Origin of the sequence: Arthrobacter sp. U41 (genome assembly GCF_007679325.1) — a bacterium.
Lineage (GTDB): Bacteria > Actinomycetota > Actinomycetes > Actinomycetales > Micrococcaceae > Arthrobacter.
Genome location: NZ_VEGI01000003.1, coordinates 266144 through 323814 on the forward strand (window position 1 = coordinate 266144; position 57671 = coordinate 323814).

General features: G+C 67.8%; 44 protein-coding genes and 3 tRNA genes (1 of these 47 cut by a window edge). 25 read left to right on the forward strand and 22 right to left on the reverse strand.

The window, feature by feature from the left end; all coding sequences use genetic code 11:
- Positions 1 to 236 precede the first annotated feature (236 nt).
- Entirely contained in the window at positions 237 to 1622 is a 1386-nt protein-coding gene (locus FS787_RS12575; protein ID WP_144672741.1) for an FAD-binding oxidoreductase, read from the forward strand.
- A 150-nt stretch (positions 1623 to 1772) separates the two neighbouring features.
- Here FS787_RS12575 and FS787_RS12580 read toward each other — a convergent pair whose 3' ends face one another.
- The 4 genes from FS787_RS12580 to FS787_RS12595 all read right to left on the reverse strand — a co-directional run bounded on the left by FS787_RS12580 (position 1773) and on the right by FS787_RS12595 (position 5575).
- Positions 1773 to 2933, reverse strand: a complete 1161-nt coding sequence (locus tag FS787_RS12580) for a globin domain-containing protein (RefSeq protein WP_144672742.1) — start codon at positions 2931 to 2933, stop codon at positions 1773 to 1775.
- Positions 2934 to 3169: 236 nt separating this feature from the next.
- Positions 3170 to 3619 (reverse strand): Rrf2 family transcriptional regulator, encoded by a 450-nt coding sequence (locus FS787_RS12585; RefSeq protein WP_144672743.1) that lies wholly within the window; start codon positions 3617 to 3619, stop codon positions 3170 to 3172.
- Positions 3620 to 3639: 20 nt separating this feature from the next.
- Complete coding sequence (locus tag FS787_RS12590; protein ID WP_144672829.1) at positions 3640 to 4143, reverse strand: hypothetical protein; 504 nt, start codon at positions 4141 to 4143, stop codon at positions 3640 to 3642.
- 13 nt (positions 4144 to 4156) lie between these two features.
- Positions 4157 to 5575: a phosphomannomutase/phosphoglucomutase gene (locus tag FS787_RS12595; RefSeq protein ID WP_144672744.1), complete on the reverse strand. Its 1419-nt coding sequence runs from the start codon at positions 5573 to 5575 to the stop codon at positions 4157 to 4159.
- Positions 5576 to 5758: 183 nt separating this feature from the next.
- Here FS787_RS12595 and FS787_RS12600 point away from each other — a divergent pair, with 183 nt between their 5' ends.
- Positions 5759 to 7948, forward strand: a complete 2190-nt coding sequence (locus FS787_RS12600) for an ATP-dependent DNA helicase RecQ (protein WP_144672745.1) — start codon at positions 5759 to 5761, stop codon at positions 7946 to 7948.
- Positions 7949 to 7988: 40 nt separating this feature from the next.
- On the opposite strand, the gene FS787_RS12605 is transcribed toward FS787_RS12600, so the two are convergent.
- From FS787_RS12605 to FS787_RS12615, 3 genes are all read right to left on the reverse strand, one after another.
- Positions 7989 to 9641: an NAD(P)/FAD-dependent oxidoreductase gene (locus tag FS787_RS12605; protein WP_144672746.1), complete on the reverse strand. Its 1653-nt coding sequence runs from the start codon at positions 9639 to 9641 to the stop codon at positions 7989 to 7991.
- Positions 9642 to 9853: 212 nt separating this feature from the next.
- A tRNA-Ser gene (locus tag FS787_RS12610) sits at positions 9854 to 9941 on the reverse strand.
- Positions 9942 to 10105: 164 nt separating this feature from the next.
- Positions 10106 to 12418 carry a prolyl oligopeptidase family protein gene (locus FS787_RS12615; protein WP_144672747.1) on the reverse strand — a complete coding sequence of 771 codons (2313 nt, stop codon included), beginning with the start codon at positions 12416 to 12418 and terminating at the stop codon, positions 10106 to 10108.
- 117 nt (positions 12419 to 12535) lie between these two features.
- Here FS787_RS12615 and FS787_RS12620 point away from each other — a divergent pair, with 117 nt between their 5' ends.
- Positions 12536 to 14581 carry an FAD/NAD(P)-binding domain-containing protein gene (locus FS787_RS12620; RefSeq protein ID WP_144672748.1) on the forward strand — a complete coding sequence of 682 codons (2046 nt, stop codon included), beginning with the start codon at positions 12536 to 12538 and terminating at the stop codon, positions 14579 to 14581.
- Positions 14582 to 14678: 97 nt separating this feature from the next.
- Here the strand turns inward: FS787_RS12620 and FS787_RS12625 are convergent, their stop codons facing one another.
- Positions 14679 to 19247, reverse strand: a complete 4569-nt coding sequence (locus FS787_RS12625) for an ExeM/NucH family extracellular endonuclease (protein WP_186329184.1) — start codon at positions 19245 to 19247, stop codon at positions 14679 to 14681.
- A 368-nt stretch (positions 19248 to 19615) separates the two neighbouring features.
- Complete coding sequence (locus tag FS787_RS12630) at positions 19616 to 20419, reverse strand: VOC family protein (RefSeq protein WP_144672750.1); 804 nt, start codon at positions 20417 to 20419, stop codon at positions 19616 to 19618.
- A gap of 379 nt (positions 20420 to 20798) precedes the next feature.
- Between FS787_RS12630 and FS787_RS18165 the strand changes: the two genes are divergently transcribed.
- A complete protein-coding gene (locus FS787_RS18165) occupies positions 20799 to 21746 on the forward strand; it encodes an endonuclease domain-containing protein (RefSeq protein ID WP_260982536.1) in 948 nt (315 codons plus the stop codon).
- 216 nt (positions 21747 to 21962) lie between these two features.
- Here FS787_RS18165 and FS787_RS12640 read toward each other — a convergent pair.
- Positions 21963 to 22050: transfer RNA gene (locus tag FS787_RS12640), tRNA-Ser, on the reverse strand.
- Positions 22051 to 22221: 171 nt separating this feature from the next.
- Between FS787_RS12640 and FS787_RS12645 the strand changes: the two genes are divergently transcribed.
- The 7 genes from FS787_RS12645 to FS787_RS12675 all read left to right on the forward strand — a co-directional run bounded on the left by FS787_RS12645 (position 22222) and on the right by FS787_RS12675 (position 28907).
- Positions 22222 to 23205, forward strand: coding sequence for an NAD(P)H-quinone oxidoreductase (locus FS787_RS12645; protein WP_144672751.1), 984 nt, complete (start codon positions 22222 to 22224; stop codon positions 23203 to 23205).
- Between the two features lie 130 nt (positions 23206 to 23335).
- Entirely contained in the window at positions 23336 to 23869 is a 534-nt protein-coding gene (locus FS787_RS12650; protein WP_144672752.1) for a PadR family transcriptional regulator, read from the forward strand.
- A 241-nt stretch (positions 23870 to 24110) separates the two neighbouring features.
- Entirely contained in the window at positions 24111 to 26411 is a 2301-nt protein-coding gene (locus FS787_RS12655; protein WP_144672753.1) for a carbon starvation CstA family protein, read from the forward strand.
- A 13-nt stretch (positions 26412 to 26424) separates the two neighbouring features.
- Positions 26425 to 26616 carry a YbdD/YjiX family protein gene (locus FS787_RS12660; RefSeq protein ID WP_144672755.1) on the forward strand — a complete coding sequence of 64 codons (192 nt, stop codon included), beginning with the start codon at positions 26425 to 26427 and terminating at the stop codon, positions 26614 to 26616.
- Positions 26617 to 26797: 181 nt separating this feature from the next.
- The gene (locus tag FS787_RS12665; protein ID WP_144672757.1) at positions 26798 to 27493 is read left to right on the forward strand and encodes a bacterial proteasome activator family protein; all 696 of its coding nucleotides are present in this window, start codon (positions 26798 to 26800) and stop codon (positions 27491 to 27493) included.
- Between the two features lie 7 nt (positions 27494 to 27500).
- Positions 27501 to 27956 (forward strand): hypothetical protein, encoded by a 456-nt coding sequence (locus tag FS787_RS12670; RefSeq protein WP_144672759.1) that lies wholly within the window; start codon positions 27501 to 27503, stop codon positions 27954 to 27956.
- Between the two features lie 105 nt (positions 27957 to 28061).
- On the forward strand, positions 28062 to 28907 hold the full coding sequence (locus tag FS787_RS12675; protein WP_144672761.1) for an aldo/keto reductase: 846 nt from the start codon (positions 28062 to 28064) through the stop codon (positions 28905 to 28907).
- Positions 28908 to 29001: 94 nt separating this feature from the next.
- Here FS787_RS12675 and FS787_RS12680 read toward each other — a convergent pair whose 3' ends face one another.
- Positions 29002 to 29181 carry a hypothetical protein gene (locus tag FS787_RS12680; protein WP_144672762.1) on the reverse strand — a complete coding sequence of 60 codons (180 nt, stop codon included), beginning with the start codon at positions 29179 to 29181 and terminating at the stop codon, positions 29002 to 29004.
- A gap of 36 nt (positions 29182 to 29217) precedes the next feature.
- Positions 29218 to 30201: a hypothetical protein gene (locus tag FS787_RS12685; protein WP_144672763.1), complete on the reverse strand. Its 984-nt coding sequence runs from the start codon at positions 30199 to 30201 to the stop codon at positions 29218 to 29220.
- Between the two features lie 136 nt (positions 30202 to 30337).
- On the opposite strand from FS787_RS12685, the gene FS787_RS12690 reads away from it, so the two are divergent.
- On the forward strand, positions 30338 to 33298 hold the full coding sequence (locus FS787_RS12690) for a cation-translocating P-type ATPase (RefSeq protein WP_260982537.1): 2961 nt from the start codon (positions 30338 to 30340) through the stop codon (positions 33296 to 33298).
- 257 nt (positions 33299 to 33555) lie between these two features.
- On the opposite strand, the gene FS787_RS12695 is transcribed toward FS787_RS12690, so the two are convergent.
- The 5 genes from FS787_RS12695 to tmk form a co-directional block, all read right to left on the reverse strand.
- On the reverse strand, positions 33556 to 34467 hold the full coding sequence (locus FS787_RS12695) for an arginase family protein (protein ID WP_186329185.1): 912 nt from the start codon (positions 34465 to 34467) through the stop codon (positions 33556 to 33558).
- Between the two features lie 663 nt (positions 34468 to 35130).
- A tRNA-Thr gene (locus FS787_RS12700) sits at positions 35131 to 35203 on the reverse strand.
- Between the two features lie 94 nt (positions 35204 to 35297).
- Entirely contained in the window at positions 35298 to 36863 is a 1566-nt protein-coding gene (locus tag FS787_RS12705) for an alpha/beta hydrolase (protein ID WP_144672766.1), read from the reverse strand.
- Positions 36864 to 36903: 40 nt separating this feature from the next.
- Entirely contained in the window at positions 36904 to 38046 is a 1143-nt protein-coding gene (locus tag FS787_RS12710; RefSeq protein ID WP_144672768.1) for a DNA polymerase III subunit delta', read from the reverse strand.
- A complete protein-coding gene (tmk, locus tag FS787_RS12715) occupies positions 38043 to 38699 on the reverse strand; it encodes a dTMP kinase (RefSeq protein WP_144672769.1) in 657 nt (218 codons plus the stop codon). Before tmk ends, FS787_RS12710 begins: the two co-directional genes overlap by 4 nt.
- Positions 38700 to 38787: 88 nt before the next feature.
- Here tmk and FS787_RS12720 point away from each other — a divergent pair, with 88 nt between their 5' ends.
- Together FS787_RS12720 and FS787_RS12725 are read left to right on the forward strand one after the other, a co-directional pair.
- A complete protein-coding gene (locus tag FS787_RS12720) occupies positions 38788 to 40008 on the forward strand; it encodes a PLP-dependent aspartate aminotransferase family protein (RefSeq protein WP_144672771.1) in 1221 nt (406 codons plus the stop codon).
- Positions 40009 to 40017: 9 nt separating this feature from the next.
- Positions 40018 to 40371, forward strand: a complete 354-nt coding sequence (locus FS787_RS12725; RefSeq protein ID WP_144672772.1) for a DUF2516 family protein — start codon at positions 40018 to 40020, stop codon at positions 40369 to 40371.
- Positions 40372 to 40381: 10 nt separating this feature from the next.
- On the opposite strand, the gene FS787_RS12730 is transcribed toward FS787_RS12725, so the two are convergent.
- Positions 40382 to 41212: a class I SAM-dependent methyltransferase gene (locus FS787_RS12730; RefSeq protein WP_395940347.1), complete on the reverse strand. Its 831-nt coding sequence runs from the start codon at positions 41210 to 41212 to the stop codon at positions 40382 to 40384.
- A 150-nt stretch (positions 41213 to 41362) separates the two neighbouring features.
- Here FS787_RS12730 and FS787_RS12735 point away from each other — a divergent pair, with 150 nt between their 5' ends.
- Complete coding sequence (locus FS787_RS12735; protein ID WP_144672773.1) at positions 41363 to 42109, forward strand: phosphoglyceromutase; 747 nt, start codon at positions 41363 to 41365, stop codon at positions 42107 to 42109.
- A gap of 117 nt (positions 42110 to 42226) precedes the next feature.
- Here the strand turns inward: FS787_RS12735 and phoU are convergent, their stop codons facing one another.
- The gene (phoU, locus tag FS787_RS12740) at positions 42227 to 42889 is read right to left on the reverse strand and encodes a phosphate signaling complex protein PhoU (RefSeq protein WP_144672774.1); all 663 of its coding nucleotides are present in this window, start codon (positions 42887 to 42889) and stop codon (positions 42227 to 42229) included.
- A 207-nt stretch (positions 42890 to 43096) separates the two neighbouring features.
- Here phoU and FS787_RS12745 point away from each other — a divergent pair, with 207 nt between their 5' ends.
- The gene (locus tag FS787_RS12745; RefSeq protein ID WP_144672834.1) at positions 43097 to 44353 is read left to right on the forward strand and encodes a cell wall metabolism sensor histidine kinase WalK; all 1257 of its coding nucleotides are present in this window, start codon (positions 43097 to 43099) and stop codon (positions 44351 to 44353) included.
- Complete coding sequence (locus tag FS787_RS12750; protein WP_056427215.1) at positions 44350 to 45030, forward strand: response regulator transcription factor; 681 nt, start codon at positions 44350 to 44352, stop codon at positions 45028 to 45030. Before FS787_RS12745 ends, FS787_RS12750 begins: the two co-directional genes overlap by 4 nt.
- A 163-nt stretch (positions 45031 to 45193) precedes the next feature.
- Here the strand turns inward: FS787_RS12750 and FS787_RS12755 are convergent, their stop codons facing one another.
- Complete coding sequence (locus tag FS787_RS12755; RefSeq protein ID WP_144672835.1) at positions 45194 to 45730, reverse strand: hypothetical protein; 537 nt, start codon at positions 45728 to 45730, stop codon at positions 45194 to 45196.
- Between the two features lie 316 nt (positions 45731 to 46046).
- Here FS787_RS12755 and FS787_RS12760 point away from each other — a divergent pair, with 316 nt between their 5' ends.
- From FS787_RS12760 to rlmB, 6 genes are all read left to right on the forward strand, one after another.
- Positions 46047 to 46529 (forward strand): CarD family transcriptional regulator, encoded by a 483-nt coding sequence (locus FS787_RS12760; RefSeq protein WP_024367191.1) that lies wholly within the window; start codon positions 46047 to 46049, stop codon positions 46527 to 46529.
- A 181-nt stretch (positions 46530 to 46710) separates the two neighbouring features.
- Positions 46711 to 47541, forward strand: coding sequence for a 2-C-methyl-D-erythritol 4-phosphate cytidylyltransferase (gene ispD / locus FS787_RS12765; protein WP_144672775.1), 831 nt, complete (start codon positions 46711 to 46713; stop codon positions 47539 to 47541).
- A gap of 2 nt (positions 47542 to 47543) precedes the next feature.
- Positions 47544 to 48080: a 2-C-methyl-D-erythritol 2,4-cyclodiphosphate synthase gene (gene ispF / locus FS787_RS12770; RefSeq protein ID WP_144672777.1), complete on the forward strand. Its 537-nt coding sequence runs from the start codon at positions 47544 to 47546 to the stop codon at positions 48078 to 48080.
- A gap of 42 nt (positions 48081 to 48122) precedes the next feature.
- Positions 48123 to 48452, forward strand: a complete 330-nt coding sequence (locus FS787_RS12775) for a hypothetical protein (protein ID WP_144672779.1) — start codon at positions 48123 to 48125, stop codon at positions 48450 to 48452.
- Between the two features lie 52 nt (positions 48453 to 48504).
- On the forward strand, positions 48505 to 49974 hold the full coding sequence (gene cysS / locus FS787_RS12780) for a cysteine--tRNA ligase (protein WP_144672780.1): 1470 nt from the start codon (positions 48505 to 48507) through the stop codon (positions 49972 to 49974).
- A gap of 123 nt (positions 49975 to 50097) precedes the next feature.
- A complete protein-coding gene (rlmB, locus tag FS787_RS12785) occupies positions 50098 to 51084 on the forward strand; it encodes a 23S rRNA (guanosine(2251)-2'-O)-methyltransferase RlmB (protein ID WP_144672781.1) in 987 nt (328 codons plus the stop codon).
- A gap of 565 nt (positions 51085 to 51649) precedes the next feature.
- Here rlmB and FS787_RS12790 read toward each other — a convergent pair.
- The gene (locus FS787_RS12790; protein WP_144672783.1) at positions 51650 to 52453 is read right to left on the reverse strand and encodes a carbon-nitrogen hydrolase family protein; all 804 of its coding nucleotides are present in this window, start codon (positions 52451 to 52453) and stop codon (positions 51650 to 51652) included.
- 116 nt (positions 52454 to 52569) lie between these two features.
- On the opposite strand from FS787_RS12790, the gene glgX reads away from it, so the two are divergent.
- The gene (gene glgX / locus FS787_RS12795) at positions 52570 to 54684 is read left to right on the forward strand and encodes a glycogen debranching protein GlgX (protein ID WP_144672784.1); all 2115 of its coding nucleotides are present in this window, start codon (positions 52570 to 52572) and stop codon (positions 54682 to 54684) included.
- Between the two features lie 47 nt (positions 54685 to 54731).
- The gene (locus tag FS787_RS12800) at positions 54732 to 55088 is read left to right on the forward strand and encodes a barstar family protein (protein ID WP_144672786.1); all 357 of its coding nucleotides are present in this window, start codon (positions 54732 to 54734) and stop codon (positions 55086 to 55088) included.
- A 27-nt stretch (positions 55089 to 55115) separates the two neighbouring features.
- Here FS787_RS12800 and glgP read toward each other — a convergent pair whose 3' ends face one another.
- On the reverse strand, positions 55116 to 57671 hold the 3' portion of the coding sequence (glgP, locus tag FS787_RS12805) for an alpha-glucan family phosphorylase (protein WP_186329186.1). 63 nt of this gene lie beyond the right edge of the window; only the last 2556 of its 2619 coding nucleotides appear in the window; the start codon falls outside the window, past its right edge — the gene reads right to left on this strand; its stop codon occupies positions 55116 to 55118.

Consider the following 57671-nt stretch of genomic DNA (forward strand, 5'->3'; position numbering starts at 1 on the left):
CCGCCCCGCCCGGGGGGCGCCCCCGCCCCCCCGGCGGGAGGCCCCGGGGCCGCCGTCGTGCTCTCCTCTGCGCGGGCGCGGGACTTAGGCCCCTAGACCGCGGCGGGCCGCAATCCTAGGCTCGACGCATCATCCGCCGGGCCGTCCGCCCACTGGATAGGGAGCTGGGGTCATTCCACGTGCGCGCCGCCGTGCCCCCAACCTGCTCGCAGCACGCGAGAGCTCAGGAGCTCATCATGCTTGTCACCGACGACATCCAGGCCTTGTCCTCGGCTGTCAGCGGCCCGGTCGCCTTGCCGGACAGTCCCGAATTCGCGGCCGAGACGTTCGCGTTCAACGCCGGCACCGTCCACCGGCCCGACGTCGTGCTTGGGGCCGAAAACGCCCGCGACGTCGCCACCGGGGTGAAATGGGCAGCCGAACGTCGGATCCCGGTCGCGGTCCAATCCACCGGGCACGGCGCGAACTTTGCGATTGACGGCGGCCTGCTCATCACCACGCGGCGCCTTCAGGACCTGCAGATCGATCCGGATAAACGGACCGCCAGGGTGGGGGCTGGTGTGAAGTGGCGGAGCGTTTTGGAAGCGAGTGTGCCGCAGGGTCTGATCCCGCTGCACGGCTCAAGCACTGACGTCGGCGTGGTCGGCTACACGCTCGGCGGCGGGCTTCCTGTGCTGGGACGCGCCCATGGGTTTGCGGCGGAGCAGGTCCGCAGCATGGAGCTTGTGACGGCTGACGGTGTGCCACGCCGTATCGACGCCGAGACCGAAGCCGAGCTCTTCGCGCTGATGTGCGGAGGAAAGGGCAATTTCGGGATCGTCACCGCACTCGAGTTCAATCTCTTTCCCTTGGGGGATTTCTACGGCGGCGCGATTTTCTATCCCGGGGTGGATGCAGACCGCATTCTGGCGGCGTTCCGCGAGTGGCTGCCCACGCTTCCTGACGAAGCGTCCCCCTCGATCTCCCTGCTGCGTCTTCCGGACCTGGAATTCGTTCCCCCGCCGCTCCGGAACCAGTTCGTGGTGCACCTGCGCTTCGCATTTCCCGGGAACCGCGAGGATGGCGACGCGCTTCTTGCCCCGATGCGCGCGGTTTCGGCACCTTTGATGGACACTGTGGGCCCGATGGACTACCTGGACGTCGACCAGATCCACATGGATCCGGTGGATCCGCTCCCCTACACGGAGGGCGGAGTGCTCCTGAAGGATTTCGGCGAAAAGGCGGTGGCGGCTCTGCTCGAGCTGGCCGGCGAGGACTCGAGCTGTCCGCTGATCATGATCGAAGTCCGCCCGCTCGGAGGGGCGCTGGCCAAGGGCCGGGCCCTGGCGGACGCCGTGTCCGGGCGGGATGCCGCGTTCCTTCTGTTTCTTGTCGGGATCAACGTACCGCCCGCGGCCGAGGCGTCCCACGCATCCATGCGCGAGATCCTGGCCGCGATGGCGCCCCACTCAACCGGATATACGCTAGTCAATTTCCATGGCGAGCCTGGCGACGAGGCCGACCGGGCGAGGGCCTGGTCGCCCGCCGTCTACGAACGGATGAGGGCGGCGAAGACCAACTACGACCCGGGCAACCTCCTGCGCTTCGGCCATGCGATCACGGGGGCGCCGCCCGCGACCTGACACTTCGTGCGGAGCTGCTTGTCGTTCCACGACGACGACGGCCCCGCACCTTGCGAAAGGTGCGGGGCCGTCGTCGAACTCTCATCGATTGCTCCGCAACCGCCCTTTTGGCCCCTCAAAACGGCGGTTACGGAGCAACCGATGGGTACCTTAGCTGGCGAGCCAGATGTCCGGTCCGAAGACCTCGTAGTGGATCTTGGTGGCCGGGATGCCGGCGTTGATGGCCTCGTTCCGGATGCTCTTCATAAAGGGCAGCGGGCCGCACAGGTACAGCGAGGCGTTGGCCGGCAGGTCCACTTCGCGGAGGGTCATAAAGCCCTCCTTGGTGCCCTCGACCGGCCGCTCGAGCCAGAGCTGCAGGTCGGCGCCGTCGAGGCGCTCGACGTCGTCCGTCATCTGGGAGCGCAACGCCCAGGACTCCAGGTCGCTTTCGGCGTGCAGGACCAGGACCTGGCGGTCCGAGCCGGAGTCCGCCAGGGAGCGAAGGATGGACGCCGTCGGGGTGCAGCCGATGCCGGCGGAGGCCAGGACAACGGGGCCTTCGCCGTCCTTGAGGGTGATTTCGCCGTAGGGGTTGGAGATCTCGAGGACGTCGCCCACCTGGACGCTGTTGTGCAGGACGGGAGAGACCTCGCCGCCGTCGTCCTTCTTCGTGGTGAAAGTGCGGCTGGTGCCGGCCTCGCCGGACAGCGAGTACTGGCGGACCTGGCGCAGTCCGTCCGGAAGGGTGACCTTCACGCTGATGTACTGGCCCGGGAGGGCGGAGGTGATGGGGGTGTCGTCGGCCGGTTCCAGGGTGAACGTCACGGAACCGGTGCCGGCGGCGGTTTTGGCGGCGACCCGCCACGGGCTCCACATCGTGCTGTTGGCCTGCGCGGCGTAAAGGCCCTTTTCAAGCTTGATCAGCGCGTCGGCCATCAGCCAGTAGACCTCGGTCCAGGCTTCGGCGATTTCCGGGGTGATGACCTCGGCCAGGTCCTCCGCGATGGCGGCGAACAGGTGCTCGTAGACCACCTGGTACTGCGGTTCGGTGATGCCGAGGGAGGCGTGGCGGTGGGCGATGCGGGCGAGCACCGTCTCCGGCAGGGTGCCGGGGTTGTTCACCAGGTGGGTGGCGAAAGCGGCGATGCTTCCGGCCAGGGCCTGCTGCTGGTTGCCGTTGCGCTGGTTGGAGCGGCTGAAGAGCCCGTCCAGAAGTTCCGGGTGCGCGGCGAAGAGGCGGGCGTAGAACTTGGGGGTGATTTCACCGATCCGGGATCCGACCAGCGGGAGGGTGGCCTCGATGACGGGGAAGGACTTGTCCGAGAGCATAGTGACTCCTGAGATAGTGGCCCGGGGTCTGCAACCGGGCCGGCGAAAATACCAGCATTTGAAATGCGAGTATTTATACCTCAGTTCTACAGGGCGTAGAAAACATCTTCAAATCGGGGGGATTCCCGGGCGTGGCGGGTGGTGGTTCTGCTGGCCGCCCAGCCGGGCCGCCCCCAGCCGGGCCGCCCCCAGCCGGGCCTCGGCCCGGCCGGGCTTCCACCCGAGGGAGCTCCGGCTCAGAGTCCGGGGCGCAGGCCGATCGCCTGGAACACCGGCGCCATTTGCCGGGAAGTCGGCAGGGATGCGACGACGATATCGTCCAGTTCGCGGTAGAAGGCCTCGCGGGCGCGGGCCAGGGCTCCGCGGAGGCGGCATTCGTTGATGAGCGGACAGGTCCCGCCGGCGCCGACGCAGTCGGCGGGGTCCGTGCGGGTGTCCAGCTGGCGCAGAAGCTGCCCGACGGTGGCGACCCGGCCGGCGTTGCTGAGCCGGGAGCCGCCGTGCCTGCCGCGCTCGACGTCGATCATGCCCAGCTCACGCAGCTTCGCCATCGCTTTGCTGACGTGGTTGTACGGGGTCGCCACGGCGTCGGCGACGCTCTGGGTGGTGAGGAGGCCGCCTTCAGGCGCGGCTGCGAGCACCATCATGGCGCGCAGGCTCACGTCCGCGAAGGCATTGATCTTCATGGCACCAGTTTACGGGCGGTCTAGTCCACCCAAACGCCGGGCTCGTTGGTATCCGCGGAGAGTTCGCCGAATTCCAGCTCACGGGTCGCGGGGTTGGCTGCGTACGGCAGGACGGCGGCGAATAGGGAACCGTCCCGGTGTTCGGCGGCCACGTGGATGGCGTCGGAGGCTTCCTCCAGCAGGGTGATGTCACACACGATGGCGGCCGCTCGGAACTCGTCCCGGTGCTGCCGCAGCAGCTCCGTGAGGTCGCTGATCATCGAATCCGCGTCAAAGTCCGCTTCGGCACCCTCGGCTGCGTCGGCCGGGGTGACGGCCACCAGCCGGACCTCGCCGTCATTCTCGACGACGAGGGCGAACGGCAGGAACCCGCCGTTGCGCTCCAGTTGCTCCTGGGCGGCACCGACACCGGTGCCGAGCAGATTCTCCAGGTCGGTGGCGCTGGCCTCCGGAACGCTGCTGCGCCAGGATCCAGCAGACTCAGCGGTCTCAGCAGACTTCCCGGTTGCGGCCTCCGCCGGCAATTCCGACACGGGCCTAGCCCCGGACCAGTGCCAGGACGCGGTCGCGGACGCGCTCCATGGTGGGCAGGTCCGTGGCCTCGACGTTCAGGCGGAGGAACGGCTCGGTGTTGGAGGGACGCAGGTTGAACCAGTAGCTGCCGTCGGTGGCGATGAAGGTGCTGCCGTCGAGGTAGTCCACTTCGACGTCCTCCGTGTGGAAGTCGTGCCGGACGCGCTCCACGGCGGCGGCCTTGTCCTCGATTTCGGAGTTGATTTCACCCGAGGACAGGTACGGCTCGTATTCGCGGCCCAGCTCGGACAGCGGGCCGTCCTGCTCGCCGAGGGCGGCCAGGACGTGCATCGCGGCGAGCATGCCCGTGTCAGCGTTCCAGAAGTCGCGGAAGTAGAAGTGCGCGGAGTGTTCGCCGCCGAAGATGGCGCCTTCTGCGGCCATCACTGCCTTGATGAACGAGTGCCCCACACGGGTGCGGACGGCCCGGCCGCCGTGGTTCTCCACCAGTTCGGGGACAGCGCGGGAGGTCAGCAGGTTGTGGATGACGGTGGGGGTTGCCTCGCCGAGACCCTGGGCGCGGGCGATCTCGCGGCGGGCCACCATGCCTGTGATCGCGGACGGGGAGACCGGTTCGCCCTTCTCGTCGACGACAAAGCAGCGGTCAGCGTCGCCGTCGAACGCCAGTCCGATGTCCGCGCCGTGCTCGACGACGGCGGCCTGCAGGTCGCGCAGGTTTTCCGGCTCCAGCGGGTTGGCGGGGTGGTTCGGGAAGGACCCGTCGAGCTCGAAGTACAGCGGGATGATTTCGAGGGGAAGCTTGGGCAGCAGGGCATCGCCGAGGACTGCCGGGGTGGTGAGGCCGGCCATGCCGTTGCCGGCGTCCACCACTACCTTGAGCGGGCGGGTGCCGCGCAGATCCACGAGGCTGCGGAGGTATTCGGAGTAGCCCTTCAGGACGTCGTGGACGCCGATGAGACCGCGGGTGGGGGCGGCGGGGATGGAGCCGGAGTTGAGGTATTCCTCGGCGCGGGCCTGGATTTCCTTGAGCCCGGATTCGGAGGAGATGGGCTCTGCCCCGGCTTTGGCCATCTTGATGCCGTTGTACTCGGCGGGATTGTGGCTGGCGGTGAACGTGGCTCCGGCTGCGTTGAGCGAACCGCAGGCGTAGTAGAGCTCGTCGGTGGAGATGAGGTCGAGCAGCTGGACGTTGGCTCCGCGCCGGGCGGCACCGTTGGCGAAGGCCTTGCTGAACTCGGGGGAGGACGGACGCATGTCGCCGCCGACCAGCACCGTTTTGCCCTCCAGCGCCAGGACGTCGACGAATGCCGCGCCCACCGCTTCGACGATTTCCGCGGTAATGGATTCGCCCACAATGCCGCGCACGTCGTAGGCCTTGAAGGAGGCGGAGAGGTCAAAAGTCCTGGTCTGGTCGATAGTCACCCGTCTATCTTACGGGGAAGCCGCATCGGGCTGGGGAGGAGCGCTGCCCGCGCCCTTCCGGGGCCGGAGGGCCGCCGGGGTGGCGCCCTTCGGCCGCAGGACCGCCGTCGGATCCGCTGTGATGGTCCACATAACGGTGCCCGTCGCTTCGTGCCTGTCGGAGGGGGCTGGGATACTGAACCAATGGCCAATAACCAGAACGCTGCAGTCCTGTCCGCTTCCCCCGCCGCATCCGACGGCGGGTCGGGGACCAGGGAGCAGGCCCAGGAAGTCCTGCGCGAGCTGGTGGGGCATCCGGCCGCGGAGTTCCATGACGGCCAGTTTGAGGCGATTGAGGCGCTGGTCGACGGTGGCCGGCGGGCCCTCGTAGTGCAACGCACCGGCTGGGGAAAGTCTGCCGTGTACTTTGTTTCGTCCCTGCTCCTGCGGCGGCGCGGTGCCGGGCCCACCCTGATCGTGTCCCCGTTGCTGGCCCTCATGCGTGACCAGGTGGCCGCCGCGGCACGGGCCGGGGTCCGGGCGGTGGCCATCAACTCCGCCAACCAACTGGAATGGGACACCGTCCGCGAACAGCTCGCAGCGGACGAGGTCGATGTCCTGCTGGTCTCGCCGGAGCGCCTCACCAACCCCTCCTTCCGCGAGAACCAGCTGCCCGAACTGATCCGCCGCACCGGGCTGCTGGTCATCGATGAGGCCCACTGCATCTCTGACTGGGGCCACGATTTCCGTCCCGACTACCGGCGCATCGCGGACCTCATCACCCAGCTGCCGGACACCGTCCCGGTCCTGGCCACCACAGCCACCGCCAACTCCCGGGTGGTCCACGACATTGAGGAGCAGCTCGGCGCCGGAGTGCTGACCATCCGCGGCGCCCTGGGCCGTGAGTCCCTACGCCTGGGCGTGCTGAGCCTGCCGGACTCCCGCGACCGGCTCGGCTGGCTGCTCACGCACCTGAAAGACCTGCCCGGCAGCGGAATCATTTACACCCTCACGGTCTCCGCGGCCGAAGACACCGCACGGCTCCTGGCCGAGGCCGGCCACGAGGTGCTTGCTTACACCGGGCGCACCGACCCCGCGGACCGGGAACGGGCGGAACAGCTCCTCAAGGACAACCAGGTCAAGGCCCTCGTCGCCACGTCCGCCCTGGGCATGGGCTTCGACAAGCCGGACCTCGGATTCGTGGTGCACCTCGGGGCGCCGTCATCCCCGGTGGCCTACTACCAGCAGGTCGGCCGCGCCGGCCGTGGCGCCGCCAACGCAGACGTGCTCCTGCTGCCCGGGTCCGAGGACCGCGACATCTGGCAGTACTTTGCCACCGCATCCATGCCCTCGGAAGAAAAGGCAAGTGCCGTGCTGACCGCCCTCGCCGACGCGGGAACGGCTGTGTCCACGGTGGCGCTGGAGGCGCGTGTGGACCTGCGGCGGACGCCGCTGGAGCTGCTCCTGAAGGTGCTGGCGGTCGACGGCGCCGTCGAGCGTGTCGGCGGAGGCTGGCGTTCCACCGGCCGGCCGTGGACCTACGACGCCGAGCGGTACAGCCGGATCGCGGAGGCCCGGGTGGATGAACAGGATTCCATGGTGATCTACCAGGACACGGCGGGCTGCCGGATGGAATACATCACCTCCGTCCTCGACGACGAGACCGCCCGCGCCTGCGGCCGCTGCGACAACTGCGCCGGCCAGTGGTTCCCGGCAGACATTGCCGCCTCGGCCACCGAAGCAGCCGGCCAGACGCTGAGCCGCGCCGGCGTGCCGCTGGAACCGCGGCTGCAGTGGCCCAGCGGCATGGACCGGCTCGGTGTGCCCGTTAAGGGCAAGATCAAGCCTGAAGAAAGCGTTGCCAGCGGCCGCGCGCTGGCGCGGCTCACCGATCTGGGCTGGGGCGGGGCCCTGCGCGAAGCCTTCGCCGCCGGAGCCCCTGACCGCACCGTGGACCCCGGCATGTTGCAGGCGTGCGTCCAGGTGCTGCGCGAATGGGGTGCCGGCGACTCCAGAACGCCCGGGTGGAGCGGGGCAGGCCGGCCTGCCGCCATCATCAGCGTCCCGTCCCGCAGCAAGCCCGCCCTGGTGGACTCGCTGGCCCGCGGCATCTCGGAAATCGGCCGGATCCCTTACCTGGGGCAGTTGCAGCTCGAACACGGCGGACCGACCGGAGGGCGAGGCGGCAACAGCGCCTACCGGCTGGCCGGCGTCTGGGACCGCCTGGTGGTGGGACCGGAGCTGGAGGCGGCCCTGACCGGGATCCAGGGCCAGAGTGTGATGCTTGTTGACGACCTGGTCGACAGCCGCTGGACCGTGACCGTCGCCGGCCGCGCCCTCAGGCTTGCGGGCGCCGGCGCGGTGCTCCCTCTGGTGCTGGGCCAGGCCGGCTGACCTCGGCTCCAGCGTGGCGGGAACCTCTGCGGCGCCGTCCTCAGCCTTGGGAAGGGGGGCCTGACTCCAGCACCGCCATGGCCGCGTTGTGCCCGCCGATGGCGCTGACGGCACCGCCGCGCCGGGCGCCGGAGCCGCAGAGCAGGACTTGCGGGTCATCCGTCGCGACGCCCCAGCGCTGCGCCGGGGTATCCAGGGGCGCGTTGTCCTCGACGAAGGGCCAGTCGAGGCCGCCGTGGAAGATGTTGCCCCGCGGCATGCCGACCGCCCGTTCGATGTCGAGCGTGGTCTTGGCTTCGATGCAGGGCTGGCCGTCCGGGCCGGTCAGCAGCAGCTCCTCGATGGGCTCGGCCAGGACCGAGTTCAGCGATTTCAGGACGGCGGCCTGCAGTTCCGCCCGGCGCTGGTCATTGTTCTCCGGGGTGATCAGCCGGTCCGGGACATGCAGGCCGAACACCGTGAGGGTCTGCGCGCCGGCGGCCTGCAGTTCCGGAGACAAAATGGTGGGGTCCGTCAGGGAATGGCAGTAGATCTCACAGGGCAGCGGGTCGGGGATGGTTCCGGCCGCGGCGGCGAGGTAGGCGGCGTCCAGCTGAGACCAGGTTTCATTGATGTGGAAGGTCCCGCCGAAGGCCGCTTCCGGGCTCACGGTTTCATCCAGTAGCCGGGGGAGCCGCTTCAGGAGCAGGTTCACCTTGATCTGGGCACCCTCCCGGAGATGGTTCGGATTCCGGGTGGCGTGCTGTCCTTCCTGCCGGGCAGTACCGCCGGACGGGCCGGAGTTTCTGAGCCGGTCCAGCACCACCGGGGCCACGTTGGCGAGGACCCACGATGCGGTGGCCGTGTGGTCCGCCCCCGCGTGGCGGTAGCTGACCACACCGCCGGGGCGGACGGCGGTGACGTCCGCGGATGTCAGGATGGTTGCCCCCGCCTCGCGGGCGGCGCGTTCCAGTTCCCCGGACACCGCGCCCATGCCGCCGACGGGCACGTCCCAGTCGCCGGTTCCGCCACCGACGAGGTGGTACAGGAAACAGATGTTCTGCTGCAGGTCCTCGTCGTCCGCCCGGGCGAAGGTGCCGATCAGGGCGTCGGTCAGCACCACGCCGCGCACCAGATCGTGCTGGAGCGACTTGGCGATGATGTCGCCGATGGGCCGTTCGGTCACGGCGTCCCATGCCGCCCCCGCGCCGGCCCGGGCTGCGAGGTCCTTCGCTTCGGAGCGAGTCGGCAACGGCGAGGTCATGGTGGGCCAGAGGGCTTCGGTGAGCTGCCGGAGTCCGGCGTAGAACTCGGTGAAGGCCTGGAATTCGCCGTCGGGTGCCCCGACGGCGGCGAAGGACGCGGCAGTGGCCGTGTCGTCCCCATTGTCGATCAGCAGGGCGCGGCCGGCGTCGTGCGGGTCGGGGGTGTAGGACGAATACCGGCGCCGCGCCAGCCGGATGCGCAGGCCCAGATCGTCAATGACCTGTTGCGGGAGGAGGCTCACCAGGTAGGAGTACCGCGAGAGGCGGGCGTCGACGCCGTCGAACGCCTGGGCGGAGACCGCGGCTCCGCCGGGATGCTCCAGTTTTTCCAGCAGCAGGACCTTCCGGCCCGCTTTGGCAAGGTACGCTGCCGCGGCCAGGCCATTGTGGCCGCCGCCTACGATGATCGCGTCAAACGCGCTGTTGCTGGACATGGGGTTGCTCGACATGCGCCCATCTTGCCACCCGGGCTCCCGGGAAGGCGTCAGGTGTCCGGGTCCCGGACGTGCCGTGGCGGCGCGCACCGGCGCCCCGCGGGCAGATCAGGGCGAATGTTCGACGCCGATCCGCCCTCATCTGCCCGTTCGCCGCAGAGCAGGGGTTAGCGGCCAAAAGTCCCCGGAAACGCAAAAGACCCCGGTCCAGGGACCGGGGTCAAACGCGGAGACGGGGGGATTTGAACCCCCGGTGGAGTTGTGCCCCACACTTCATTAGCAGTGAAGCCCATTCGGCCGCTCTGGCACGTCTCCAATTGCTATTAACTAGCCAACCAAGGATACGCAGAAGGTGCCATGCAGTGCAAAACGGCCATAGCGTGTTCGGCTTCGGCCCGGAACCCGCCCCGCCGCATGGGCGCGACCTGACTCCGCGTTGTCCCCGGGGGAGGACCGGGCAGCAGCAGCGGCCGCCCGGGTCAGGCGCCGCGGCCCGCCAGTGCCCGCCACAGGAAGTGCTGGCTCCGGCTCTGCAGGGCCGCAGCCTGGCGGTTGTCGGAGGCTCCCGCATGGCCGCCCTCCAGGGCCTCGTGGAACCAGACATTGGGGATGCCCATCGCCTGCATCCGGGCGGCCATCTTGCGCGCCTGGACCGGCCCCACGCGGTCGTCCGACGTGGCCGTCCAAATAAACGCCTCCGGGTAGTCCACGCCGTCCCGGAGCAGATGGTAGGGCGAGAACGTTTTGACGAACTCCCACTGTTCCGGCACGTCCGGGTCGCCGTATTCGGCGATCCAGGAGTAGCCGGCGGACAACTTGGTGTAGCGGCGCATGTCCAGCAGCGGGACTCCGCAGGACACGGCGCCGAACAGCTCCGGGTACCGGGTGAGCATGTTCCCCACCAGCAGGCCGCCGTTGGAGCCGCCCACGCAGCCGAGCCGCTCCCGGGAGGTCACACCGCGGGAGATCAGGTCCGCCGCCACGGCGGCGAAATCCTCGTATGCCCGGTGCCGCTTTTCCTGCAGGGCCGCGCGGTGCCACGAGGGCCCGTATTCGCCGCCGCCGCGGATGTTGGCCACCACGTAAACGCCGCCGCGGGTGTGCGGGGCATCCCCGTCGTGTCCGGCGGATTCCTCCGTGCGGCGCTCCAGCCAGGCCCGGCCGATCGCGCCGCTGTACGCGGGGGTCCGGGAGATTTCGAAGCCTCCGTAGCCGGAGAGCTGCGTGGGATTCTGGCCGTCCAGGACCAGGCCCCTCGCCGCCACCTGGAAATACGGCACCCGGGTGCCGTCCTTGGACACGGCGAAATGCTGCTGGACCTCGTAGTCCGCTTCGTTGAAGAACGACGGCGAGGACCGGATCACCTCGTGGGTGCTCTCTACCCCGGCGCGGGCCGTGGCGTCGCCCTTCAGCACGGCGCGTTTCAGGGTGCCGCGGGTCAGGGTGGTCGGCGTCGTAAAACCCGTGGCCACGAGCCAGAAGTCGTTCCCTGCCCCGGGAGCCCCGGTCCCGGACACCGGTGCGCCACCATCGGTGCCGTCACCTTCTGAGTCGTCGTCCGAGTCGCTGGCAGAGTCTTCGTCGTCGACGGCGTAGGCGTTGACGTCATGCAGCGGCGGGCAGGCGTCCAGCACGGTCGACGCCCAGGCGGTGTCCGTTCCTGGTTCCTGCGGGTCGAGGACCCGGATCTCGGAGGAGACATCGCGGAGCAGGTTCAGCAGCAGGAAGTCCCGCGTCCAGCTCCAGGACTGCAGGGACGTGTGCTCATCGGGGGTGAACAGGACGGACAGGTCCCGGCCACCGGCCAGGAAGGACTCGAAGTCGGCGGCAAGCAGGGATCCTGCCGGGTAGCTTGTTGCGCCGACAGTCCAGTCCTTCTGCGGCCTGAACAGCAGCCATTCGCGGTGGGAGCTGAGGTTCACGTCCACCGGGACGTCGACGCGCACCCACTGCCCGTCTCGCAATACCGACGTGGTCTTCTCGAAGAAGCTGATCCAGTCCACCGCGAAGGTCCGCTCGAACCCCGGGGTGGAGTCGTGTGCCACGAGGGCCATCATGTGGTCTTCGGGGATTTCGAAGAGCCGCTCCGCTGCGGCCAGGGATTCGCCGCGGCGCAGTTTGACGCCCGTCCGGGCGTAGGAGGACGTGGTGCTGGGCAGGCCTTCGGCCGTGGAGGCGACCAGCAGGGTGTCGGCGTCGAGCCAGGAGACGTTGCCCTTCGCCGTCGGCAGGTCAAAGCCGCCGGCCGCCGGGTCGACGAAGCCGCGGGCCTCGACGTCGAACTCGCGGTAGCGGTTGGCGTCGCCACCGTCGGGGGAGAGGGCCAGCAGCGCCAGCCGGTGCGGCTCGCCGTCGGCCGGGCGCAGGAAGCTGGCGCCGTGGAAGACCCATTCCTCACCTTCGGACGCGGCCAGCGCGTCCACGTCCAGGAGGACGTCCCACTCCGGAGATCCGCCCCGGTAGCTCTCCCAAGTGGTGCGGCGCCACAGGCCCTTCGGGTTGTGCCGGTCCTTCCAGAAGTTGTAGTACCACTCGCCGTGCTTGCCCACCATGGCAATCCGGTCGGTGGAATCCAGCACCTCGAGGATGCCGGCTTCCAGCGCGGTGTACTCCGCGTCTTCCAGCAGCTCCTCGGTGCGGGCGTTCTGTTCACGGACCCAGGCCAGCTGTTCCTCGCCGTAGATCTCTTCGAGCCAGATGTTCTCGTCGACGGGTTCGGGGGCGGTCACCTCAGCGGCGGACCCGGCGTCAGGGTCGGAGGCGGGCGGGGGAGCAGCGTCAGTGGTGGTCATTTTTCCATCCAAGCAACATCCGCGCGCCAGTAGCAAGTCAAGCCGGCGCCCGCCGAACCCGTCCCGGATGCGCCGGCAGGTCGGGTCTGAGGGCCCGTTGCGGATACGCTGGATGCCGTGGGCGAATCGCAGAGCATCCGGACGGCAGTGATTGGCGCCGGTCCCCGGGGCACCAGCGTGCTGGAACGGCTGCTGGCCAACTGGGTTCCCGAGGGCCCGGACGCCACCTTGCACATCGACGTCATCGACCCCTATCCCGCGGGCCCGGGGCACGTCTGGCAGCCCGGCCAGTCCCGGCTCTACCTGATGAACACGCAGTCGTTCTACCCCACCGTCATTCCCGAGGACCCGGACCTCGCACCGCCGCTGGCCGGCCACACCTTCGACCGCTGGCGCGAGCAGCAGCGGGCGCAGCCCCACCCCTCCCTCACCGCCGAGGAGCGCGCCGAACTCGCCGGGCTGGACGCGGCGGACTTCCCCAGCCGGGCCCTGTACGGCCGCTATCTCCGCTGCACCCTGGAGGAACTGCTCTCCCGCCTCCCCGCCGGGGCCACGGTGGACTTCCACAGCACGACGGCGACATCCGTCCGCCATGCCGCCGCCGGGGCCGGGGTTGGCGCCGGGAACACCGCCGGTGCTGCCGCCGGGGCCGGAAGCGGCGGCCGGGGGCAGTTCGACGTCGAACTGGCCGACGGCGCGGTCCTCACCGTCGATTCCGTAGTGCTTGCCCTGGGCCACCTCGAATCGCGGCTCAACCCCGAGCAGCGCGAGCTGCAGGCGGCGGCGGAGGAATTCGGGCTGCTGTACCTGCCGCCGGCGGCCCCGGCCGACGTCGACTGGTCTTTGGTGCCGGCCGTCAAGCCGGTGCTGGTGCGGGGCATGGGGCTGAACTTCTTCGATGCTATGGGCCAGCTGACCGAAGGCCGCGGCGGCCGGTTCCTTCCCGGCGCGGACGGCGGGCTCAGCTACCTTCCCTCCGGCCGCGAGCCGCTCATCATCGCGGCCTCGCGGCGCGGCACCCCGTACCGGGCCAAGGCGACCCTCGCCGGCTACTACCCCGAGGCTGTGACGCTGAGATACTGCACCGAGAGTGCCCTGGCAAAATTCGCGGAGGCGGGAATCCGCCCCGCCTTCGACCACGACCTCTGGCCCCTCCTGCACCGCGACGCGCTGTGGGCTTACTACTCCACGCTGGCGCGCTCGCAGCCCGGTGCCATCCTGACGGCACCGAAGGAGTTCCTGACGGCACTGGAGGAGGCCCTGCGCCCGCATGCGCATTCAGCCGCGAAATGGGAGGACCTGGTGGACTCCGTCCTGGACATCCACCTCCGTCCCGCCCACCGGCTGAACCTGCTGGGACTGGCGGCCCCGCTGGCCGGGCGGTCCTTCGCCTCCCGGGCGGAACTCGACGACGCCGTCGTCGACTACCTGCTCGACGACGCCCGGCGTTCCGCTCTGGGCGAGGACGATCCGGTGAAGATGACCATCGGTGCCCTGCACCACGGCCGGGCGGTGCTGAAGACCGCCGTCGCGGACGGCGGGATCACCGACGAATCGTGGGTTGCGGGGCTTCGCGGCTGGTTCGAGGCGTTTGTGGAGGGCCTGGCCAGCGGGCCGCCGGCGCTGCGCGCAGAACAGCTCGCTGCCCTGGTGCGGGCCGGCGTCGTGCGCTTCGTCGGGCCGGATCCGAAGTTCGGGTTGGACCGCAAAGCGAAGGTTTTCACCGCGGTGTCGCCCTGGGTGGGGAACAGCACGGACGCCGCCGCCGGCGAGGTGGTCACGGCCGTGGCCATGGTCGAGGCGCTGGCGCCGGCCAACAAGGTTACGGTCAACGAGTCACCGCTGCTGGAGCAGTTGCTCGCTGAAGGCCTGGTCCGTCCCCGGCTCATGATGACGGTGGAGGGATCTCCGGTGCCGACGACCGGGCTGGACGTCACCCCGCATCCCTACCGGCCACTCGGCGCCAACGGGTCCGTGACGGAAGGCCTCTACGTCCTCGGGCTGCAGCTCTCCGCCGTGCAGTGGGGAACGGCCATCGCGGCCGAGGCCCGGCAAAAGAGCGGACCGGTGTACCGCAGCGGGCAGCGCACACTGAGGGACGCCGACGAGATTGCCCGGGCCGTTCTCGGGCGGCTGAGCACGGCCCGCCGGCCAAGAAAATGAGCATGCCCTCCGTCCGGGCTGAGCGGTGGACATATGCGCTATATGTCCGTCGCTGCAACCCGGGGGAGGGCATGCTCACTGGTGCGGGGCTAAGGGATTAGCCCTTGAGGCAGTGGCGGTAGGCTGCCATGGCCTGGCCGTAGTTCGCCTGGCCCACGAGGTCCGCGGGCCGCTTCGGCTTGACCGGCGCGGTGCACTTCGGCGGGACCGGGGTGCTGGCGGCAACCAGGACGCTGGCCTTCACCACGGTGCCGGACTCGACGGCGGTGAGCACCAGGGTGCCCGCGCCGGCTGCCGCGCCGGCGGGGACCGCCACATTCACGGTGGCAGCGCCGGCGGAAACCGGGACTGTGCCGAGGGACGTTACGGTGCCCTTGGCGTCCGTGAACTCCACGGCCAGCGAGGTGTTGACCGGGCTGCCCAGCGAGGTGAGGTCCAGCTTGGAGACAGCCAGGGAGATGGCATCTCCACCCTTGACCTCTGCGGCGGTGGTGTTCACCACGGCAACGGACCGGCGGGCGAAGTCCGGCGACACGGGGTTGTGTGCCTGCAGATACTTGATCCACGCATCGCGGTCCACCAGCCCGGAGTCCTTGGTGTCCGTACCGGACTTGAAGATCCGGAAGTTGTCGCCGCCTGTTGCCAGGAAGCTGAACGTTCCGATCCGGTACGACTTCGCCGGGTCGATCAGCGCGCCGTTGACCCGTATCGAGGTGATCCGGTCACCGGCCGCGCGGGCGGCGTCGTAGGTGTAGTTGACGTTCTTGGACAGGCCCAGCTGCTGGTACGCACGGCTGGGAACCGTACCGTCCGCGTTGGTCTGCCACTGCTGCTCCAGGAGCGTCTTGAACTGCTCGCCGGTCAACGAGGTGGTCCACAGGTTGTTCACGAACGGCAGGACCGCGTTGGCCTCGGCGTAGGTGATGGTCCCGTCCGGCGCGAAGTACAGCTCGTTGCGCAGGCCGCCCGGGTTCACGACGCCGATCTCGGCGCCGCCCAGTTCCGGGGCCTTGAGCGAATCCACGAGGGAATCCGCCACCAGGTTGCCCAGGGTGGACTCGCTGCCACGGTCGTCGCGTGATGCAGGGGTGGTGTCGGTGGCAGGCGTGAACGCGGTGGTGATATCTGCGGTCACCTTGCCCACCGGCTGGTTGCCGACCACTGCTGCTTCGGCCAGGGCCTTGTCAACGATGGTCTTGACGGCGGCCACCCGCGGGTACTTGGCCACCAGATCGGCTGCCGGCTGGTCAGTGGAGGTGGTCCGCTTGACGTTGCCTGCCTTGTAGCCGGTGACCGACATGGTTTTTGTGTCGATGGTGAGCTGGATCTGGCCGATGAACTCGCCGTAGTTGCCGGTCTGCACGATCGGGCGGGTCTTGCCCTCAACGCCGGGCACGGGGGCATCCCAGGAGTACTGCTTGTGCGTGTGGCCGTTGAAAATGGCCGCCACATCGGGGGTGACCTCGGTGACCATCTTGGCGAAGGGGCCGCCGGCGGCGACTTCCTGCGCCAGGGTGGAGCCTTCGGGCGCGCCGGAACCGGCGCCGTCGTGGTTCTCCACGATGATGACGTCGGCGAGCTTCTCCGCCTTGATCTTCGCGGCGACGCGGTTGATCGCGTCGACGGCGTCGCCGAACTCCAGATCGGCGACGCCCGCGGGAGTGACCAGCGACGGCGTTTCCTGCGTGACGGTGCCGATCACGGCCACCTTGACGCCGTTCATGTCGAGCACCGTGTACTCAGGCAGGACCGGCTCGGTGGTGCCCTTCTTGTAGACGTTGGCGCCCAGGTACGGGAACTTGGCATTGCTGCCGCCCGCGATGACGCGGTCGCGCAGGTCGGCAAAGCCGCCGTCGAACTCGTGGTTGCCCACAGCAGAGGTGCGCAGCTCCAGGGCGTTCAGCACATCGATGGTGGGCTGGTCCTTCGCGATCGCCGAGGCGAACAGCGAGGCGCCGATGTTGTCGCCCGCGGAGAGGAACGCCGTGGCGCCCGGGGCGGCCGCGGCCCGCAGCTTCTCGATGGTCCCCGCAAAGAACACGGTGTTGGAATCGATGCGGCCGTGGAAATCGTTGATGCCGAGGAAGTTCAGCTCAACGCTGGCGGGGGTGACTGGCAGGTCCAGGCCCACCACCACCGGGTCGTGGTCGCTCGCCCGGAACTGGTCCGGAGCGTAGTAGTCGGTCACGTTGTTGTTGTAGCGGCTGTACTCCAGGGCGACGGACTCCACGGAGTTGATGTTCCAGATGTCGGCGCCGGTGACAACGGCGTTGGCGCCGGGGGAGGCCAGGATGTGGTCCAGCGAGCCCACCATGCCGCCGAAGAGGTAGGAGTGCTTGGCGGACCCGTCGGCGTTCTTGGCCTTTTCGTCCTGGTTAACGTAGCCGGCGGCCGTGAAGACGTTGATCGGGTCTTCCTTGGCGTAGGCGTTGAAGTCGCCGATCAGGAAGACCTTGTCGGTGCCCTTGGACTGCTGCAGTTCGTTGGAGAACGCCAGCAGGGACTTGGCCTGGGCGGTGCGGGCGAGGTTCGAGGCGCCCTGGCCCTTGTCGGTGTCCTCCGGAGTGGAGGCTGAGCCCTTGGACTTGAAGTGGTTGGCGATTGCGATGAACTTCTTGTCATCGGAGGCGCCCACCGGCTTGAAGACCTGGGCCAGCGGCTTGCGGGCATTGGCGAAGGCGACGGTGTCGTTGTGGATAATCGATTCGCCCACCGGCTCAGCGGCGGCCTTCTTGAAGATGAACGCGGTGCGGATCATGTCCTCATCGGCCAGCGGCGGTGCGTTGGCGGGCGTGCGGACGTAGTCCCAGATCCCCGGTGTGGGGATGTTGAGGGCGTCAACCAGCTTGGCCAGGGCGTCGTCGCGGTTCTTGCCGAACTGCGCCGAGTTTTCGATCTCCATGAGGGTCACGACGTCGGCGCCGGACTTGCTGATGGCGGCGACGATCTTGTCCTGCTGGCGCTGGAGGTTGGCGGCGTTGGCCGCGCCGCGGGCGTCGCAGCCGCCGCGGACGGTGATCGGGTTGCCTGCCCGGTCCGTGTAGTACGTGCATCCCGTGAGCTGGTCGCCCGTGGTGGGGAAGTAGTTGAGCACGTTGAACGAGGCGATTTTGAGGTTACCCCCGACTGCCGCCGGAGCGTCCGTGCGGGTGGTGGCGCCGAAGCTCACCGGCTGCACCGACTCGGCGTTGGCGGGGGTCAGGTGGGTCAGCGGCTGGAACTTCCACGCGCCGTTGGCGTAGCTGAGCACCACGTTGGTCTTGAAAGTCACCGGTACGCCCACCCGGACGGGGTCCGCCGTGCTCAGGTACGGGAGCACCTCGGCCTTGGCGGTGGAGTCCTTGAGGAAGTTGGTGGTCGCGCCGTCGTCGAGCTTGATACCGCGGGCGGCGTTCGCGGCGACGGTGGCGGTGTACGTGGCGGAACCGTACTCCGCGACGGCGGTGGGCTGCTCCAGCGGGGTGGTGCCGCCGGCCAGGCCGATTTCGCCGTACTGGTTCAGGGAGTAGTTGTCGCTGACGGTCATGGGACCCTGCGGGGTCAGCAGCATGCCTTCGAGGGACTCCCGGAAGGCTTCCTCGGCCGGGAGGGCAAAGCCGGTGGCCTTGACCTCGGGTGCAGCCTCGGTGAGCTTCTTCATGTCCGCCGCGGCGGAAACCGTCACCTGGGTCATATTGAAGTATTCGCTGACGGTGCCGGACACCTCGACGTAGTCACCGGGCTGGACGGAACCGGCCGTTGCTGCCGAGTATACGAAGACACCGTCCGACGCCGTGTGGTTGGCCGGGGTGAGGTCCCCGCCGGTGCCGGGGGTCTGGATGTAATAACCCGCGAATCCGCCGGTGGGGAAGGTAGCGGTGACCTTGCCGCGGGTGGTGACGGAGGTGCCCGCCAGCGGGCTGGCGGTGCCGCTGCCCTGGATCTCGGCGATGGTCTTGGTGGCCGGGGGAGTGACCGGGCCCGGGTCGACGGGAGGATCCTCCGGGGCGGCTGCACCGTTGGCGGCCTTGGGGGTGATCGTGGCGTTCAGCGTGAAGTCTACGGAGTTGTTGTTGCTGTCAACACCGTTATTGCGGTTCAGGCTCTTGACGTCGGTGTTGCTCGTCGGAGCGGTGGCCGCCTGGGTTTCGAAGGTGTTGGAGGTGCCGTAGCCCAGAAGGTCAGCCACGTTGGAAGGCTCAACGACCGAGCCGTACGCCAGCGGGTTGATGGCCGTCGACTGCGTGGCCAGGAGGATGGTGCCGGTGGTGCCGCTCGGCGCGAACTTGGTGCCTGCGTCCAGGTCGGCAGCCGGCAGTTCCGGCGCCGTCGACGTCGTGGGATTGTTGCCGGTCGCCTTGATCAAGTAGAAACTCTTGGCGGCAATACTGCCGGCCAGCGGGACGACGTTTCCGGGAACTCCGGTACCCGTGGCAGACCGGTACTGGAGGGACCAGCCGTCCAGCGAGACCGGGGCGTCCGAGGTGTTGTACAGCTCAACGAACTTGTTCTTGTAGGCTGCTCCGGCGCTGCCGCCGCTGAGGTATGCCTCGTTGATGATGACTGGCGAGGTGCCAGCTGCCGGGGAGACCTCCACGGCGAACGCCGGTACAGCGGCCAGCGGGGCTGCGATGAGCCCCACCGACAGCGCTGTGCCGAGCGCGGTTTTCCAAGGTATGCGTTTCATCCGCTCTAACTCTCATTAGGTGCCCGGGTAAGGGCTGGGTGGAATGTGTCCGGGTGATACCCGCGGACCGCCGGTCACTGCTCCTGGTCAAGCAGTTTCCGGCTCAGCAAAACAGGGATGAATGAACACGATGTGTACGGCATGTGCATTCGGCGAGACGTCCCCCAGCGGGACGTGTCGCAGCCTTCCCGGATCGGCTCGAACGTCCGGGGCAGGGTTTCTGGTGGTGCCTGTGAGTGATGCCCGGGTACTTTCGCCGGACTCTCCACAGCAGAATACCGGCCAGTAGACCTTGGGAAAGGGGCTGGCCGGTATTTCTTACAACAATTTTGATAAGTGGGCGGGAACGGGCTGTCCGCGCTTCGGCTCTAGGCGTCCGCGACGGCCTGGGTCCCCTGCCCGGTGTCGGCCACGATCTTGAACATGGCCCCCGTGGGGTCGGCCAGGGTGGCGAGCCGACCGAACGGGCTATCGTCCGGTCCGTCGACGATCCGGGCGCCCATGGACCGGGCCATGGTGATTGAGGCGTCCGCATCTTCCACGGCGAAGTAGACCTGCCAGTTGGACGGGACCTCCGCGGGAAGATATCCCGAGGCGTCCATAATCCCCGCCTTGGCGGCGTCCCCTGCTCCCAGCGTGGTGTAGCGAAACTCCGGGGTGTCGCTCATGACATCGGTGTCCCACCCGAACACGTCCTGGTAGAACTTCACCGCCGTGGCGTAGTCCTTGGTGTGAAGTTCGTGCCAGGCGGGGGTCCCCGGCTCGGCTGCGAGCCCGTAGCCCTTCATTTCGCCGGGCTGCCAGACGCCGATGGATGCACCGGTGGAATCGGCGATCATGGCCATGCGTCCCTGCTCCGGAACGTCCATGGGCTGCAGGTGGATCTGCCCTCCGTGCTCCGCCGCACTGGAGACGGTCGCACGGGCATCATCGGTCCGCAGGTAGGTGGACCACACATCCGGGAAGCCGGCCTGGTCTTGTTGCTTCTGCATGATGCCGGCAACGGGTCTCCCGTTTTTTGCCGCCATGATGTACCCACCGTATTTCTCCTGGTCACCTGTCTCGAAGGTCCAGCCAAACAGCTCACCATAGAACGCCTTGGCCTTTCCGGCATCGGAGGTCATCAGGTCGATCCAGCATGGCGCGCCGTTGGTGTGTTCTGGTGTAGGCATAGTGGTCTCCAGCTCTGCTCCGCGGCGGCGCTGCCTCTAACGTGGTTGGCGGCCGCCGGCATCATATGGGTGGTTAAGACACAGTGAGACTAGGCCGGAGGACTGACGGTTTCAATGGGTCCGGCCCGGGCCCCGGCGGGGGACGGGCGTCGGGGACCGTGCGTGCCCCCGCCCGTGGTCCGCCGCCGCGGGTGCAGATCAGGGCGCATGCGGGGTACGGATCCGCCCTGATCTGCCCGCGCGGTGAGAAGCGCGGCACAGATCCGCCCTGATTTGCCCCCATGGCAGCCGCCCGTGACAACAGCGCGCCTGCCCCCAGCTCACCCCAGGCTGTGGATAACCCGGCGCAGCGCGGACGCCGGTGTGGCCTAATAGGCGCATGGCAACAGCGCGACCCCTGCCGGCGGAACTGGCGGCCGGGTCCTTTACCATCGGCGAGGGCCGGCGGAGCGGCATCTCTCCGTGGCGGGCCAAAGCAAAGGACATTCATGTGCCGAGCCGCGGCATACGCGTGCCCGCCGGGCGGGAACAGTCCTTGCTGGAAAGGGCGCGGCCGTACACCCAACTGGGGACGCCCGACACGGTCAGCTTTTACTCCGCCGCCCGCATCCACGATTTCAAACTGCGTGCAGCGCCTGCGAACGCGCGGATGACTCGGTCGGCCGGGTTGCTGCATCTCACCCGAGCCGGGTCCGCTGCTCCCCGGCGGAAGGGTGTCGTGGGCCACCGCTCCGCGCTTGAGCCGGAGGACATCGTTTTTCTCCAGGGCGTCCCGGTTACCTCGATTCCCCGGACCCTGCTGGACCTCGCCGGGACCGGAACCCTGACGCTTGAGGACCTCGTTGTCATTGTGGACGATCTGGTCTGCGAGCACGTCCGCTACCAACACCCGCGGACGGCGCGGTTTCCGCTGGGGGGAATCCTGCATTATGCCGGGAGCCGGCGTCCCGCGGCTGGCCTTCCCCTGCTGAGGAAGTCGCTGGGACTGGCCCGAGTAGGCGTCGACTCGCCCCCGGAAACGAGGCTCCGGCTGCTGTTCGCGCGTTCTGGGCTGCCCGCCTTTGAACCAAACTACGTGTTGCTGGACCTACAGGGCGCTCCGCTGTGGATCGATCTGGCCTGCCCGGAATTCCGGCTGGCGGTGGAGTACGACGGCGGCCATCACCTCTCGGCGGCCCAGCAGTTGGCCGATGCGCTGAGGAACGAGCGCACCGTCGATGCGGGCTGGCGGCAGCTCGTCATCAACAAGCTCGACGTCCGCAATGGCGAGGACTGGGTGTTGGTGCGCGTCCGCCAGGCCTTGCGGGCGCAGGGGTGGCCCGGCTAATCCCCTCCGGCTGTCAGCCTTTCATGCAGCCGCAACGCTCATCTAATCGCTCCGCGGGTGCAGATCAGGGCGGATCGGGAGCGCGGATCCGCCCTGATCTGCCCGCGCGGCGGACCGAGCTGCCCGTACCGGCTCCTCCGGCGGCGCACCACGCCAGCCCCGTACGCAAAAATGCCCCTGGTTCCACGGCAAGCGCAGAACCAAGGGCATTATTCGCGGAAGGTAAGAGATTCGAACTCTTGGTACGGGGTTACCGCACACTGGTTTTCAAGACCAGCTCCATCGGCCGCTCGGACAACCTTCCCTAACGAGTAGTGTTTCATAGGCAGTCGGCAGCCACAAAAAACGCGGTTGCGCTCGCGGACAGGACCAACTCCTCCGCCTACTCTGGGAGAAGGCGCTTCGGACGTAATGCGCCGCAGGCGCATCCCTGCAAGAAGGCTGCAAGAAGTTCGTTAGGAATCGGGAGCTCTCCATGAAGGCCGTCTACATCTCAGAGCCAGGCGGACCCGAGGCCCTGGAGGTCCGCGAGGTCCCCTCGCCGGTGCCCGGCACCGGCGAGGTGCTGATCGACGTCGTCGCTGCGGGACTCAACCGCGCCGACGTCCAGCAACGCAAAGGCCTTTACCCGCCCCCGCCCGGGGCCTCGGAGATTCCCGGGCTGGAAGTCTCCGGCCGGATTGCGGGCTTCGGTCCCGGTGTGAGCAAACCGTTCTCCGTCGGGGACAAGGTTGTCGCCCTGCTCTCCGGCGGCGGCTACGCGGAACAGGTGGCCGTGCCGGCGGGGCAGGTTCTGCGGATCCCCGACGGCGTCGACCTGGTGACCGCTGCGTCGCTGCCCGAAGTCGCGGCCACCGTCTACTCCAACCTTGTTATGACCGCGCAGCTGCAGCCGGGCGAGACCGTGCTCATCCACGGGGCAACCGGCGGCATCGGAACCATGGCCATCCAGCTCGCCAAAGCGTTGGGCGCCGTGGTGGCCGCCACGGCTGGCACCGCGGAGAAGGTGGGCACCGCCAAGGCGTTCCTGGGCGCTGATATCGCGATCAACTACGCCGAGGAAGACTTCCCCGAGAGCCTGCGCGCGCAGAACGGCGGCAAGGGTGCGGACGTGATCCTCGACGTCGTGGGGGCAAAGTACCTCACGCAGAACGTGGACGCGCTGGCGGACTACGGGCGGCTGGTGGTGATCGGTCTGCAGGGCGGCGCCAAGGGCGAACTGGACCTCGGCAAGCTGCTGAGCAAGCGGGCGGTGATCATCGCGACGGCGCTGCGTCCGCGGTCCGTGGCGGAGAAGACCGTGATCATGGACGCTGTTCGCGATGCGGTCTGGCCGCTGCTGGCCGACGGACGGATCCGGCCGCTGGTGGCTAAGACCTTCCCGCTGGACCAGGCTGTCGCCGCGCACCGGTACTTCGACACCGGCGACCATGTGGGAAAGATTCTGCTGGTCAGGTAGCACATATGCCAGTTACGACATATGCCGAATTGCTTCGGCACGAGGAATAACGGTAATGTAATTCCATACGCGGTATACACGCGTCTTGGGGCGCGTGTATGCTGTCGTCCCGCTACCCTCCGGGAGCATCATGTCCATCCGTCACAGCCTCCTCGCCCTCCTTCAGGACCGGCCACGCTATGGCTACCAGTTGCGGATTGAGTTCGAGGACCGCACCGGATCCGCCTGGCCCCTCAACATTGGACAGGTGTACACCACCCTCGACCGCCTGGAGCGCGACGGCCTGGTCCGCAAGGACGGGGCCGACGGCGAAGGCCACGTCATCTACAGCATCACTGACGAGGGGCGTACCGAGGTCCGCAGCTGGTTCACGTCGCCGGTGCCGCGGAGCAGCCCTCCGCGGAACGAACTGGCCATCAAGCTCGCCCTCGCCCTGACGCTTCCCGGTGTCGACGTCGGGGCTGCCATCCACGCCCAGCGCGCAGTCTCCATCCGGGCACTGCAGGAACACACCAAAGCCCGGCGCGATATGGCGTCGCACCAGCGGCCCACGGACACCGCCCGGCTGCTGGTGCTGGATTCCCTGATCTTCCAGACCGAAGCCGAAGTGCGCTGGCTGGACCTCTGCGAAGCACGCCTGATGCAGCTTGCCGGCCCCGCCTAGGGCGTTGACGTTGCAGGCCAGTGGCCCTCCGTAGTCTCTAGCGGCGACGCGAGGAGGCGCTTAAACTCAAGGTGCTGTGTAGCCGCCGGAATCGGGTAAACCCGCGCAGCCCCACCGCTCGTCGCCCGGCCGGGCCCGCCTGGCGCAAAGTCATACCCATGGAACGCTGCCGTTGGTAGGGTGCCTTGGGGCACATCTGTCGAGTGGATTTGCCCCACTCGGGGTTTCTCAAGGAGGAGACATGGGCACTATGCCGGATGGCACGCCAAAGAACTTACTGGTCGAGGACGGCATTACGCCGGATCCGGCCCTGCCGCCCACTGCAGTGGACGAATCCGTGCGCGACGCCGAAGAGCGCAAATGGACGCCGGCCAAGATCGGGCTCTGGGTGGGTATCTCCCTGCTGGGCGCCGTGGCATGGTTCATGCTCGCGATCGTCCGCGGTGAAACGGTCAACGCCATCTGGTTCGTGTTCGCCGCGGTGTGCACCTACCTGATCGGCTACCGCTTCTACTCCAAGGTCATCGAGCGCTACCTGCTCAAGCCGAACGACCGCCGGGCCACCCCCGCGGAGTACAAAGCAGACGGCAAGGACTACGTCCGCACGGACCGCAACGTCCTGTTCGGCCACCACTTCGCCGCCATTGCCGGCGCCGGCCCCCTGGTGGGCCCGATCCTCGCAGCCCAGATGGGCTACCTCCCCGGCACCATCTGGATCATCATCGGCGTCGTGTTCGCCGGAGCCGTCCAGGATTACGTCGTGATGTTCTTCTCCATGCGCCGCGGCGGGCGCTCCCTGGGCCAGATGGCCCGCGAGGAACTCGGCGTCATCGGCGGCACCGCCGCGCTGATCGCCACCCTGCTGATCATGGTGATCATCGTCGCCATCCTGGCCCTCGTCGTCGTCAACGCCCTGGCCGAGAGCCCGTGGGGGGTCTTCTCCGTCGGCCTGACCATCCCGATCGCCCTCTTCATGGGCGTCTACCTGCGCTTCATCCGCCCCGGCAGGATCATGGAAGTCTCGCTGATCGGCTTCGTGCTGCTCATGGCCGCCATCATCGGCGGAGGCGTGGTCGCCGCCACCGAATGGGGCGACGCCCTCTTCACGCTGGACAAGGTCACCCTCGCCTGGGCCCTCATCATCTACGGCTTCATTGCCGCCATCCTGCCGGTCTGGCTCCTCCTGGCGCCGCGTGACTACCTCTCCACCTTTATGAAGATCGGCGTCATCGTGATGCTGGCCCTGGCCGTCATTGTGGTCCGCCCGGAAATTTCCGTCCCGGCCTTCAGCGAATTCGCCAGCCGCGACAACGGACCTGTCTTCCCGGGCGCGCTGTTCCCGTTCCTCTTCGTCACCATCGCCTGCGGCGCACTCTCGGGATTCCACGCCCTGATCGCCTCCGGCACCACACCGAAGCTGATCGAAAAGGAACGCCAGACCCGCTACATCGGGTACGGCGGCATGCTGATGGAGTCCTTCGTGGCCGTCATGGCCCTCGTCGCGGCGATCTCCATCGACCGAGGACTCTACTTCGCCATGAACTCCCCGGCAGCCCTCACCGGCGGCACCGTGGAAACCGCAGCCGCCTGGGTCAACAGCCTGGGACTGTCCGGCGTCAACATCAGCCCCAACATGCTCGCCGAGACGGCTGCCAACGTCGGCGAGGAAAGCATCGTCTCGCGCACCGGCGGCGCCCCGACCCTGGCCGTGGGCCTTGCCCACATCATGCAGCAGTTCATCGGCGGCACCGCCATGATGAGCTTCTGGTACCACTTCGCCATCATGTTCGAGGCCCTGTTCATCCTCACCGCGGTCGACGCCGGCACGCGCGTTGCCCGGTTCATGCTGCAGGACTCAATCGGCAACTTCATCCCGAAGTTCAAGGAGCACTCCTGGCGTCCCGGCGCCTGGCTCTGCACCGCCGTCATGGTGGGTGCTTGGGGCGCCGTGTTGCTGATGGGGGTCACGGACCCGCTGGGCGGCATCAATACGCTGTTCCCGCTGTTCGGCATCGCCAACCAACTGCTGGCCGCCATCGCCTTGTCCGTTTGCCTCGCGATCGCGGCGAAGAAGGGCTCCTTCAAGTACATTTGGATCGTGGCCATTCCGCTGGCCTTCGCAGCCGTCGTGACCATCACGGCCAGCTACCAGAAGATCTTCTCTTCGACTCCGGCAGTGGGCTACTTCGCCAACAACGCCGCGTTCTCCAAGGCACTCGAGGAGGGCAAAACCTCCTTCGGTACGGCCAAGACCGTCCCGGCGATGGAGGCCGTGGTCCGCAACACCGCGATCCAGGGCTGGCTCTCGGTCATCTTCGTGGTGCTCAGCATCATCGTCATCACGACCGCCCTGGTCGCCACGTACAAGGCGTTCCGCAACGTTAAGGCCGGCCTGGCCACCACCAGCAATGAGGATCCGGCACTGCCGTCCAGGGTCTTCGCCCCGGCCGGCCCGGTTCCCAGCGCGTCCGAGCGGGAGCTCATTGCCCAGTGGAATCAGTTGCCGGCGGACAAGCGGACCGAGAAGTCCGCCCACCACTGATGCGGAGCCGGAGATGAACACCATAGTTGCGGGCTTCCGGGGATTCGCCCGGTACCTGGGCGGTGTGATGGGCGCGGACGCGTATGCAAAGTACCTGGCGCATCACGCCGAAGCCGGCCACGACTCCCCGCCGATGACCGAGCGGGAATTCTGGCGGGACCAGACGGACCGTCAGGACGCCAACCCGCAGGGCCGGTGCTGCTGACCGGTTTCGACCGACCGGAATGACCGCCAGCCGGGCGCCGTCGGGCACACCAGTGCCCGACGGCGCCCGCTGCTGTTTGTCGGCCCGGTCAGGGCCCGATTGCTGCGCCCCATATGTTGAGCCGGGCGTGCCGCCCCGGCACGCCGCCTGCGCCGCTCCGGGCTCGTGAGAGTATGAAGCCATGAGCGATCCGCACGACACTCAGCCCGCCGACGAGGTCCCCGTCGAGGGCGCCACCCTGTACCCCCAGACGACGGGCGACGGCGGCCCGGAAGCACGGAAGCGGGAACAGTCGGGAGAGCCCGACCCGCACGGGGGGAATGAACACCAGGTCCAGGCGGCAGCGTCTGCCGGGGCCGCGCGGGCCAGCCGGCTCCAGGATCTCGTTGACGAACCCGCGAAGGTGATGCGGATCGGCACCATGATGAAGCAGCTCCTGGACGAAGTGAAGTCCGCTCCGCTCGATGACGCGGCGCGGACGCGGCTGGCCGGCATCCACGAACGCTCGATCAAAGAACTCGAAGACGGCCTCGCCCCGGAACTTGTCGACGAGCTGGAACGGATCACGCTTCCCTTCCCCGCCGAGGGGACACCGTCGGACGCGGAGCTGCGGATCGCCCAGGCGCAGCTGGTCGGCTGGCTCGAAGGCCTCTTCCACGGCATCCAGACGGCCCTCGCAGCCCAGCACTCCGCCCGGGAGCACGCTGCCGCGCAGGCTCAGCTCCGCCAGTTGCCGCCCGGAACGGTGATCGCCCCTGGCGTGATCATCGGTGAAAATGGCGAGCCCCAGCGCGCCGCGGCGCCCAGACCGGGGCAGGATCCCAGGCAGGCTCCCGTCCCCGTGGACCCGGACCACGGCCCCGGCCAATACCTTTAGGGCAGCCTTGGGACTCTTCAGTGCCGCCCGGCAGGGACGGAAAGACGACGCCGAACTCGGCAAGGGACTCTGGCGGCGGGCCCACGACCGCTTCACCCGTGGCCTGGACCGCTACCACCAGGTCCTCGAGGGCGTGGAGGACGAAGCCCTCTACGCCGAGCTCCTTGAGATCGCCAACGAACTGTCGACGCTCTCCGGGCGGGTCCGGCAGGTCTGCGTGGAGGCCCAGCGGCGTGCACCCAGCGAGGGCCTCGACATCCCGGGGAGCCTGGCCGGGGTCCACCGCGCCCTGTCCACGGCCGGGAACTCCCTGGCCACCACGGCCGAAGCGGCGGCGATGCTCCGTCTCGCCGTCGGTCCCGTCCCGGCCGGCGCAGAGTCGGTACGGCGCCGCGCCGCGTCGGTGCTGGAGCAGGTCAATGACGCCGAACACCGGCTTGCGGAGTCGGCTGCCACGGACTGAGGTCCGCCCGCCCCCGTCCCCGCGCCTAAAATTCCCGGTTAAGCGCCTAGCTTAGCTACGGGCTTTGCGCTGGCGGTCCCTTGCAGGCGTTGGCAGGATGGCTGAATGACTCTTTCACCGGTACTGACTTTCAATGACGGCAACACCATTCCCCAGCTTGGCTACGGAGTGTGGCAGGTTGAAGACGACGTCGCCGAGAAGGTGGTTGTCCAGGCTTTCGAAGCCGGATTCCGCCACATTGACACCGCCAAGATCTACGGCAATGAAGCAGGAGTAGGACGTGCGATCGAGCGGTCCGGCCTCAAGCCTGAGGACATCTTCATCACCACCAAGCTGTGGAACGCGGATCAGGGTTACGAGTCCACGCTGAAGGCCTTCGAGGAATCCATGGAGCGCCTTGGCCTGGAGACCCTGGACCTGTACCTGATCCACTGGATGCAGCCCAAGCAGGACAAGTACGTGGACACCTGGAAGGCTCTCATCGAGCTGCAGAAGCAGGGCCGCGTCAAGACCATCGGCGTCTCCAACTTCACCAAGGAAGGCCTGCAGCGGCTGATTGACGAGACCGGCGTCGTGCCGGCCATCAACCAGGTGGAACTGCACCCCTTCTTCAACCAGTCCGAGCTGCGCGAATTCAACGCCTCAAAGGGCATCCTCACTCAGGCCTGGTCGCCGCTGGGCCAGGGCGGCGAGCTGCTGGAGAGCCCGGTCATCGCCCAGATCGCGGCCAAGCACAACGCCACTCCGGCGCAGGTGGTTATCGCCTGGCACCTGGCCATCGGCAACGTGGTCATCCCCAAGTCCGTGACCGAATCCCGCATCCGCGAGAACTACGCTGCGCTTGAGGTCAGCCTGGACGAGACCGATGTGCAGGCCATCAACGGCCTGGACAAGTCAGCCGAGGGCGCTGGCCGCATTGGCCCCGACCCGGCAGTTTCCGACTTCGCCTAAGCCGTACCCGGCGAAACCGGCGCAGACCGCAGCAGGGCCCTCATCCGAACCGGGTGGGGGCCCTGCTGCTGTCCGGATACCCCGCGGCCCGGGCTCAGGCGGCTTTGCGGCTTTCCCGTACCGGCACGGCGTCGATGATGGCCCAGCCGTGCTCGTCGGCGGCCTGGCGGCTGGCGAAGCGCTCGGCATCCGCGACGTCGTCGAAGGCCTCGGTACGGATGCGCCCGCAGTCCGTGTCCAGATACGTGACTTCAAAGTACTGGTTGGTTTCCATGAATTAAGTGTCCTGCCGGCCTCCGACACTTTGGGGTCATGAGTCCGGCGTGTTGCCAAGCCGCAGCACCCGTTCCCGGGCGAGGTCCGCGGTGCGCGCCGCCCGGGCAGCGGCCCGGGCTGACTGCTGCGCCCGGGCGGCTGCCAGCTCGCGCCGTTTCCGGGCGGCCCTGAGTTCCTGCTCGCGCAGGGCCAGCTGTTCCCGCAGGTCCCTGACCGTGTCGGAGAGCTCCGAGGCCAGCGTGGTGGAGGACGCCAGCTCCTCCTCGTCCTGCCGGGCTTCCGCTGCAGCCTCACCCGACGCTTCTTCCTCGTCCTTGAGCAGGGCCTGGGCCCGTTCCACTGCCGACGGAGTGGATTTCCGGGTGTCCGGGCGGACAGCCCGCAGCCGGGGCTGGTCCGAGTTTTTGCCGGCAGGGGTCCCGGCGGGGGTTCCGGAGCCGCCGGACGTTCCAGTGCGTTCCGCGGGAGGGCGACGCGGGGAACCCGGCGGTGCCGGCACCACGAGGCCGGGCAGCGCAACGGCACCCGAAAGATCCACGACGTCGACGCCGTCGGCGGACAGCCCCCGGAGCAGGCGGCCGGACTGCACGGCAGCAGCTGCCCCCTCATCCGCCGTCGCCGCGCGTAGGGTGGCCTCCACCTCCGACGCAATCGTTCCGCTGATCTTCCGGCCCAGCTCTTCGGCGACCGCCTGCGCCGCCGTGACCGCGCCGTTCAGCAGCTGGCGCCGCTCCTGTCCCAGCCGGCGAAGCTCCTGGGCGTCGAGGGCGGACTGCGCGGCGCGCATCGACTGCCCCAGCCCGGCGAGTTCGCGGAGGACCTCCGGCCGCCGGGCCGCGAGCATGTTCACCGTCCACGCCGCCACGGACGGCTTGGGCAGGGAACGCACGTCCGCGGCGAGGGACCGGTCTTTTGCGGCGGCCGCGTCCTTGGCGGCAGAAGTCCGTGCGGCGACAAAATCGTCGAACGGGAGGGCATAGAGGTGCGCCGCAACGTCCGCCAGCCCGTGTGCTTCCATGCAAGCATCATAGAAGCCCGGACCTGCCGACGCCGGGTGCCGACGCCCGGTGACGGCAGCGGCGGGACCCGGGGCATAGGGCTCTTGCCCGCCTCCGCGGGATTGGTGATGCTGGGAGCATGCGGGTGACAGCGTCATGAACGAACCGCCACGCGGCGTCAGACCCGGGGAAGCCCCGCACCGTCCTTCCAGCACCGCGTCCATGACGGAGAGGGGCGGGGCCGCCCGTGGCGCCGGCAGCCCCGTCCCGTGGCATCTCCGCCGCGCCATGGAAGCGCTGGACGCGCTCGACGTCGACCCTGCCTCCGGGCTGGACTCCACCGAAGCCCAACGCCGCCTGGCACGCTACGGCGCCAATGAACTTCTCGCCACACCGGCGGTGCCGTTGTGGCGGAAGATCCTCCGGCAGTTCCAGGACCCGCTGATCTACCTGCTGCTGGCCGCTATCACCATCGCGGTGATTGCCTGGGCGGTGGAAGGTGCCGCCGGTCCGCCGGTGGACGCGATCGTGATCGGGGCCGTGGTGCTGTTCAACGGCGTCCTCGGCTTCGTCCAGGAAAACAAAGCCGAGACTGCCGTTGCCGCGCTGCGGGTGATGACCGCGGCGAACTCCACGGTGCTGCGGGACCGTGAACTGAAAACGGTGCCGTCCGCGGCCTTGGTGCCGGGCGACATACTGGTCCTGAACGAAGGTGATTCCGTTGGCGCTGATGCCAGGCTGATTACGGCGAATTCCCTGGTCGTCGCCGAGTCCTCGCTGACCGGAGAAAGCGCGCCGGTCTTCAAAGACACCCGCCTCCTCAGCGGTGACGTACCCCTCGGTGACCGGCAGAACATGGTCTACAAGGGAACGGCCGTGGCGCGGGGCGTGGGCCGCGCAGTGGTCACCGGGACCGCCATGGACACCGAAGTCGGCGGGATCGCAGGAATGCTGGCAGCCGCAGAGGACGCGCCCACGCCGCTGCAGCAGGAGATCGCGAGCGTCAGCAGACTGCTCGGCCTCTCGGTGGTCGCAATCGCTGTCATCGTGATGACCACGATCATCCTCGTCAGCGGGGTGAACACGCTGACAGGGCTGGTGGCGGTGTTGCTGCTGGGGGTTTCGCTGGCCGTGGCGGCCGTGCCCGAGGGACTGCCGGCGATCCTGTCAGTGGTCCTCGCCATGGGAGTCCAGGACATGGCCAGGCGCAAGGCCGTGGTCAAGGAGCTGCATTCGGTGGAAACCCTCGGCTCCGCTTCGGTCATCGCCTCGGACAAGACCGGGACGCTGACCAGGAACCAGATGACCATCTGCAGGATCCGCACCGCCTCCGGCGAGGCCGAGCTCACCGGTGTCGGATACCGGCCAGAGGGCCACGTGCTTCACAACGGCCAGGAAGTCCGTGATCCGGCCCTGCTCCAGGAAGTACGAATGGTGCTCGCCGGCGGCTCTTTCGCGAACAACGCGCAGCTCCGGGAGCACGACGGCGACTGGGAAATCCAGGGCGACCCGACCGAAGCGGCCTTCCTCGTCGCGGCCCGGAAGCTGGAAGGTGTCCCGGAAAGGGTGGGGGAGTTTGAACGTCGTGGCGAGATCCCCTTCACGTCGGAGCGGAAACTGATGTCCGCGCTGGCGCGCCACCGGGAGGTCGGCACACTGTCGCTGGTCACCAAGGGCGCCCCCGACGTCCTGCTGGACCGCTGCACCGGGATGCAGCTCGGCGGGGACGTGGTCCCGCTGGACCCGGAACGCCGCGCCCGGGCGCTGGGCGACGTGGAGGAACTCTCCGCCCGGGCCTTCCGCACCCTTGGCGTGGCATATCGCAGGTACACCGAAGCGGACCGCCACGAAGCCGACATCCTCGACGAGGAGGACGAGAGCACGCTCGTCTATATCGGCGTCGTCGGAATCCTGGACCCGCCGCGGGCAGAAGCGGCACCCGCCGTGGCTGAGGCGCGCCGGGCAGGCATCCGCGTTGTGATGATTACCGGGGACCACCCGCTCAGCGCGGCACGGATCGCCGGTGATCTGGGCATCGCCGGGCCGGGGGAGCGGGCCGTCACCGGAGCCGAACTGGATGAACTGGATGAGGCAGGGTTGCGTGCGCTGGCCCGTAACACCTCGGTGTACGCGCGGGTGGCGCCGCAAAACAAACTGCAGATCATCACTGCACTGCAGGCCGACGGCAACGTGGTGGCGATGACCGGGGACGGCGTCAACGACGCGCCGGCGCTGAAGACCGCGGACATTGGCATCGCCATGGGCATCGCCGGCACCGAGGTCACGAAGGAAGCCTCGAACATGATCCTCGGTGACGACAACTTCGCCACAATCGTCGCGGCGGTGCGCCAAGGCAGGGTCATCTTCGAGAACATCGAGAAATTCCTGCGCTACCTGCTTTCCTCGAACATGGGTGAAGTGTTCACGGTGTTCCTCGGCGTCGTGTTTGCCGGCGCCATGGGCCTGGCCGGAGCGGGCGCCGGCGAAATCGCCGTGCCGCTGCTGGCCACGCAGATCCTGTGGATCAATCTTGTGACGGACTCCGGCCCGGCTCTGGCCATGGGCGTCGACCCGGAAATAGACGACGTGATGTCCCGCCGGCCCCGCTCACGGAATGACCGGATCCTTGGCCCGCGGATGTGGCGGGGCATCCTGGGCATCGGCCTGGTCATGGCCGTTGCATCCCTGCTGGCCATCGACATCTTCCTGCCCGGCGGGCTGGTCCCCGACGGCGGCGACTCGCTTGACGTCGCACGGACCGCCGGCTTCACCACCCTGGTGTTCGCACAGCTGTTCAACGCGTTCAATGCCAGGTCGGAGACGACGTCGGCCTTCCGCCGGCTCTTCGTGAACAAGTGGCTCTGGGGGTCGGTGCTCCTGGCCGCAGCGCTTCAGGTGGCCGTCGTCGAGCTGCCCTTCCTGCAGCGGGCCTTTGGGACCGCGTCCCTGGACCCCGGTCATTGGGCTGTCTGCGTTCTCCTGGCCTCCACAGTGCTGTGGTTCGCCGAGCTCCGCAAGATTGCCCTCCGGATGGGTCAGCGGCGCCGGGCGGCGCGTGCCCGCGGCCCCCTGCCTGCTAGCCGGGATTCCGGAGGTCCAGAAACACCCATGCAATAGCCAACAGTCCTCCAAATGACAGCAGGACCGCGCCGGCAAGGCCGCCGGCAGCCAGGTTGGCGGACGCAGGCGTCGCTGCGGCCACGGGGCCCGCCAAGGACGTCGGGGTCGACGTCGAGGGTGCCGCCGAAGCCGCCGGCGGCGACGACGGGGTTCCGGGCTTCGGGTCTCGAGGACTGCGGCGGCACGTGCCTTCGGGCCGAATGCAACGACAGCCGGTCAGGGGTCCAGGCCACGGAAGAGACGCTGCCCTTGTGTCAGGCGGTGATAAGCGGCAGGCCGCGAAGCAAACCCTGAAGGGCCAGGACGTTGCGTGGAATGAACTCAGCCACCGTCAGCCCGACAACGTCGGCGGCGCCTGCCACATCCGTGACGACGCGCTGGACCTGTGCCCGGCTCAAACCATCGGGGACCATCCCCAAACCAAGGACCGCCTCATTGCTGTCCACGCTGTCAACGTCCAAATGGATGGCGACCTTGCTCGCTCCGGTAGCGGCCAGCCACTGCAGAAGCGGTTCGCTCGTCGTCCGCAGGTCTCCCGGGCTGAACGCGTGCAGGCCCCACGCGTCGATATTCGCGTAGGCGTCCTCAAACCACGAATGCAGTCCGGCCAGCGCAACCCGGGCCGGATCGATTGTCGCCGGGAGCATGCTGACGATGCCTTGGTCACCGTGACCGGTCAGAGTCGTCACGGCCATGGCGTGATACCCGTCGTACGCGGTGTTGGGGGTGTCGACGTCGGGGTGGGAGTCGATCCACACGACGGCGAGGTCCCTCCCGTACTTATTCGCGAGCGCGGCGAACGGCGCCACACTGACAGAGCAGTCGCCTCCGAGGGTGAGGATGCGGTCCACGTCGTGCCGCCCCAGGGCCTCCAGGGCAGAGGCCAGGGAGGCAGTGATCGCGGACCGCGACTCGATACCGTCCGTGGACCCCTCATCCGGGTTTCCTCCGTCGACCGGGACGATCTCGGTTGGCCCGCTATGCGTGGGCAGGATGGCTTCGAGGACGCGGTTACCGACGGTGTAGGCGCGGCGGGCCTCCTCGATGGGAACCTCGGGCAGCAACAGGGCAACCACGTCCCGGCCGGCACCTTGCCACTGCGGCCATACCAGGCGGAGGGTGCGTGCACTGTTCATCGGGTCCGGCTCGGTGTCGGGCGTATCCATGGGAGTCCCCTTCCCAGCGCTTCAGTGACTTTTGACACAGGAGTTCGAAAAAAACCGTACTCCCCATTCGTTGCAGAATCAACGGTCCCGATCGAGAGGAGACGAAGTATGCATCCACAGTCGTCCTGACCGCCGTGACCTGCGCTCCGACTGGATCGGCTCAGCCGGAACATAGCCCGGGAGCTGGCCGCCGCCCAGGCCACGGCACAGACCGCAACAGAGGCGGCCGAGGCATCACGGCGGGAAACCGCGGCCGAAGCCACCGCCGCCACCCTCCAGGCCGCCCATGGCGCGCTGGTGGCGCGGATCCCCCAGCCAGCGGCCCGGGTCCGGAAGACCCCGCCCAGGGAGGCGGGAACCGGGGACTAGCGCCGGGATGAAACGCCAGCATAGGGGCCACCGATCAGGTCACTACCGCCGGCGGGCTACCGCGCGACGCTCCGTGTCGCTTGCCATTGGAAAATGTGGCGGGTCAGGTTCTGAAGAAGCGCTTCCAGAGACCGGGCTTCGGAAACCTCCAGCGGGCAGCAGCAGTCAAGGTGACGAAAAAGTGACGGGCACGCTGAGAATGGATCGAAAACGGAGGGAATGCTCAAAGCAATCCGTTTGTCAACGAAAACGACAGAACCCCCGGAAATCGTTGATTTCCAGGGGTTCTTTCCGAGCTTCCTGCCAGAATCGAACTGGCGACCTTCTCATTACGAGTGAGACGCTCTACCAACTGAGCTAAGGAAGCAACCGCGTGAAGTGTTCGGGTGACCCGGTCGCTTCATGCCAGAGATAACTGTAGTTGAGTCCTCCGGCCCGGGTCAAAATGAGGGCGGGACGCCTCAGCAGACGGTGTTGTCCGCAGGGGTCTTGCCGTCCACGAGGTAGCCGTCCACCGCATCGCCGATGCACTCACCTGCGCGGCCGTAGGCCGTGTGGCCCTCGCCCTCCCACGTCAGCAGCGCTGCGGTACCCAGCTGCTTGCGCAGCTCCGTGGCCCACTCCACCGGGGTGGCAGGGTCACCTGTGGTGCCGATCACGAGGATGTCCGTGGAGCCCTTGTACTCCGCCGGAGCGGGGGTCCGGACGTTTTTGTACGGCCAGTCCAGGCAGCTGGTGCCACCGTAGGCGAAGTAGGAGCCCAGCGTGGGGGAGTCCTGGCGCAGCTGCTGCTCGTCAGCCCGCATCCCGGCCGTATCCGTCACCATCGGGTAGTCCAGGCAGTTGATGGCAGAGAACGCGAAGCTCGAATTCCCGGAGTAGCTGCCGTTCGGCTCCCGGTCCGCGCCGAAGTCAGCGAGCCGCAGCATCGGCGTCACGTCGCCCTTCAGCGCGCTGTCCAGGGCCTGCGTCAGCAGGGGCCAGTTGTCATCGTTGTAGAACGGCAGGATGAAGCCGCTGACAAACATGGAGGCGTTGACTACCCGGCCGTCCTTCGCGGCCCGCGGGTCCGCCTCCACAGCAGCGATGATGTCCTGGATCTGCGCGACGGCGTCGTCCGGGGTGCCGCTGAGCGGGCAGTCGCTTCCTTCGAGGCAGTGCGTCACGTAGGCACGGATGGCCTTCTCGAACGCCTTCGCCTGCCCGCTGGTCAGCTCCTCATAGCTCAGCGAAGGATCCATCGCGCCGTCGAGGACCATCCGGCCGACGTTGTCCGGGAACAGCGAGGCGTACGTGGAGCCAAGGAAGGTGCCGTAGGAGTAGCCCAGGTAGTTCAGCTTGGTGTCGTTGAGCACGGCGCGCAGAATGTCCAGGTCCTTGGCTGCACTGGCTGTGTCGATGTGGCCAAGGACGGGACCGGTCTTCTCCGCACACTGGGCGGCGATGGCCTTGTTGTCTGCGATGGACTCGGCCAGCCCGGCGTCCGTGCCGAGGTCATAGACCTTGGCCCGGGCGGCGTCGCGCTCCTGGTCGGTCATGCACGTGACCGGCGCCGAGCGTTTCACCCCGCGCGGATCGAATCCGACGATGTCGTAGTTGGAGCGGACCTTTTCCGAGATGTTGGTGGAGCCGGCGTCCCGGACAAAGTCGTAGCCGGAGCCGCCGGGGCCGCCGGGGTTGACCAGCAGGCTGCCCTTCTTGTTGCTGCCCTCGCTGGGCAGTCTGAGCGCCGCGATTTCAATGGTCTCGCCGTCGGGCTTGCTGTAGTCCATCGGGACCTTGACCTTGGCGCACTCGAAGTCTGACTCGCACTCGGCCCAGTCGACCTGCTGGGTGTAGTAGCTGCGGAGTTCGGCGGGAGCGGCGTCGGCGATCTCGGGATTCGGCGTGCTGGCGTCTTTCGCCCCGCTGTTGCCGCCGAGGAGGGTGCACGAGGAGAGCGTCAGGGCCAGGGCCATGGCCCCGAGTGCCCGCATGCCGATCGCTAGGGATCGGGATCTGGCGGGCACGGCTCGTGCAGACTTCATACGGTTCTCCTTGGAGGGGACGGGGTCACGGGATGGTCCCTCAGATGAGGCTGGCTGCCATGGACTCGATGGTCAGCAGCGGGGCCACGTTGGAGGTGGTGATCCGTTTGCGGGCCTTGTTGATGGCGTCCATGCGGGCAAGGGTGGTTTCGGCGGAGGAGTGGCGGGCGAACTCCTCGAGTTCACTCCTGAGTTCAACGTTGACCAGCTCCACGGCGTTCCCCATCTGGATGATCAGCACATCCCTGTAGAAGGACAGCAGGTCGGTGAGCGTGCGGTCAAGGGAATCGGTCACCGAACGCTTGGCGCGGCGCTTCTGGTCATCCTCCAGCTGCTTGACCTGGCCGCGCATGGCCGGCGGCAGCGTGCCGCTTTCGGGCGCCCCGAGGGTGGCCAGCAGGGCGGCTTTTTCCGCCGCGTCGCGCTCATCGTTGGAGCTGTTGGCTTCCTCCGTGGCGATCTTGACGAGCTTTTCGGCCATCAACACCGCGGCAGTGACACCCCGGAGGCCCAGGGGGAACCGCACGGTCTCGAGCCGCCGCTCACGGGCTTCGGGATCGCGGGCCAGCCGCCGGGCGATCCCGACATGGCTTTGCGCGGCCCGGGCCGCACGTTCGGCGACGGCGGGGTCGACGCCGTCGCGCTTCACCAGCAGCGCCGCGACGTCGGCCGCGGGCGGAAGCCGCAGCGCCACCGGGCGGCAGCGGGAACGGATGGTGACGAGGACATCGGCGGGGGACGGCGCGCAGAGCATCCAGACGGTGCGGGGAGTCGGTTCCTCGATCGCTTTGAGCAGCACGTTCGTGGTGCGTTCCGCCATCCGGTCCGCGTCCTCCACCACAATGATGCGCCAGCGCGCCGAGGACGGCCGGTTCCCGGCGGTGGAGACCAGATCACGGGCCTCATCGATGGTGATGGTGACCTTTTCGGTGCGCACAAAGGCCACATCGGAGTGTGTTTCGCCCAGGATCGTCAGGCAGGCGGCGCATTCGCCGCAGCCGCGCAGGTTGACGTCGTCCTGGTCGCAGTTCAGGGCGGCGGCAAAGGCCTTCGCCGCGTTGGACCGGCCCGAACCCGGCGGGCCGGTGAAGAGCCACGCATGGGTCAGGCCTTCGCCCTGGGCTGCCTGGCGCAGTTGGTCCACGACGGCGGGCTGGCCCTGGAGGTCGTCCCAGACGCTCATGCTTTGACCCTGCGGGGGAGGGGCAACAAGGCCTCGACCCGCTCGAGGATCCGGGCGGCCAGGTCCTCGACCGGGAGGCGGGCGGGGAGGACGAGGTAGTGCTCTGGCCTGGCCGCGGCGAGGTTGAGGAAGGCGGTCCGGATTCTGGCGTGGAATTCATCGGCCTCCGATTCCAGCCGGTCCTCGGCGGCGTCGCCTGCCGTGCGGCGGCGGCGCCCCACCTCGGGGTCGACGTCGAGCAGCACCGTGAGGTCCGGCTGCAGGCCCGACGTGGCCCAGTGGTTGATGTCCCGGACGGCGTCGGTGCCGAGGTTCCGGCCCGCGCCCTGGTAGGCGACCGAGGAGTCGATGTAGCGGTCGGTGAGGACGATCTCGCCGCGCTCCAGGGCGGGGCGGATGACCTGGCTGGCGTGGGCGGCGCGGGACGCCGCGAAAATCAGGGCCTCGGTGTGCGCGTCGATGTGGCCGTGGCCGTGGTCCAGGACCAGGGAACGGAGCTTCTCGCCGATCGGAGTGCCGCCCGGCTCCCGGGTCCGCAGCACCGTCAGGCCGCGCGACTCGAGCGCCGCGGCCAGCGCAGCCGCCTGCGTGGACTTGCCGGCGCCGTCGCCGCCTTCGAAGGCGATAAACAGTCCGGGGTTCTGGGTAGTCACTGTTCTAGCCTACCGACAATCCCTGACAGAAACGCGCCGCGGCGTCACGGCTTGGGCGCCCTGCCGGGCCCCGAAGTACCCTGTGACCATGAGTCTTTCCGAACAACAGGCAGCCGCGCTTTCCGCAGAAACAGTCGTTGTGGCGGCCGCCCGCCCGCCGCGTGAACGCGACGCACCTGTCAATCCTCCGCTGGTGCTGTCCTCCACCTATTTCGGAACGGGTCCGCTGGGGGACGGCGACCGCGGCTACGGGCGCTACTCCAACCCCACCTGGGACCCCTTCGAGGAAGCCCTCAGCCAGCTCGAAGGCGCCGCGCTTCCCGGCCTGCTCTACGCCTCCGGCCTTGCCGCCGTCAGTTCGGCCCTATCCCTGGTGCCCGCCGGAGGCGTGCTGGTTATGCCGTCCCACAGCTACGCGGGCTCCCTGGTAATGGCCACGGAACTTGCCGGGAAGGGCTTCCTGGAACTGCGCACCGTGGACATCGCGGACACCGACGCCGTCCTGGCGCAGCTCGCTCCGGCGGACGGACGGCCCGCCGATATGCTCTGGCTGGAGAGCCCCACCAACCCGATGCTGGGCGTCGCGGACATCCGTGCGCTGACAGCCGCCGCGCACGCGGCCGGCGCCGTCGTCGTCACGGACAACACCTTCTCGACGCCCCTGGTGCAGCAGCCGCTGGCACTGGGCTCCGACGTCGTCCTGCACTCGGTGACGAAGTACCTCTCCGGCCACTCCGACGTCGTGCTGGGCGCCCTGGTGACGTCCGATGCCGGACTCCGCGCCACGCTGCTGCACCACCGCACCATCCACGGCGGCATCGCCGGGCCCTTTGAGGCCTGGCTGGCGCTGCGCGGGCTGCGCACGCTGGCCCTGCGGGTTGAGCGGTCGCAGGCCTCGGCGGCGGTGCTGGCCGAGCGGCTGCGCACCCATCCCCGGGTGAGCAGCATCCGGTTCCCGGGACTTGCCTCCGATCCCGGCCACGAACGGGCCAAGAGCCAGATGAAAGGGTTCGGCTCGGTGCTGTGCATCGAAATGGCCCCAGTCGCCCGCGGCGGGAACGGCGCCGACGGCGGCCACACTAGCGGCCTCAGCGGAGCCGACGCCGCGGACCGGATGATCCGTGCACTGAAGCTGTGGCTCCCGGCCACCTCCCTGGGTGGCGTGGAGTCCCTGATCGAACGGCGGCGGCGGCATACGGCCGAGCCGGCCAGTGTGCCGGACAACCTGGTCCGGATGAGCGTCGGGATCGAAAACGTCGAGGACCTTTGGGCCGATTTGGAGCAGGCTCTGGCCACTCTGGACGGTTAGGCTGGGGGGATGGACGGAAGAGCGCTTATTTACTATGTCGAAACAGGGATCTATTTTCTCCTGGCCCTGGTAGCCCTTGCCCTCGAGGTGTGGGCATTCTTTGACTGCCTGCGGCACAAGGGGAACGCCTTCGAAGCCGTGTCCAAGCGCACCAAGACCTTCTGGCTGGCCGTCACCGGCGGCGCCCTGGCCGTCGGCCTGCTCTCCCTGCTGGGCGGCGGCGGTGGCCTCCTGGGCCCGCTGGGACTGTTCGGCCTGGTCGCCGTAACGGCGGCGTCCGTCTACCTCGCCGATGTCCGCCCTGCCGTCAAGGACGCCGGCCGCGGCGGCAGCCGCAACATGGGCCCCTACGGCCCCTGGTGACCTTTCCGGATTAACCCGGCGCCACCGCGTCCCAGCCGACCGTAAGTTCTCCCAGCCGCCACCGGGACGGGCCGTCCTGGACCGGCCAGCCGCCGTCGCGCAGTGACCGGCACATGGCCGTCCAGCGTTGCCGGTTTCCGAAGGACGCCAGCGGCGCCGCCTCCAGCCAGGCCTTGTCCATGGCCTGCAGGAAGAGCTGAATCCGCTCGCCCGGGACGTTCCGGTGGATAAGGGCTTTCGGCAACCGCTCGGCCACCTCTGACGGCAACACAAAACTGCCGAACCGCATCGACAGGCTCAGGCTCAGCGGCCGCTCGGCGTCGAGCGCCACCCACGTCACCCGGCGGCCGATCTCGTCGCAGGTGCCGTCAATGAACAGCCCGCCCGGCGCCAGCCGCCCCTGCACCAGCCGCCAGATGGCCGCGACGTCGGCTTCCTCGTACTGCCGCAGCACATTGAAGGCCCGCACCAGGACGGGACGGCCGGGCACCGGCAGTTCGAACCCGCCCAGCTGGAAGCTCAGCCCGGGCCGTTCCAGCTCCCGGGCCAGCCGGACCCTCTCGGGCTCGATCTCGATTCCGACCACCCGCACGTCGGGCCGGATCACGGACAGCCGGTCAAAGAGTTCGACGGCGGTGGCCGGGGAGGCGCCGTAGCCCAGATCCACAACAAGGGGATCGGCCGCAGTGCGCAGCCGCCAGGCCTGCGTTCCGGTCAGCCAGCGGTCCAGCCGGCGCATCCGGTTGGGGTTGGTGGTGCCGCGGGTAATGTTGCCCACCGGCCGGCCGGCGCGGGATCCGCCTTTGTCCACGCCGCGTTTGTCCGCGCCGCGTTTGTCCACTACGCGTTTGTCCACTACGTGGGGGTGCGGGGGCGCCACCCGCTCAGCCTTCTGCACCACCTGCCCACCTTATCCTCCGGCGCGGCACTCCAGCGCGGGCTTGATGTAACGCACGGCACTGCCCGCGGCCGCTCCGCTAGGATGAAAACCATGACTTATAAGCTGATTCTGCTGCGCCACGGCCACAGCGAATGGAACGCCAAGAACCTGTTCACCGGCTGGGTGGACGTTGACCTCAACGACCAGGGCCGGGCCGAGGCGATCCGCGGCGGCGAGCTTCTTGTGGAGAACAACATCCTCCCGGACGTCGTCTACACCTCTCTGCTGAAGCGGGCCATCAACACCGCCAACATGACCCTCGACAAGGCCGACCGCGGCTGGATCCCGGTCAAGCGCGACTGGCGGCTCAACGAACGCCACTACGGCGCGCTGCAGGGCAAGGACAAGGCGCAGACCCTCGCCGAATACGGTGAAGAGCAGTTCATGACCTGGCGCCGGTCCTACGACACCCCGCCGCCGCCCCTGGCCGACGACTCCGAGTACTCCCAGGCCCACGATCCGCGCTATGCGGACCTCGGCGACGACCTGCCCCGCACCGAGTGCCTCAAGGACGTCCTGGTCCGCCTGATGCCCTACTGGGAATCGGACATCAAGGAAGACCTCAAGGCCGGCAAAACCGTCCTGGTCACGGCCCACGGCAACTCCCTGCGCGCCCTCGTCAAGCACCTGGACGGCATCAGCGACGAGGCCATCGCCGGGTTGAACATCCCCACGGGCATCCCCCTGGTCTACGAGCTGGACGAGAACTTCCAGCCGGTCAACCCGGGCGGCACCTACCTCGATCCCGAGGCCGCAGCCGAAGCTATCCAGGCCGTCGCCAACCAGGGCAAGAAGTAGCGTCCGGCTCACGCAGCCACTGAACATACGACGCCGGCCGGTCACCTCGCAAGGTGACCGGCCGGCGTCGTATGTTGTGAAGTCTGGACCCTGTTCCCCCGCCCCGGGGTCTGAAAGCTAGCTGTGCTCGATGCCGTTCGGCTGCCACGCACCGGTGACCAGGTAGGTGACCTTCTGCGCCACGGACACGCCGTGGTCCGCGAAGCGTTCGAAGTAGCGGCTGGCCAGTGCGACGTCGACGGTGGTGGCCGGGGACTCCTGCCAGTCGCTGCGGGCGATCGCCTTGAAAACGCTCAGGTGCAGGTCGTTCACGGCCGTGTTGGCCTTCATGATGTCCCTGGCCACTTCGAGGTCCCGGGTTTCCAGCAGCACCGTGAGCTTCTCGGCGATCAGCAGATCGTGTTCCGCGAAGCTCTTGAAGGTCTCGCTCAGCTGGGCGGGAACCACGGTGGCGGGATAGCGCAGGCGCGCGAGCTGGGCGAGGTGCCGGGCGAGGTCACCCATACGCTCCAGGGAGGCGCTCATCCGGAGGGATCCCACAATCATCCGCAGGTCACTGGCCACGGGACCCTGCAGCGCGAGGATATCGATGGCGCGCTCGTCGAGGCTGTTCTGCAGGAAGTCGATCCGCGCATCGGCCGCGATGACGTCCTCGGCAAGATCGATGTCGGCGCCCTCGAAGGCCGTCGTGGCTTTCTCAATGGCCTCGCTGACCAGCTTTGAGATCTCGACGAGCTGTTCCCCCACTTGGGCGAGCTCTTCCTGAAAAACCTTGCGCACGTGTGCATCCTTTCCTCGGAAATACTGCCGGCCACCAACAGTGGCGGGCCCATTTCGGTCACCTCGCGGCGCTCCAACTGTCAAGTGTTCCAGCATCCGGTGAACTGTTACGCCCCAATAGGTGAACGTTAGCTGAACCGGAGCGGGAATACCGGAAGATTACAGTTTCCGACGCGGGGCAGAGCATAAGCTGGAGCCGTGGATCCAATGCTTATCGGCGTGATCGCCGGCCTGATCGGCCTGGCGCTTGGCGTCTTCGGAGTGCAAGCGTTCCGGGTCAGCGAGCGGCAGCGCAAGCTGGTGGACGTCGAGTTCGAGGATCCCTCGCTTCCCGAGGGCGCCGCCGAGGTGCTCGCCGCCGTCGGACGGGCTTTCGTGGTGGTGGACGCGATCGACGGCGTCGTCCGGGCCAGTCCCGCCGCGTACGCCTACGGCCTCGTTCGCGGCCATACCCTGGTCCACGAGCAGCTGCTGGAGATGACAGCCAAAGTCCGGCGTGACGGCGTCATCCTCGAACGTCTTCTGGAACTCCCGAGGGGTCCGCTGGGCCAGGGGACCATCGTGGTCCAGGTGCGGGCGGCCGTGATCGCGGAGGAATACATCCTCCTGCTGGCCGACGACCGGACCGAGGTCACCCGCACCGAGGAAGTCCGCAACGACTTTGTTGCCAACGTCTCCCATGAACTGAAAACGCCGGTCGGAGCCATCTCGCTGCTGGCCGAAGCGCTCGAATCCTCCGCCGATGACCCGGAAGCCGTGCGGCGCTTCGCCAAGCGCACCCACAAGGAATCCGCCCGCCTGGCCGCCCTGGTGCAGGACATCATCGAACTTTCCCGGCTGCAGGGCACCAACGTCGCGCAGCAGGGGCGGGCCGTGGACATCAACACCGTCGTCGCCGAGGCCGTGGACCGGTCCCAGCTGCCGGCCGAGAGCAGGAACATCGAACTGGTGGTCGGCGGACACGCGGACGCCATGGTGTACGGCGACCAGGACCAGCTGGTGACCGCATTGCGCAACCTCATCGACAACGCCATCCGCTACTCCCCGGAAAATACCCGCGTCGGGGTCGGCATTCGGTCCAAGGACGGCCTGGTGGCTGTGTCCGTGACAGACCAGGGCGAGGGGCTCAGCCCCGAGGACCAGGAACGCGTGTTTGAACGCTTCTACCGCGTGGACGCCGCACGGTCCCGCCATACGGGCGGCACCGGCCTTGGCCTCAGCATCGTCAAACACGTGGTGGCCAACCACGGCGGAGAGGTGACCCTCTGGTCACAGCCCGGCCAAGGCTCCACCTTCACCATCCGCCTTCCGGAACTGGAGGGCATGGACAACGACGCCGCCACCGAGGAGCGAGACCCGGCGGCCCGCGCGACCGCCGGGTCCGCGGCGCCCGGCGCGTCCCAGAACCCAAGACCCGTACGACGTGACGCCGCAGGCGCCCATGAACAAGGAGCTACCGCTTGAGCAGGATTCTAGTTGTCGAGGACGAAGAGTCGTTCAGCGACCCTCTGTCCTATCTGTTGGGCAAGGAAGGGTTCGAAGTGGAGGTGGTGGACAACGGACTGGACGCCATCATCGAATTTGACCGCAACGGAGCGGACCTGGTGCTGCTGGACCTGCAGCTGCCCGGACAGTCCGGCACTGAGGTCTGCCGGCAGCTGCGGCAGCGCTCGTCCGTCCCGGTCATCATGCTGACAGCAAAGGACGCGGAGATCGACAAGGTCGTGGGGCTGGAACTCGGCGCCGATGACTACGTCACCAAGCCCTACTCATCCCGGGAACTGGTAGCCCGTGTCCGGGCTGTGCTGCGACGCCAGGGCGAGCCCGAGGAACTGGTCTCCAGCACGGTGCAGGCCGGACCCGTGCGAATGGACATTGAGCGGCATGTGGTCACCGTCAGCGGCGAGCAGGTCTCCCTCCCCCTGAAGGAATTCGAGCTGCTGGAGATGCTCCTGCGGAACTCCGGCCGGGTCCTGACCCGGGGGCAGCTCATTGACCGGGTCTGGGGCTCGGACTACGTGGGGGACACCAAGACCCTGGACGTCCACGTCAAACGGCTGCGCAGCAAGGTCGAGCCGGATCCCTCCGCGCCGCGGCACCTGATCACGGTCCGCGGCCTGGGTTACAAGTTCGACCCCTAAAGCCCGTTCGGCCCGGCCGCCCGCCCGCAGGCCCGGCCGCAGGCCGGCAGGCCGCGCGCCCGCAGGCCGCCCGCCCGCAGGCCGGGCGCGCAAAGCGCACGCAGAAAAGGAGGGGCACCCGCACTGAACGCTCAGTGCGGGTGCCCCTCCTTTTGTGTGGAGACTAGTGGCCTGCGTCGGTCGTTGGCGTCGGGGTCGGCGTGGCGGTGCCGGTGGGCTCGCTGCCGGGCGGCAGGTACTGCTGGTAGTCGGAGATTGTTCCGTCCAGCACCGGAACCTTGAACGTCGTGTCCTGGTTCGTGGCGTCTTCGCTGATGCTGACCTCGACGAGGGATCCCGGAGCGCCCCCGGTGGTGCTCAGGATGGCTTCGTCCGTGGAATCGTTGAGCAGCGTGTAGGAGTTCGGCTTGACCGGGACCTGGGTCTGGGCGCCGGCGGCACCGAGGATGGTCAGGGTCACGTCCTCGGTGGAAGTGTTGTAGACAGCGCCGATCACGCGGCCGGGCTTGTCCTCAGCGCCGGAGATGATCATCATGTTGCGCAGCTGAAGCGGGCCCACGTTGGCCTGCGTTCCGTCCGATGCCGCGTACTCCATGCCGGTCGCCTGGGGGTTGGTGTAGCCGCAGCCCGTTACGGAGAGCAGACCGATGCCCAGAGCCGCCGTTGCCATTGCCAGCTTGCCGCGCTGGCCCCGGTTCATCGCAGTGAAACCCACGTCACGTACTCCTTGAGAGTCTTGGAACAGTATTCAGCCATAGCCTATCGGCAATCGGTGCCAAACGCTGATTCGGGTCGCGTAGATTGCCCCCGGGTTCCGGGCCTGGCAGGCCGATTGCGGGGATGCCTCCGGCCCTTGGCAAAGGCGGGGTGATGCACTAATATCCGCTTTCGTCAAGGGGTCTGGAGGGGCTGTTTGGGGCCATTTTCCCCGTATTCATGCGGTTCTGGGGCGCGTTCCATGGCAGACGTATGCCTTAAACGTGATAAACTGGTCTGCGGGAAAGGGGAATGTCCACATGGTTTTTGAGGTCGGCGAGACAGTAGTTTACCCTCACCACGGTGCAGCCAAAATTGAAGAAATCAAGATGCGCACTGTTAAGGGCGAAGAGAAGATGTATCTCAAGCTCAAGGTGGCTCAGGGTGATCTGACCATTGAAGTTCCAGCAGAAAACGTTGACCTTGTTGGGGTCCGGGACGTAGTGGGCAAAGAAGGTCTGGAGCACGTGTTTGAAGTGCTGCGGGCCGAGTTCACTGAAGAGCCCACCAACTGGTCACGTCGATACAAGGCAAACCTGGAAAAGCTTGCTTCCGGTGACGTCATCAAGGTGGCAGAGGTCGTCCGCGACCTGTGGCGCCGCGATCACGACCGGGGTCTCTCCGCAGGGGAGAAGCGCATGCTGGCCAAGGCCCGCCAGATTCTGATTTCAGAACTGGCGCTGGCTGAGAAGACTGATGAAGAGAAGGCTGCAAGCGTTCTCGACGAGGTCCTGGCTTCCTAAGCAGCACGTCGAATAGACAAGAATCGAACCCCGGTGGCCAACGGCTGCCGGGGTTTCTTCTTGCCCGCTCCGCCCGCCCCCGGGGTTGCGCTCTCACCTTTGGTCCTTAACAGCGCCCCGGAAGCACCGGAAGTGACAGCTCAGTGGGATGCTGCGGGTGCGGGGACGTAGTCTTGTCCGCATGGATACTGCACCGACGAACACGTCACCGGCCGGTCCCGTCACTGCCGTCATCGTCGTGGCTGCCGGCTCCGGCCAGCGCCTGGGCTACGGTATGCCGAAGGCCAAGGTTCCGCTGGGCGGTGACACCATCCTCACCCACGCCCTGCGTGGCGTCGCGGCGGCAGGCATCGCGCAGCAGATCTGCGTCGCCATTCCTCCCGGGGACACGGAGCTCCATGCCCTCTGCGACGCCTTCGCGCGGGACCTCAAGGCGGAGCACCTGCGCGCGCCCGCACCGGGCGGCGGGCAGCCCCCGGTCGTGACCATCATCGACGGCGGCTCCAGCCGGGCCGAGTCAGTTCGCGCCGCACTGGCAGCGCTCCTGCCGGCCACGGAGGCCGTCCTGGTCCACGACGCCGCCCGGGCACTGGCGCCGGAGGCCGTCTTCCACCGTGTGGCCCACGCCCTCGCGGCGGGCGCCCAGGCCGTCATCCCCGTGATCCCCGTGGTGGACACGGTCAAAACCGTGGAACCGTCCACCGGCGACGGCGCCGCTATCGCCCCCGAGATCGTCACCGGCACCGCGGCCCGGGAAACCCTCCGGGCCGTGCAGACCCCGCAGGGATTCGACCTTGCCACCCTCAGGCGTGCCCACGAGGCCGCGGCCGCCTTCGACGCCGGCCAGGCAGCAGCCGTCACGGACGACGCCATGCTGGTGGAACTCCTCGGCGTCCCCGTCCACGCGGTCCGCGGCGCCAGCCAATCACTAAAGATCACCACGCCGCTGGACCTGATCATCGCCGAGGGGCTCCTCGAGGGCCCGCTGGGCGCCCGCTGGGTGGAAGGCTGAGCATGTCCGGACCCCAGAACACACCCCTGCCGGTCATCCCGCGGACCGGAATCGGCATCGACGTGCATGCCTACGCCCCCGAGGACGCCCCCCAGCCGCTCTGGCTTGGAGGGCTGCTCTGGGACGGGGAGCGCGGACTGTCCGGCCATTCCGACGGCGACCCCGTCGCCCACGCTGCGGCCGACGCCCTCTTCTCCGCCTGCGGCGTCGGGGACCTCGGGACGCATTTCGGCACCGACCGGCCGGAGTACGCCGGCGCCTCCGGAGTGACGCTGCTGGCAGAGGCCGCGCGGATCGTCCGCGCCGCGGGTTTCGAAATCGGGAACATCGCCGTGCAGTTCGTGGCCAACCGGCCCAAGTTCGGCCCGCGCCGGGAGGAATCCCAGCGGGTCTTGAGCGAGGCAGCCGGCGCTCCCGTCAGCGTCTCGGCCACCACCAGTGACGGGCTCGGTTTCACCGGCCGCGGTGAAGGCATTGCGGCCACGGCGACGGCCCTCGTCTACCCCGCCGCCTCGGCGTCTCGGCAGCCGGTCGCCTAGGCTTAACCCAGATCCTTTCCGCGACACCCCAGGAGACTCCCCGTGAAAAAGCTGCTGCCCGCCGTCGTACTGGTGGCCGGACTGCTGCTGGCCGGCTGCGCCGGGACGCCGAAGATGAGCATCCCTGACAGCTGTGCGTTCCTCAACGAGGACACCTTCGTCCCCACCGGCAACCAGCAGCAGCAGGCGGAACAGATCGCCAAGCATTACCAGGAGGTCGCGGACAAGGTGGCTCCCGAGGTGGCGGCCCCCATCCAGGAGATGGCCGACGTTATGGAAGACGTCTCCGGTTCCTCCCTCGGCGCCAAGAGTGACGAACAGACCAAGCAGCTCGCCGGCCAGATGAACAAGATCGGCGAGTACTGCAAGTAGGCCCGGCAAGGGGCCGCGCCGGGGGCCGGACCCCATCGGCTAATCTGGAGCGGTGACCCTGCGCTTCTATGACACTGCATCCGCCGAAGTCCGCGACTTCGTCCCCCTGGTTCCGGGCAAGGTGAGCCTTTACTACTGCGGCGCCACAGTGCAGGGCATGCCGCACGTCGGGCACATCCGCTCGGCCATCGCGTTCGACCAGCTCACTCGCTGGCTGCAATACCGCGGCTTCCGTGTCACCGCGGTCCGCAACGTCACCGACATCGACGACAAGATCCTGGCCAAGGCGGCGGATTCCTTCGCCCCTGACTTCGAGGGAGAGCCGGGCTCTGTCCGCGAAGAGGAATGGTGGGCGCTGGCCTACCGCTACGAGCAGGAATTCCTCAAGGCCTACGACACCCTGGGTGTCTCCCGCCCCACCTATGAGCCGCGCGCCACCGGCCACATCCCGGAAATGCACGCCCTGATCCAGCAGCTGATCGACCGCGGGCACGCATACCCCGCCCTGGATGATTCCGGCGACGTGTACTTCGACGTGCGCTCCTGGGCCAAGTACGGTTCCCTGACCCGGCAGAAGATCGATGACATGCAGGGGGCTCCCGACGCCGACCCCCGGGGGAAGAAGGATCCGCGCGACTTTGCCCTCTGGAAGGGCCACAAGGAGGGGGAGCCGACGACAGCGGGCTGGGCCTCGCCGTGGGGCACAGGCCGTCCGGGCTGGCACCTCGAATGCTCTGCGATGGTCACCAAGTACCTCGGCACCGAGTTCGACATCCACGGCGGCGGGCTGGACCTGCGGTTTCCGCACCACGAAAACGAAATGGCCCAGTCCCAGGCTGCCGGCCATGGCTTCGCCAACTTCTGGATGCACAACGGTATGGTCACCTACGCCGGCGAGAAGATGTCCAAGTCGATCGGCAACACCGTCAGTCCGGCCGAAATGCTGGAACTCGCGTCACCGCGGGTGGTCCGCTACTACCTCGGCCAGGCGCAGTACCGCTCGGTGCTGGACTACCAGCCGACGTCCCTGCAGGAAGCTGCGGCCGCCGTGGAACGCATCGACGGCTTCATCAGCCGGGCCGTCCGGACCCTTGCCGGCGTCGACGGCGGCACCCGCGCCAGCTACGGTTTCTCCAGCTACGGCACCGTCCCGGATGCTTTCGCGGCCTCGATGGACGATGACCTGAACGTCCCGCAGGCCCTGGCGGTGCTCCACGAGACCGTCCGCGCCGGCAACACCGCGCTCACCGCCGGAGAGCTCGACGCCGCCCGGACGGCACTGGCCAGCGTCACCGACATGCTGCGTGTCCTTGGTCTCAACGACACCGCTCGCCCCGCCGTGGATGAACAGGGCAGCACCGCTCTTGGTGTCCTCGTTGAAGCGCAGCTTGCGGCCAGGGCGCAAGCCCGCGCCAGCAAGGACTGGGCCGCCTCGGATGCCATCCGCGATACCCTCGCCGCCGCCGGCGTCGTCGTCGAGGACGGCCCGGACGGCGCAAACTGGAGCCTCAAACGCGGCTGAGCCGGTGCCGTTCGGGGCGCCGAACCGGGGCCGGGCCCTACCCTGCGGTCGAGGATTTAACTCGAGTCAGTAGACTGGAGTTCAGACTTATCAACGAATCGCGTAGTTAAAAGGGTGAAACTCATGGCCAACAACGGTCGCCGCTCGGTCAAACTGAAGAAGGGCCCCACCGTCGGAACCGGCGGCCACGGCCGCAAGGCCCTTGAGGGCAAGGGACCCACGCCCAAGGCGGAGGACCGTCCCTACCACAAGGCCCACAAGAACAAGCAGCTCGCGGAACGCTCCGCGGCCAAGCGCCCGGGCGCACCGCGCAACGCCGGTGCCCGTTCCGGCCCCAAGGGCCGCGCCACGGAGGAAGTCGTCACCGGACGCAACTCGGTCGTCGAGGCCCTGCGCGCCGGCATCCCCGCCAAGGCCCTGCACGTTGCCATCCGCATCGAGATGGACGATCGCGTCAAGGAGTCCCTCAAGCTGGCGGCCGAGCGCGGCATCCCGCTGCTCGAAACCGGCAAGCCCGAGCTGGACCGCATGACGGACGACGCCATCCACCAGGGCCTCGTGCTGCAGATCCCGCCGTACGAATACCAGGACGCCTACGAGCTCGCGGAAGAGACCCTTGAGGCCTGGAAGAAGGGCCACGTCTCCAACGCGCCGCTCTTCGTCGCGCTCGACGGCATCACCGATCCGCGCAACCTTGGCGCGATCATCCGCTCGGTCTCGGCATTCAGCGGCCACGGCGTCGTCGTCCCGGAGCGCCGCTCCGTCGGCGTGACCGCCTCTGCCTGGAAGACCAGCGCCGGCGCAGCCGTCCGCGTCCCCGTGGCCCGCGCGGCCAACCTGAACAACACGCTGAAGGCGTTTAAGAACATGGGCATCTATGTTCTGGGGCTCGACGGCGACGGCGACGTCTCGCTGCCCGATCTCGCCCTGGCCACCGAGCCGGTCTGCATCGTCGTGGGTTCCGAGGGCAAGGGCCTCAGCCGCCTGGTCCGCGAAAACTGCGACCAGATCGTCTCCATCCCGATCGACTCCGCCATGGAATCGCTCAACGCCTCCATGGCCGTGGGTATCTCCCTCTACGAGATCTCCCGCCAGCGCGCCGCTAAATAACTGTCGCTCGTTTCGGCTGGGACCGCCGGAACCGGAGCTTTGCCGTCGCTTAGACACCTCCCGACGACACTTCCGGCCGCGGGCGGCCTGCAGTGTCTCTGGTCGGCGATGCGCTCCTTGCAAAACTCCGGTACCGGCTCTGACGCTCCCTCACCTACGGTGAAAATTACGGCAACGCTCCCTCACCTTTGGCGTGTGGCTGGCGAACGCTCTCTCACCTTTGGCGTGTGGCTGGCGAACGCTCTCTCACCTTTGGCGTGTGGCTGGCGAACGCTCTCTCACATCTCGTGAGGGCGCGTTTGCCGTAAGCGGCGAAAGGTGAGGGAGCGTCGTTTCTTTGCAGTACCTCGATGCAGGGTGGGCTGAATATGAGCGGGCGGCGGGGTCTTGCTAGGAGCGCATCGCCGACCAGAGCCGGATGAGGCCGCCCAGCGGCCGAAGCAGGCGTCGGGAGGTGTCTAAGCGACGGCAAGGCGCCGGTGTCCGCGGAAGATGACCACGGCGAAGGCGCCGGTGTCCGCGGAAGGTGACCACGGCGAAGGTGACCACGAACTACCCGAGCAGCCTAGAACTTGTGGCGATTGGCCAGCACCGGGAGTTTGGTTCGGGCTTCTTTGACGACGGCGGGGTCCAGATCGGCGAACAGCAGGCCGGGGGCGCCGTCGAGCTCTTCGAGGACTTCGCCGAAGGGGGAGACGACGGCGGAGTGCCCGACGCCGGTGGGCGCCGCACCCTTGGGCTCGATGCCCTGGCTGGCCGGATCACCCTGGCCGCAGGCGAGGACCAGGGTGGTGGAATCCGCGGCGCGGGCCCGGGCGAGGAGCTTCCACTGCTCGGCCTTGCCGGGACCGGAACCCCAAGAGGCGCACACGATGTTGACCTCGGCGCCGCGGTCGGCGTTCTCGGTGAACAGACCCGGGAACCGGATGTCGTAGCAGGTGGCCAGGCCGAACGTCACGCCGTCGAACTCAAACGTGACCGGCGTGGTGCCGGCGTCGACGGTATCCGATTCCGCGAAGCCGAAAGCGTCGAACAGGTGGATCTTGTCGTAGCTGGTCTCGATGCCGCGGCCGGTGACCAGCAGTGTGTTGCGTACCTTGCCGCCGTCGTCCGCTTTTCCGGGGGTGAACATCCCCGCAACGATCACGATGTCCTGCTCTGCCGCGATGGCGCGCACCGCCGATGCCCAGGGGCCGTCCAGCGGCTCCGCGATGTCCAGCAGCGAGTTGCCGAAGGAGCGCATGGTGGCCTCTGGGAACACCACAAGCTCGGCCCCGCCGGATTTTGCCCGGGCCGCATAGTCCGCGACGAGGTCCAGATTTCCGGCAAGATCCCGTCCGGTGATGATTTGAGCGAGTGCAATCCGCACTATTACCTCCACTTTCGGCGCTTGTTCCAGTATGCAACGCCGCTATTCCGTACACTGCACTTCGTCAGGAAAACAGAATCCGGGGCTATTTGTTCGGTCCCGCTAAACTTTAAGCAATGGTCATGCCCTACGTAGACACAGCTTCCACCGTAGACGCCTCGCGGGCGTTTCCGCTGGGAATCAGCGTTCCGGTCACCGGTTCGCCGGCAACGGACGATCCTCGGGGTGCCTTCGCGAATGTGGCTGTCTACGCGCCCGGCGTGGCCACCCTGGAGATCGCCTACCAGGCGCCCGGGGGCGTCTGGCAATTGAAAACCCTGCCGAACGTGACCGACGGTGTGCACCACGGCATCGTCGAAGGCATACCTGCCGGTTCGCGGTACGGCTTCCGGGCGACGCCGGACCACGAGGCGCTCCCGCTGTCCATGCCCGCCACGGACTTCGACGCCGGCGGCGTGCAGCCGCTGCTGCTGGACCCTTACGGCCGGGCGGTGGACGAGCGCGAGGATTTCATCACGAGCGTCCGGATGGAGAGCGACTTCGATTGGGGTGCCGACCGCTGTCCCAGGATTCCGTGGCGCAACACCATCATTTACGAAGCGCACGTCCGCGGCCAGACCAAGCTGCACCCCGACGTCCCGGAAGACCTCCAGGGTACCTACGCCGGACTGGCGCACCCGGCCATGGTCGAGCACCTGATCGCGCTGGGGATCACCTCGGTGCAACTCCTCCCGGTGCACTTCCACGTGGACGAGCCGCATCTGCAGAACCTCGGCATGACGAACTACTGGGGCTACAACACCGCCGCGTTTTTTGCCCCGCACCCCGGCTACGCCACCGAGGCGGCGCAGGCCAAGGGCGCGCAGGCCGTCCAGGACGAGTTCAAGGGCATGGTCAAGCTGCTGCATGCCGCCGGCCTTGAGGTCATCCTCGACGTCGTCTACAACCACACCGCGGAGGGCGGCCCGGACGGCCGGACGCTCAGCTTCCGCGGCCTGGGCGAGATGACCTACTACCGCAATGACGGCCACGGCAAGTACGTGGACACCACCGGCTGCGGCAACAGCCTGAACTTCGGTGAACCCCGCGTGATCCAGCTGGTGCTGGATTCGCTGCGTTACTGGGTGACCGAGTTCCACATCGATGGCTTCCGCTTCGACCTCGCCGTGACACTGGCCCGCAACGCCGCCAACGAGTTCGATCCGCGGCACCCGTTCCTGGTCGCGATTGGCGCCGACCCGGTGCTGTCCGCCACGAAACTCATCGCCGAGCCGTGGGATGTCGGCTACGGGGGCTGGCAGACCGGCCGCTTCCCGGCCGGCTGGGTGGACTGGAACGACCACTTCCGCGACGCCGTCCGCAGCTTCTGGCTCGCAGACCGCGCCTCGATCGACGCCGGCGGGCAGGGCGGTTCGGTGGCCCGCCTCGCGGACGCCCTCTCCGGCTCCGCGAGCCTGTTTGAGCCGTCCGGCAGGTCCCGGCTCGCCTCCGTCAACCTCGTCACCGCCCACGATGGTTTCACCCTGGCCGACCTTGTGTCCTACGATCGCAAGCACAACGAGGCGAACGGTGAGCAGAACCGTGACGGCCACGGCGACAACCGCAGCTACAACCACGGCTTCGAGGGTCCCACCGAGGACGAGGACATCCTCGCCCGGCGTGCCCAGTCCAGCCGCAACCTGATGGCCTCGCTCATGATCTCTCAGGGCGTGCCCATGATCACCGCCGGTGACGAGGTGGGCCGCACCCAGCAGGGCAACAACAATTCCTACTGCCAGGACAACCCCATCACCTGGATCGATTGGACCAGCACGCCCGAGTCGCACTCGATGCTGCGCACCACCAAGCGCGTCATACGGCTCCGCAAGGAATTCCTTGCCGGGCAGCCGCATGACTACCCGACGCGCGAAAAGCAGTCCTACTTCCACTGGTTCGACGAGCGCGGCGAGCCCATGGCCGGGGACCGCTGGCAGGATCCGGGCCACCGGGTGGTGCAGCTCCTGCTCGGGTCCGACGACGGCCACGTCGACGGACTCGTGGTGGTCAACGGCGGCGCCAAGGACATCAAAGTGACGCTGCCGCAGCTGAGCAATGAGGACGGGACCGGCAACCGGATCTTCGAACTCCGCCTGACCACCTCCGGGCTGCATGACCGCCGCCAGGGCGTCCGGGTCGCTTCCGGGGAGCGGGACGTGGTGCAGGCCAATTCCATCAACATTTACCGCACGTAGTCCGGCGGTGCCCACCGGCACAACGGAACAGGCAAACAAAGGAACCCATGAAGATCTACTCCGCAGACACCTGGACCATCGAGGAGCTGCAGGCCCTGGCGGCCGACGCGGGCCGCCGCACGCTGTTGGTCCCGGCCGCCGATACCAAGCGGGCAGTGCTGGAGACGTTCGCGGAGGCGCTGGACTTCCCGGAGGCCTACGGAGTGGACTACGACGCGCTCAACGACACCCTGCACGACTTCGCTGATGCCGTCGCCGACGACGGCCAGGCCCCCATCACCTTCATTTGGGAGGTCCCGGCCGCCTTCCGTGCGGACCGGTCCTTCGGCGTCATCTGCGAAGTCCTGCAGGACGCCGAGCGCTACGCCGGAGAGAACCTGGCGGTCACCGCCGTCTGCCTCTGATCGAAGCTGCGCACGGATCCACTGCCCTTACGCGTTGACGATCAGGCCCAGTTCCGCTTTGGAGGCCAGGGCAGTGTGCTTCGGGAGTACCCGGACCGTGTAGCCGAAGGAACCGGACCGGTCGATCACCACGGTTCCGCTGAAGAGGTGCCGGCCCTTGCCGAGGTCTTCAATCGCCTTCAACTCCGCCACCGTGACATCGGCCAGCTCGTCGCTATCCTCCGCCTTGCCGTAGGCCACCTCGACGGCCACATCATCCGGGGTGAGATCGTGCAGGGCAACGTAGGCGTTCACCTGGAGCATGTCGCCGATCTGCGGATCCTCCGAGACACCCACCGAGTCCACATGCTCCACCTGGATCTGGGGCCACGCGGCCCTGACCATGGAGGCCCACGCCGCCAAGGCCTTGGCCTCGGCAAAATTGTCCGCCACTGCCCGCCGACCTGCGACGGCGGCCGGCCGGTACAGGACGTTGACGTAGTCCTTGAGCATCCGGTCTGCGGAGACTGCCGGGCCCAGATGGGACATGGTGTGCTTGATCATTGAGACCCAATGCGTGGGGACAGCCTGCGGCCCGGACTGCGACGGCCCGGCCGCCCCGGCGCCGTCGGACACCGTGAGGCCGTAGAAGCGCGGGGCCACCTGCGTCTCCAGCAGCTCGTACAGCGCGGCCGCCTCGATGTCGTCCCGTTCCTCGGGGGATGCTCCGTTGTTGGCGGTCGGAATCGCCCAGCCGTTCTCGCCGTCGTACATCTCGTCCCACCAGCCGTCCAGGACGGAGAGGTTGAGCGAGCCGTTCAGGGCGGCCTTCATGCCGGAGGTGCCGCACGCCTCAAGCGGACGCAGCGGGTTGTTCAGCCACACATCGCAGCCTGGGAACAGGGTCCGGGCCATGGCGATGTCATAGTTCGGCAGGAACGCGATACGGTGCCGCACCGCGGGGTCGTCGGTGAACCGGACGAGGTCCTGGATCATCTTCTTGCCCGCGTCATCGGCCGGGTGCGACTTGCCGGCGATGACCAGCTGGATCGGGTGGGTCTTGTGCAGCAGCAGGGCCTTGAGCCGCTCCGGCTCGCGCAGCATGAGGGTGAGCCGCTTGTAGGTGGGCACACGCCGGGCGAAGCCGATGGTCAGGACGTCCGGGTCCAGCACGGAATCCGTCCAGGCGAGCTCGGCGTCGGCCGCGCCGCGCTTCTTCCAGGCGGCCCGGAGCCGGCGCCGGACGTCCTCCACGAGGGAGACGCGCAGCTCGCGGCGAAGGGCCCAGACATCTTCGTCACTGACGTTGTAAGCGAGGTCCCAGCGGCCCGGCTCTTCGGCATCGTTGCCGAACTGGTCACGCGCCAGGGCCGAGACCCGCGGGTCCACCCACGTGGGCACATGCACGCCGTTGGTGACCGACGTGATGGGTACCTCGGAGTGGTCGAATCCGGGCCACAAGGCGGAGAACATGCCGCGGGACACCACGCCGTGCAGCTTCGCCACCCCGTTGGCGCGCTGCGCCAGCCGCAGCCCCATCACGGCCATGTTAAAGACGAACGGATTGCCGTCGGTGTAGTCCTCGCGGCCCAGGTCCAGGATCTTGGCCACCGGCACGTCAGGAGCCAGTCCGGCGTCGAAGAAGTGCTGGATCTGCGAGACCTCGAAGCGGTCGATGCCGGCCGGGACCGGGGTGTGGGTGGTGAAAACCGTGGACGCGCGTCCGGCGGCCAGTGCTTCATCCCAGCTCAGCGGCTCGGCGGCGGCCATCATTTCCTGGATGCGTTCCACGCCCAGGAAGCCGGCATGTCCCTCGTTGGTGTGGAACACTTCCGGCGCGGGGCTTCCGGTGAGTTTCTGGAAGGCTCGGAGGGCCTTGACGCCGCCCATGCCCAGCAGGAGTTCCTGCTGGAGGCGGTGGTCGCCGCCGCCGCCGTAGAGGCGGTCGGTGATGCCGCGCGCGGCCTCGTCGTTACCCGGGACGTTGGAGTCCAGGAGCAGCAACGGGACGCGCCCGACGTCGGCACGCCAGACGTGCGCCAGCAGCCGGCGGCCGTGGGGGAGCGGCAGCGAGATCTGGACGGGCTTGCCGTTGCCGTCAGGGGAGGCCTCGCGCAGGAGGGTCAGCGGCAGCCCGTCCGGATCCAGGACGGGGTAGGTTTCCTGCTGCCAGGCGTCACGGGACAGTGACTGCTTGAAATAGCCGGCCTGGTAAAGCAGCCCGACGCCGATCAGCGGCACACCCAGGTCCGACGCCGCCTTCAGGTGGTCGCCGGCCAGGATGCCGAGGCCGCCGGAGTACTGCGGCAGCACCTCGGTTATGCCGAACTCGGGGGAGAAGTAGGCGATGCAGGCCGGTGCCCCGTCGCCGAGGCTCTGGTACCAGCGGGGCTGCTCGAGGTACCGGTCGAGGTCCTCGGCGGCGGCATGGACCGGGCGCACCACGTCCTGGTCTGCGGCGAGGCGCTGCAGTTCCTCCCGGCTGACAAGGCCGAGGAAGCTCACCGGATCATGGGAGCTGTCGGCCCAGATCTTTGGATTCAGGCCCTCGAACAGCTGCCGCGTGGGACGGTGCCAGGACCACCGGAGATTGGTGGCCAGCCG

Coding starts and splice junctions, on each gene's coding strand:
- FS787_RS12575 (WP_144672741.1), top strand. CDS start 237: ATGCTTGTCACCGACGACATCCAGGCCTTGTCCTCGGCTGTCAGCGGC.
- FS787_RS12580 (WP_144672742.1), bottom strand. CDS start 2,933: ATGCTCTCGGACAAGTCCTTCCCCGTCATCGAGGCCACCCTCCCGCTG.
- FS787_RS12585 (WP_144672743.1), bottom strand. CDS start 3,619: ATGAAGATCAATGCCTTCGCGGACGTGAGCCTGCGCGCCATGATGGTG.
- FS787_RS12600 (WP_144672745.1), top strand. CDS start 5,759: ATGGCCAATAACCAGAACGCTGCAGTCCTGTCCGCTTCCCCCGCCGCA.
- FS787_RS12605 (WP_144672746.1), bottom strand. CDS start 9,641: ATGTCGAGCAACCCCATGTCCAGCAACAGCGCGTTTGACGCGATCATC.
- FS787_RS12615 (WP_144672747.1), bottom strand. CDS start 12,418: ATGACCACCACTGACGCTGCTCCCCCGCCCGCCTCCGACCCTGACGCC.
- FS787_RS12625 (WP_186329184.1), bottom strand. CDS start 19,247: ATGAAACGCATACCTTGGAAAACCGCGCTCGGCACAGCGCTGTCGGTG.
- FS787_RS12630 (WP_144672750.1), bottom strand. CDS start 20,419: ATGCCTACACCAGAACACACCAACGGCGCGCCATGCTGGATCGACCTG.
- FS787_RS18165 (WP_260982536.1), top strand. CDS start 20,799: ATGGCAACAGCGCGACCCCTGCCGGCGGAACTGGCGGCCGGGTCCTTT.
- FS787_RS12645 (WP_144672751.1), top strand. CDS start 22,222: ATGAAGGCCGTCTACATCTCAGAGCCAGGCGGACCCGAGGCCCTGGAG.
- FS787_RS12650 (WP_144672752.1), top strand. CDS start 23,336: ATGTCCATCCGTCACAGCCTCCTCGCCCTCCTTCAGGACCGGCCACGC.
- FS787_RS12655 (WP_144672753.1), top strand. CDS start 24,111: ATGGGCACTATGCCGGATGGCACGCCAAAGAACTTACTGGTCGAGGAC.
- FS787_RS12660 (WP_144672755.1), top strand. CDS start 26,425: ATGAACACCATAGTTGCGGGCTTCCGGGGATTCGCCCGGTACCTGGGC.
- FS787_RS12665 (WP_144672757.1), top strand. CDS start 26,798: ATGAGCGATCCGCACGACACTCAGCCCGCCGACGAGGTCCCCGTCGAG.
- FS787_RS12675 (WP_144672761.1), top strand. CDS start 28,062: ATGACTCTTTCACCGGTACTGACTTTCAATGACGGCAACACCATTCCC.
- FS787_RS12680 (WP_144672762.1), bottom strand. CDS start 29,181: ATGGAAACCAACCAGTACTTTGAAGTCACGTATCTGGACACGGACTGC.
- FS787_RS12685 (WP_144672763.1), bottom strand. CDS start 30,201: ATGGAAGCACACGGGCTGGCGGACGTTGCGGCGCACCTCTATGCCCTC.
- FS787_RS12690 (WP_260982537.1), top strand. CDS start 30,338: ATGAACGAACCGCCACGCGGCGTCAGACCCGGGGAAGCCCCGCACCGT.
- FS787_RS12695 (WP_186329185.1), bottom strand. CDS start 34,467: ATGGATACGCCCGACACCGAGCCGGACCCGATGAACAGTGCACGCACC.
- FS787_RS12705 (WP_144672766.1), bottom strand. CDS start 36,863: ATGAAGTCTGCACGAGCCGTGCCCGCCAGATCCCGATCCCTAGCGATC.
- FS787_RS12710 (WP_144672768.1), bottom strand. CDS start 38,046: ATGAGCGTCTGGGACGACCTCCAGGGCCAGCCCGCCGTCGTGGACCAA.
- FS787_RS12720 (WP_144672771.1), top strand. CDS start 38,788: ATGAGTCTTTCCGAACAACAGGCAGCCGCGCTTTCCGCAGAAACAGTC.
- FS787_RS12725 (WP_144672772.1), top strand. CDS start 40,018: ATGGACGGAAGAGCGCTTATTTACTATGTCGAAACAGGGATCTATTTT.
- FS787_RS12735 (WP_144672773.1), top strand. CDS start 41,363: ATGACTTATAAGCTGATTCTGCTGCGCCACGGCCACAGCGAATGGAAC.
- FS787_RS12745 (WP_144672834.1), top strand. CDS start 43,097: ATGCTTATCGGCGTGATCGCCGGCCTGATCGGCCTGGCGCTTGGCGTC.
- FS787_RS12755 (WP_144672835.1), bottom strand. CDS start 45,730: ATGAACCGGGGCCAGCGCGGCAAGCTGGCAATGGCAACGGCGGCTCTG.
- FS787_RS12760 (WP_024367191.1), top strand. CDS start 46,047: ATGGTTTTTGAGGTCGGCGAGACAGTAGTTTACCCTCACCACGGTGCA.
- ispD (WP_144672775.1), top strand. CDS start 46,711: ATGGATACTGCACCGACGAACACGTCACCGGCCGGTCCCGTCACTGCC.
- ispF (WP_144672777.1), top strand. CDS start 47,544: ATGTCCGGACCCCAGAACACACCCCTGCCGGTCATCCCGCGGACCGGA.
- rlmB (WP_144672781.1), top strand. CDS start 50,098: ATGGCCAACAACGGTCGCCGCTCGGTCAAACTGAAGAAGGGCCCCACC.
- glgX (WP_144672784.1), top strand. CDS start 52,570: ATGGTCATGCCCTACGTAGACACAGCTTCCACCGTAGACGCCTCGCGG.
- FS787_RS12800 (WP_144672786.1), top strand. CDS start 54,732: ATGAAGATCTACTCCGCAGACACCTGGACCATCGAGGAGCTGCAGGCC.